Raw genomic sequence first — 57,671 nt, forward strand, 5'->3', positions numbered from 1 at the left:
TATCCCAACACACGCGCTTGCTGGCGGCTTTTAACCATCTGCATATTTTCTTGGATCCCGATCCGGATCCTGCGCAAAGTTGGCAGGAGCGGGATCGTTTATTCAAGAAACCTCGATCATCATGGGAAGATTATGATCAGAAGTTGATCTCAAAAGGCGGGGGGATCTTCTCGCGTAAGGCGAAATCAATCACATTGTCACCGGAAGTCCGAACCATGCTGCAAACGGATCAAAAACGGCTGGCTCCGAATGATTTGATCCGCTTAATCCTGAAAATGGATGTTGATTTGTTGTGGAATGGAGGCATCGGTACTTATGTGAAAGCCTCCCAAGAAACAGATGCCGATGTTGGTGACCGAGCTAATGATGCGGTGAGAATTAATGGCGCTGATTTGCAGGCTAAAATTGTCGGCGAAGGCGGCAACCTCGGGATGACGCAGTTAGGACGCATCGAATATTCACTGAAAGGGGGACGAATCAATACTGATTTTGTCGATAATGTCGGTGGTGTCGATTGTTCGGATAATGAAGTCAATATTAAAATCTTCCTGAATACATTGGTTGCACATGGTGAGCTGACGATGAAGAAGCGCAATCAATTATTGCAATCAATGCAGGATGAAGTGGGAGATATTGTTCTTGCGGATGCTTATCAGCAAGCCGAGTCGATCTCGGTGGCAGAAGTGCAAGGTGTCTCTTTGGTCAAAGAGCAGATCCGCTTTATCCATGCACTCGAAAAGAGCGGTGCTTTGGACCGGGCACTGGAATATCTGCCCGATGATGAAACTCTGTTAGAGCGAGAAAAACAAGAAGTGGGGCTGACTCGTCCTGAACTGTCCGTTCTGATCGCTTACGCAAAAATGGTGTTGAAAGAGCAGTTGGCGAATGAACGTATTGCCAGTGACAGTTATCATGCGACGCAGTTAATTCAATATTTTCCTTCTGAGTTACGCCGTAACTATGCAGAGTTACTTCCGACTCACCCACTGCGAATAGAAATTATCGCAACAGCACTGGCGAATCAAATGGTCAATGAAATGGGCTGTAATTTTGTCTCGCGTTTACAGGATGAAACCGGAGCCGGTGTCGTTGAGATTACCAATGCTTATTGTGCTGCCAGAGATATCTATAACCTTGACCATATTATGGAAAAAATCCGGGTGCTGGATAATCAGGCCACAACGGCGGCACAGTATGAAGTGCTGGGGGTTGTACGACGATTTTTACGACGTTTGTCCCGTTGGATTCTCCGCAATCATATGGGTAAAAAATCGGTCAATGAACTGATCGAATTGTATAAAGACGATGTACAGCAAATTGCATCGCATCTGAATGAAGTGTTGGTGGGCAGAGAAATCAGTGATCACGATGCGCTTGCGAACCGCTGGGTCGGACAGGGGATCGATGAAGAAATGGCACATTATGTTTCCCGGCTTTCCAGTCTCAATTCTGCATTGGATATTTGTATTGTCGCCAGAGAGAAAGGGATTACCGTTCAGCAAACCGCAAAACTTTATTTCCATCTCGGTGTACGTTTATCACTGCACTGGTTCTTAGAGCAAATCAATCATCAGGCGGTTGATAATAATTGGCAAGCTTTGGCTCGTGCTGCATTCCGGGAAGATCTCGACTGGCAACAGCGTCAGTTAACATCTCAGGTTCTTTCTTGTGGTTGTCTCGGAGATTCATTTGATGAGCTCGCGTTACTGGAGCAATGGATTGAAGCCAACCAGGTAACCTTGCAACGGTGGGAGAATATTCTCAACGAATTTAAAGTCGGCGCTGTCCATGAATTTGCCAAATTCTCAGTGGCCCTCAGGGAACTGACATTATTAAATTTGAATTGTTCGGCAAATGAGTAAATAATAACGCCCCGTTTGTACGGGGCTTTTTTCTTTCGGAGGCACAATGCTTTACCGTATCGCCAGAAGTGGCTTTTTCCAATTGGATGCCGAAAAGGCACATGATCTTGCAATTCAAAATTTTAAACGTTTCACCGGCACACCTCTCGATCTTCTTTACCGCCAGCATTTACCGCATCGTCCGGTTGAATGCATGGGCCTGATGTTCAAAAATCCGGTTGGATTGGCAGCAGGGCTGGATAAAAACGGAGAATGTATCGATGCATTTGGTGCCATGGGATTTGGCTTTGTTGAAGTTGGCACGGTAACACCAAAGCCTCAGCCCGGGAATGATAAACCTCGACTGTTTCGATTGATCGAAGCGGAAGGGATCATCAATCGCATGGGGTTCAATAACCAAGGTGTTGATCAACTGATCGAGAATGTTAAAAAGGCAAACTATGATGGCGTTCTGGGGATCAATATCGGTAAGAATAAAGATACTCCGATTGAGAAAGGCGCTGATGATTACTTGATCTGTATGGAGAAAGTTTATCCATATGCCGGCTATATTGCTGTCAATATCTCTTCACCAAATACACCGGGACTACGTTCGTTGCAGTATGGAGAAGCGTTGGATGAACTACTGACGTTATTAAAAGCAAAGCAAGCTGAATTAGCGAAACTGCACGATAAGTATGTTCCGCTTGCGTTGAAAATCGCACCGGATTTAAGTGATGATGAACTCGAACAGATCTGTCAGTCTTTGCTGCGCAACAATATCGATGGCGTGATTGCAACCAATACGACGCTGGATCGTTCAATTGTGACAGGGATGAAACACGCTAATGAAGCGGGTGGTTTGAGTGGTCGTCCGGTACAACTCAGAAGTACCGAAGTGATTCGCAAGTTATACCAAGAACTGGGTGAGCAGATTCCAATCATTGGTGTTGGTGGTATTGACTCTTATGTGGCCGCCAAAGAAAAACTGCTGGCAGGTGCTAAATTGGTGCAGGTGTATTCTGGTTTTATTTACCATGGGCCTGGTATAGTAAAAGACATCGTCAAAAATTTATAATCATCTGACAATATAGCGCTGATTTGCACTAAATCAGCCTGAAATCTTCGAGAGGAAATGAATATTCATTTCCTCTTTTCTTTTCTCTTTTCACTTTTAGAATGATATTGATTCGTTGGTAAACTGCTCTGTCAGGGCACGAGTATCATAAATGATCCGTATTGAAAAGAGTTGTAATATGCTGAAACCGAGTGATAAATGGAACTGGTATTTTTGTGACAGAGAAGGCCACTTAATGCTCGATTTGGGAAATGAGATGGTTTTTAAAACCCTTTTACCCAAAAAGCTGCTTGTTACTTGCGCTTTTACTTCTGGTCCTTTTACCGTTGATGATGCCAGTGATTACCAAGTGTTTAAAGAGAGTGTTGCGTATCTGGACTTGTCTGAACCTAGAAAAGTTGAATTAATTCTAAACTGTGTTGCAGCGAAAAGATTTCATAAGCCCGTTCAACCGAAAAGCTGGTTCTTTGATATCCAGAATACCGAAACCGTCCCGCATGTCGGGGGGATTGTCCAGCTGAAGAGCAGAATGAACGCTGGTCGCTTTATTGTTCTGGAAGTAGGTGAATACGCCAGTTTATGCGCGAGCATCGAACTGGAAGCATTTACACTTGCTCCGGGTAAAGAACTCAAATACGGTCAGGCTATCAAAGTTATGCATGATCGTATGGAGTACGTGAACCTCGGTTCACAACCTGTAGCCTTAGTTGGCTAGTGATTTCCATTCATATTTTGTTCCTTTTTTTATTTCCCATCGGCTGAAAGGCCGATTTTTTTTGTCTTAAAATCCTGCCACCAACTGTGATCCTAACTAGCTGAATATCTCAACTGTGAGATTCATTCATAAATTTCGATAAATTTATCACCAATGCGATAGCAAAAATCACTGTAATGATGACCTTTTGAATGCAAGAGTTCCTCTTTTGAGGCATTTCTGTAATAAATTTACATTGTAAAAACAGGTCTGGTATAGACCAGTTTGAGTGTGAATAAATACTCACTTACTGGGAATACATTGATATATAAAGGAAGGGAAAAATGACGATTTTCAGAGCAGAAAAAGAAAAATTCCGTGGTTTGATTTACCCAAACAGACGAATGTCAGGTATAATTGCGGGCCAATTTTCAGAGTAAAGACCATCGATGCATCAGTATTTAGCCACGACTTCAATCGGACTTGAGAATTTATTAGCAGAAGAGTTGAACCGTTTAGGTGTTCATGACACCCAAGTTGTTCAGGCCGGTGTCCGGTTCCGCGCCGCCAATGAAATTATTTATCGTTGTTGCCTTTGGAGCAGAATCGCTTCACGTTTTATCCGAGTTCTTTCAGAGTTTTCGTGTCAGGATGATATGGATCTTTATCTCTCGGCATCAGCGATTCGGTGGAGTGATTACTTACAACCATCGGGGACGGTGATCGTTGATTTCAACGGTACCAATCAGTCGATCCGTAATAGTCAGTACGGGGCAGTCAAAGTAAAAGATGCGATCGTTGATCATTTTACGAAAAGAAACTTACCTCGACCAACGATCAGTAAAGATCGTCCGGATCTTCGGGTTCATGTCCGTCTGAATAAAGAAAAAGCCATCATGGGGATCGACATGGTTGGGGGAAGCTTGCATATCAGAGGTTACCGGACCGAAGCAGGCGCTGCACCTTTGAGAGAAACGCTTGCAGCTGCGATGATTATGCGTAGTGGTTGGCAGGGGGATATTGCGCTGATGGACCCGATGTGTGGATCCGGCACGATCGTCATTGAAGCGGCGATGATTGCTGCAGGCATCGCCCCCGGTATCAATCGGGCTCATTGGGGATTTCAGTCTCTACCTGACTATGAACCGGCACTTTGGACAGAAGTCAAAACACAAGCCAGTGTTCAGTCGAAAAGAGGGATCAAACAAGTCTCCGTACCTATTTATGGGTATGACTATGATGAGAAGATGCTGAATTTGGCAAAAGAAAACGCACGCCGTGCCGGTGTACGTGATCTGATCGAGTTTCAATCGATGGATGCTGCAAAGTTACAGTGTCCGGCTTCTTTTCAGGCGGGTTTGATTATTTCTAATCCACCTTATGGGGAGCGGTTAGGGACGGAGCCGAGTCTCATCGCATTGTATGCTTCGTTAGGTGCGCAACTGAAATCTGAGTTTGGCGGATGTAAAGCCATGTTTCTCTCCAGTTCTGATGAGTTATTAAGCTGTTTGCGGATGCGGGCTGATAAACAATTCAAAATGAGAAACGGTGCGTTACCTTGTCACTTAAAATTCTATACGATTGCTGAGCGAGATGAGAGCCAGCGCCAGTTGGCAACTCAGGAAGTCGCCGCTGATTTTGCCAACCGTTTACGCAAAAATATTGCAAAAATCACCCCATGGGCAAAGCGAGAACAACTTGATTGTTATCGCGTCTATGATGCTGATCTTCCCGATTACAATGCTGCAATTGATGTGTATGGCGATCATGTTGTGATTCAGGAATATGCAGCGCCCAAATCGATTGCACCGGAGAAAGCTAAACGACGTCTGACCGATATGATTCGGGCGACAACGCAAGTGATGGATGTCGATGCGAATCATATTGTCCTGAAAGTGAGGGAAAAACAGAAAGGACATACGCAGTATCAGAAAATGTCCACCAAAGCCAAAACCTCACAAGTGCAAGAATATGGTGCCCGGTTTATTATTAATTTATATGACTATCTCGATACTGGTCTGTTTCTCGATCATCGATTAACACGTCGTCGTCTGGGAGACATGGCAAAAGGTCGGGATTTTCTTAATCTATTCGCTTATACAGGGACAGCGACGGTCCATGCTGCATTAGGTGGGGCAAAATCAACCACGACGGTTGATATGTCAAAAACATACCTGGAGTGGGCGAAAGAAAATATGGCCCTCAACAAGCAGATTGGGCGTCAACATCGCTACGAGCAAGCCGACTGTCTACAATGGCTTGAGCAAGCCAAAGGGCAGTATGATCTCATCTTTATTGATCCTCCGACATTCTCAAATTCGAAACGAATGGCGGGTACATTTGATGTCCAACGCGATCATATCCATGTGATGCAACATCTGAAACGTATTCTGCGTCAGGATGGTGTGATCGTATTCTCCAATAATAAACGGCAGTTTAAGATGGATATGGAAGGCATGGCTGCGTTGCAGCTCTCGGCGGAAAATATCTCATCACAAACATTGCCTTTAGATTTTAAACGGCATCAGCAAATCCATAATTGTTGGATCATTCGTCATCGCGAAGCCGATGCAGAATAATTGATATCTTGCTTCATTTCTCGATAACATACAGCTCGATAATTTTATTTAGTAAGCAGACTGACCAAAGTCAGTCTGCTTTGTTGGTCAGTCAATGATGATGACTGAAAATAAGCATTAATCATGGTGACACTGTCACTATCAGAGCTTCGTTTTCAGGAGATGACTATCAAATGACCGTTAATTCACAGCATTCAAGATTTGGTTAGAAGCATATGGCATTAATAAGCATTCATAACGGGTATTTAGCATTTGGCGATCATCCGTTGCTGGATCATATTGACTTTTCTTTGCAGGACAATGAGCGGGTCTGTCTGGTTGGCAGAAACGGTGCGGGTAAATCAACGTTGATGAAAATTCTCTGTGGAGACATTCATCTGGATGACGGCAAAATGACTGTGACGCAGGACGTCGTGGTTTCCCGTCTGGAACAAGACCCACCCAGAGATCAAGAAGGGACGGTATTTGAGTATGTCGCTGATGGTCTGGCTGATGTTGGTCAACAGCTTCAGGCCTATCAAGAATTGCTGACGTTGATTGAACATGATCCGAGTGAGAGAAATATCACCCGACTTGCACAGGTTCAGGAACAATTGGATCATAGTGGCGGATGGCGTTTTGATGAACGGATTAAAAATATCTTGGCTTCGTTAAATCTTGATGGTCAGACTTTATTAACCGATCTATCCGGTGGCTGGCAACGAAAAGCCGCACTGGCTCGGGCACTGGTTTGTGAACCTGACGTATTGTTACTTGACGAACCGACCAACCATCTGGACGTCACGACGATTGAATGGCTGGAAGGTTTTCTGAAAGATTTCAAAGGGTCAATCATCTTTATTTCGCATGACCGTAGCTTTATTCAGTCGATGGCGACTCGGATTGTCGACTTAGATCGCGGACAGCTTGCTTCATTCGACGTCGGTTACGAACAATACCTGACGGAAAAAGAAGAGCTTCTACGCGTTGAAGAACTACAAAATGCCGAATTTGATAAGAAGCTCGCTCAGGAAGAAGTTTGGATTCGTCAAGGCATTAAAGCCCGTAGAACACGAAATGAAGGGCGGGTGAGAGCATTGAAGAAACTTCGCCAAGAGCGTACTGAGCGACGTGACGTTCAGGGCAAAGTGAACTTACAACTGGATGATACGGTTCGCTCCGGCAAGATTGTCTTTGAAGCTGAAAATCTTTCGTATGAGATTGACGGTCGCAGTATCATTGATCGGTTTAGCTTTAATGTTATGCGCGGTGACCGAATTGCCTTGATCGGGCCAAATGGTTGCGGTAAAAGTACATTGTTAAAATTGTTATTAGGGAAAATTCAGCCGACTCATGGTCGCTTACATTGTGGTACAAAGCTGGAAGTTGCCTATTTCGACCAGTATCGAGAGAAATTGGATCCAGAAAAGACCGTGATGGATAATTTGGCTGACGGTAAGCAAGAGGTAATGGTCGCTGGGCGTCCACGCCATGCTTTAAGTTATTTGCAGGATTTTCTATTTTCTCCGAAGCGGGCAAGAACCCCGGTGAAAGCCTTATCTGGCGGGGAAAAAAACCGCTTATTGTTAGCACGAATCTTCCTCCGCCCGAATAACCTTTTGGTACTGGATGAACCAACGAACGATTTAGATATCGAGACACTGGAACTTTTGGAAGATTTACTTGCCAACTATCAGGGTACATTGCTTTTGGTCAGCCATGATCGTCATTTTGTGGATAATACGGTGATGACAAGCTGGATTTTTGAGGGCAATGGCCAGATTGAAGAATTTGTCGGCGGATATCACGATGCGCAGCAACAGCGGCAGCAAGTATACGCGGCAAGAAATGAAGTCATGAAGCACCAAGCGTCAGAGTCGGATGTATCTCCGGTGCAGGCAACGGGCGCTTCAGTAAAAACGAATCCACCTGCGAAGGTCAGTAAAGGTAAAAAGTTATCTTACAAGCAGCAACGTGAACTTGAGTTGCTTCCGGAACAACTTGAAGCTTTGGAACAAGAGATAGAAACACTCCAGACGCAAGTCAACGATGCCGACTTTTTTTCGCAGGGTGTTGAACAGACTCAACCCATTTTGGAACGATTAGATGCCGCAGAAAAAGAACTTGAGCAGGCATTCAACCGATGGGAAGAGCTTGAAGCATTACAACAGGACAGTAAATAATAATGACACCAATCAAGACGAAAATATCACTTTTAGCCTTTTCAGTATTTGCAGCGACGCAGGCTCATGCTGCCCTTTATCAAGTGGTTGAAGTGACGCCTCCCGTTTCTTCAAATAGTTTCCAAAGTGCATTTGGTGTCGCGATTCAGCCTTCTACGGATGATAGTAATTCAGCCACCAATTTCAATAGTTGTTTTCTCGCGAGTTCGATCGGTGGAACGAATTGTTCTAATTTTACGCTTGCCGGAGAAACACGTATTCAGAAAACAATGGCAGGTGAAGCTGTTGATGGGATCAGCTACCGTGAGGAAGTGCCATTCGGGATGGATAATGCTTTCTCTTATGCCCAGACAGAGAATGATTTAAAGAATTATTGTTCGAGTGAGTTGCTTTATTCAACTTGTGATGCTTGGGGAGAATCCCATTGGGCGGAGTGGCAACGTGAGTTGACCGGAGATAAGACGGTTAACGCAATCGCCTTTGTCGAAGGTGGTTCTACCTTTGATAGTCAAAATACCGTGATTAACAGCTTAACAACGAGTTCCAGCCCCATAGGGATTCAACTGTCGACCGGGGATAACCGTCAGACGGTTACAGCAATGGCTGATGTGACACCGACTGGGTCCTTTGATAAATCCCGGGCCTGGAAAACAGATGGTACTTTCACTGTTGGGAGTGTGTCGGACAATAAACCCAACACTTTTGGTAACTATTACAGTTCGAACGCAGCGATTTGGGGCAGTGACGGAGTGGTTACTAAAATTGGCTGGGGGAGTGGTGTGAGTCAGGAAAAAGATCAGCGCCTTGCCCAAGGGAGTATACGTGATTTTGTTGTCAAGAGCGGGACCATTTATGGCGTCGGTTATAATACCTACGACAGCGATAATAACTTCATGAATGCGACGGTTTTTCAGGTGGCTACAGGTGATTATGGGACAGCATCGAAGTGGACTTCGACTGAGATTAATGATGCGAAGACCGAGTCGGGCAATGATCGAATCTATAGTCATACCGTTTTGACTGCCGTGAACGATAACCTGGTTGCGATTGGCGAAGCGAAACGGGCGGGAAGCCGGCCATCCGGTGGTGCTGCTGCAAATCGGTTTTTTGTCGTGCCGGATGTCAGTGCCGCATCACCATCAGCGCAATTTATCTCTGACAATATTTCGTTCTCCGATGCGGGGGGCCATGCGAATGCGATCAATAACTTTAATGAAATTGTTGGTCAGGTCGATACGGAATCCAGCCGTGAAAGTAGTGGTAAGCCGCGACGCAAGCGCGCGTTTATCTATCCGTATAATACAACCGGTAGTAACGCCACACGAATGGGCATTTTCGCCAATCGTCCTTGGTTACTGGATGATTTGACCAATGGTGGCAATTTCTCAGCGAATAACAACCAATACCGCATTCTTAATGCATTCGATATTAATGATGCTGGCGTGATTGCTGCAACTGCGATTAAGTGTAGTGGCGGATATGATTCAACGGCTCACAATGCAACATGTGGTAATGGCGGGGAGACCGAGACAACGGTAGCGGTGAAGCTTATTCCTATAAAGGACGTAACCAGCAGTGATATTAGTGCCAGAGGGAATGAATCCAGCTCAATTAATCGAAGTGGTGGATCCTTGGGTAGCGCAGGTTTGACACTACTGAGCCTGCTTTTGTTCCGTCGAAAACGGTGAGATTTGTCAATAATCGAAATGAGTCACAGATTTAGATTTGCACGTATTTTGGTCTGTTTTTATGCTTGAGTCTGGTTTCTAATTGAGCGATTCTTAGAGGTGTGGTCATAAAAAAGCCACGCCTTTGTAACAGTTATCAGTTAATGAATCGTTAATGTATGAGGACTTTACTATGAAGAGACAAAAGCGAGATCGTCTGGGAAGAGCACAGTCTCAAGGGTACAAAGCCGGGTTAAATGGTCGTTCTTCTGAGGAGTGCCCTTACCAACAGATGGATGTTCGCTCCTATTGGATGGGCGGTTGGCGCGAAGCAAGAGATGACAAGAATGCAGGTCTCTATAAATAACGAAACACTCCACATACACTGAGAAACAGCCCCTGTAAACAGGGGCTTTATTGTATGCTCCTAATGCACTATAACTAATTATCTGTGTAAATAAAAAACGGTTCGTCCACGAACCGCTTATATAATGAATAATTAAAACGTTGATGTATCTTGGAACAGGCCAACTTTCAGGTCTTTGGCCACATAAATTTCTTTACCATCAACTAAAACTCGGCCATCTGCCACACCCATAACCAGTTTACGGTTGACGACACGTTTCATGTTAATTTCGTAAGTGACTTTTTTAGCCGTTGGCAGAATTTGACCGGTAAATTTTACTTCACCGACACCTAAAGCTCTGCCTTTACCTTTGCCGCCAACCCAGCCGAGGAAGAAGCCAACAAGTTGCCACATTGCATCAAGTCCGAGACAGCCGGGCATCACTGGATCACCAGGAAAATGGCAGTCAAAAAACCATAGATCAGGAGTAATATCAAGCTCAGCCAGAATCAAACCTTTACCAAATTCACCTTCTGTCTCAGACATCTTGGTTACACGATCCATCATTAACATATTGGGAGCTGGTAATTGTGGATATCCTGGCCCAAAGAGTTCGCCTCTGCTTGATGCCAGAAGGTCGTCACGATTATAAGATTCACGTTTATTTTGCATTATTTATTACTCCAAATATCAACAGCGAGCATGTTAGTGAAGCGGTGTATGTGAAACAACTCCGATCAGTAAAAATTCAGTCTATTTTTGAGTTTTTCCCACAAACTTCCCGGATTTTCTTCACGCTCGAATAATTCAATTCTTTCAGCTATTTTTTCAAGAACACTATTTTTTTCAAAGCCACTATCTTTGTTGAGAGCGGCATCTGTATTTTTCCGACGAAAGGGTTTCCCCATGAGGATAGGAATCGCTTCATCAACGGTTGATACGGGCCAGATATGGAACTCTCCGGCTTGTATACGACTCACCAGCGAATGGTGAAGTGCCAAATTCCTTAAATTGGTTTTAGGGAGAATGACACCTTGTTTGCCTGTTAGTCCTTGATGGCAACAGACATGGTAAAACCCTTCAATTTTCTCATTCAAGCCACCGACAGCTTGAACTCTGCCAAATTGATCGACTGCGCCAGTGACTGCAATCTGTTGATCAATCGCGATGTTTGACAATGCACTCACCAATGAACATACTTCAGCCAAAGACGCGCTGTCACCATCGACCTCGCTATATGATTGTTCAAATACAACCGATGCAGAATAGGGCAGTGGCGCATTTAATTCTAGTGCACTGCTGACAAATGCCTGCATAATCATCATACCTTTAGCGTGAAGGTTACCACCTAATTCGACTTTACGCTCGACATCACTGATATCCCCATCACCAAAGTGAACGACACATGAAATACGAGCAGGCTCTCCGTAAGAGACCGGATGTCCTGCAATATCAATCACCGTTAACCCATTGACCTGACCCACTTGTTTTCCCTGTGTTTCAATCAATACCTGACCGTTGAGAATATCACTCAGTGCGCGTTCCGGCAGATAACTCTCGCGATAATAGCGTTTATCCAACGCAGACTGAATATGCTGAGACTCAATCGTACTATTGCCAGCTTCAATGGTCGCTTCTTCCAACAAAGCTCGGTGCCAGAATAAACTCAAAGGAATATATTGCTGGTCTTCAGTCTGACGGACACCGGCAGCCAACAATAACTGTACAGCGTCTTCTGAAAGATCCGGATAACGGTAAGTTTGCAGCAACCATTTCAAATAAGCGAAATAGTGGGCAAGGTTGTCCGGCTCAATTTTTATCTCCAGCTCAACCTCTGTATAAAGAGATAAACCGCTACGGATATCATCATCGATATAATCGACTGTTGCCAGTTGTTCGCGATCGCCAGATAAGATCAGTTTAATATCATAACGTTTCGCCCATTCATACTGGAGTGGCGATTTTTCATCACAGTTCAATGCCGAGACTTGTTCACCAAGCAAGACACTTTTCAGAATTGGCCAGCTATCGGCATTTTTGATCAGCCAGTTAAGAGAGATAATCAGGTAACCCCCATCAGCTTTATCGAGTAAACCGGAAATTTCACTGACAAGGTGTCCGTTATCTGCTTTGACCGTGGTAAACATGTGTGTTTTTTCCAGAGACTCACTGGTGATCACAGGGACATTCTCTGGCAGTAGGGCAGAGAGACTATTCTGGATGATATGGCGATAAACTGAATTGTCAGGTGTATGAATAACCAATAAGCGGCTCAGTCCTGTCAGCTCGGTAAAGCGACGTAATGTCGATTGGAGCCGAGGCTGGGTTGACATAAAATCAGCGGGTTGAATTGATGGGTATTGTGCAAATTGTGTGCTGTAGTCGTCGAACTGAGGCGTTACAAAGCGCCATATATCATTTGTCATTGAGTATTCGATATGGATTAAAAGATGGGAGATTATATAGAAAAAGTTACTTGGAAAACAGATTCAAGTCTCATTGATCAATGATCTATTTGCAGATATTCATATGATGGGTTACGCTGTCACTGCATCTAAGCTCATTCTGCATAAGATAATAGGTTATCCCAAATGAAATACCAGCAACTTGAAAATCTGGAATGTGGGTGGAAATGGCAATATCTCATGGATCGATACAAAGAGGGTGTACAGGTCACTCGCCATATCGATAGCAGTGAAATCGATCATGCCATTGCATTACTGAGTCAAATTGAACATGAGCCCATCTATGTTTTGGAGTGGATCGAGCAACATATGTCGCCCGAACTGGATAACAAGTTGAAACAGGCGATTCGGGCAAAACGGAAAAGACATTATAATGCTGAGCAGATTCACACCCGGAAGAAGTCAATTGATTTAGATTATCGCGTATGGGAAAAACTGGCTTTTCGGGCGAATGAACTAGGATGTACCTTATCTGAAGCGATTGAATACTTACTCGGCGAAGCCTCTAAAACTGAAAAAACGAGTCAGAAGATGAGCTCACTGAAAGAAGATTTGAATCGATTATTATCTGAATAATCAAGGAATTGTATAATGATGTACGTCATAATCATTGCTGCTGTTGTGATTTTCTGGTTGCTTGTTCTTGATCGGCCCGTGCTGTACGTTCATTTTAAAAAAGGTCAGTTGGTTAAAGCCAAAGGTCATTTGCCAGTGACGTTAAAACACAATCTGACAGAAATTGGCCATCATTCTCCATTTGATGGATATCTAAAAGCCTATCAGCGTCGAGAGGGGATTCGGCTCAAATTCTCTCCATCAGTGCCGAAGAGTATTCAGCAGCGGATTCGTAATGTTTTTCCTTTCAGCGGGCTGAAAAAATCGGGCACGAATCAAAAAAGTAAACGCTAGATTCGATAAACCTGACCTCTGTTTGCAATTCCTTGATTATGAGCTAGATTTTATATTGTTTAAGTCAAGGAATAAGAACAATGTCATGGCCCTGTCCAAAACATATACGAAGTTCATTTACTTCATTCTCTGGGGCATTCTTTCGATAGCCTCAGTATCCTTTATTCTGATTGCATATCAGGATCAAAAAGAGACCACTGCAGAAAATCATGCGCAGTTTTTCTTTTCCAGCGCTGAACAATACTCTGATCTCTATGTAAGATTTATAAAAAGATCGCTTCAGGCGATACAAAAGAGTGAGGTTGTGCATGATTATCTAATCAATTCTGAGTCCAGTGATGATCAGGCGTCTCTTCTGGCTATGATTCAGCAACTTACACGGAGTTTTCCTGCGATTGAACAACTGGATATTCTGAATGGAAACGGAAGCTCATTGCTCCGTTTTGTGAAGACGGTTGCGCTAAATACTCAAATAGATTTTTTGCCGTCTGATCAAGAACCTATTTCCGCTGATGTTCGCCAATTACTGAAAGCTAAACCGAATGAGATTTGGTTTTCTCAGAGAATGCAGCAATCCGGTCTCATCAGGGCACAAAGAGTGATGTTTCAGGCTGGTTTGCCGATTTTCATGCAAGAGCGCTTGATTGGTGTACTTGTTGTCAACCTTGATATGACTGAGTTCCTAAAGCACCTCTTTTTTCAGCCGGGTGCTGATATTTACTTGTTAGATAAACACGGTCAGATTTTGTATGCGAACCGAACCCCAAACAATTTGAATGCTGATGATCATCATACGCCTTTGCCAACGACTTTGGCGATGTGGAAAGCATCAGGATTTTTTACCTTTGGTTTATCTCGTCTGCTCCCCAGCCATGAACCGTTGACTCTGGCATACAGAATGGGCGGAGATAAGTTTTATCGTGCAGACAAGAGCCTATTATTGATTGCGGTGATGGCGGTATCTGCTTTTTCAATACCGCTCGGAACTTTGGTTGTGTGGCACTCATTTCGCCGTAAGGTTATGTTAAATAATTTATCGATTGAAAATCAGGCCAGTCTCAATATCATCGACCAATATATTCCGGTTATTTTCACAGATAAACAGGCTCGAATTCTGCGCTGCAATGATGCTTTTTTAAAATTAACGGGTTATACAAAAAGCGAGTTACTCGGACAGTCTTACGGCATGCTCAGCGATCCTCATGTGATGAACCTAAAACCTTTTTCAATGTTTAGAACACTGTTACCCGGTAAACAGTGGCAAGGAGAGCTTCATAGCCAGACGCGAAGTGGGGATGAATTATGGTTGCATACATCGATTATACCGAGGTTTGATAAACGCCAGAATCTGACTGGATATATGGCTATTTTTACCGACAGGACGGACCGCAAGCAAGTCGAGCGAATGGCTGAAAGAGATCCATTGACCGGTATTTATAATCGAATGAAACTCGATGAATTAATGAGAAAATATCTCAATCAGTCAGAAAAATCAGGCCAGGAATTTGCCATCATTCTGATCGATATTGATTATTTCAAAGCCATCAATGATGAATATGGACATCTGGTTGGTGATAATACTTTGATTGAAGTCACTTACCTGCTGCAACAGTCTTTAAATAAGCCAAATGAGATTGGCCGTTGGGGGGGTGAGGAGTTTGTGGTGATTTGTCCTCAATCGGATTATTTAGAGGCGTTTCATATCGCCAATATACTTTGCAAGACCGTCTCTCAACATCGCTTCAGACAGACAGGTCAAGTGACCATTAGTTTAGGTGTCAGCTCATCGCTTGGAAAAAGCACGGTCGCAGAGTTACTCAATGAAGCGGATCAAGGACTGTATGAAGCTAAAGATCGTGGGCGTTGTCAGGTTGTCGGACATTTTAACAGTGAACAGCCGGCTGTAACCACGCAAGCAACAAAAGCGGCTAATATTGAATTGTGTTGATTTTAAATGTTAGGTTTTATTGATATTTTATATTGTAATCTAATGCACTATAACTAGTTGATTTGATACTATAAAATTATCCATACCACCAACAGAAAATGAATAATAGATCCAATCACCATAGAATCACTAACCCTGAAGGGAAACCCCACATTGAATCCGACGTTGACGGAGAAGATGTGATGCTATCTGTGCCGTGTCTACTACAACGTCTCTACAACGTGTTCTCATGTGAAATCCGGAAGAAAAATCAGCGGCTGTGAGCAATGATAAGGAAAGAAAGGAAAGACCAGATAATAGATTTCGAAAAACTTCGAAAAACATGGATACATACACAGGAACAGGCTCGAACATCTGGATAGCACACATAATTTAAGTGCGCATTATATATATTATGTTAAATAGGATAATTCAGGTAATTCAATCCGTTAAAGCTTTCTGTCCCCTAATTATAAGAAAAAAACCGCCTATGTTGGCGGGTTCTATTGTAGAGAAGTTAATCTATAATTGGATAAAATGGGATTTGATATTTTACAAGCTTAGAGAGACGATCTAGTTCAGTCATATTCACATGTTGCTGATTTAATATTTCTAGCCCTCTTTTATCTATTATATATTTACTCTTTAGGTTGATATATCGGTTAAGTTCATCTTTACCACCGATGGCTGCTAGTTTCACTAAAGTCTCTACATATTTACGCTCTTCTTTTCTATAACAAATATTCATTGCGTTCTTATATAACTCACCAATGACGATACGTTGAACCTGTTTTGTTTGGCTAAGGAGCCACTTATCTGTGATTTGGATTTTGCGTGATTTATATGTATTGCAAACCTCTATTCTCATATTTAAGCTTTCATACTGCTGCTGTAATTGAGATTCAAGACTTTCTTTGGTTTGAATAATATTAGCGCAGGCGGAACCTGAAAAAGAGAGCAGTAACAATATCTTAAATGGCATTGTAAATACATTTCCAAAATTCATAATCCTTCCCCATCTGATACATGGTTTCATTCAAAGCTATCTTTTCTAAAGTTTCTCTTTCCAGAGCTGGAATTCCAGCAAGGCCATCTCTAAGAGTATCCCAGTTATAATTGTAAAAATTCCAAGCCGTAGATACTGTACTGCCACTGATTGGCCCTCGTCCAACCAGTATTGCGAATACTGGTGTTACAGAGACAAGACTAGCTAAATATTTAGACATATTAACAGTGTCATTCATTTCTTTTATAGCATCAATAGTTCTTGTTGAAGGACGGTAATCACGAATAGTACAAAAATCATATTTCATTTTATAAACTTATTTCGCCAGTAATTATTTATGCTACCACGCATCAATAAATAGAATCTAATCATAATTTTTTCATGTCTTTGAAATCACTATACAATGAGATCTTCCCCTAGAAAAATGCCTACATTGATAGCAAAAAGCCCCAATATGGGGCTTTGTCATTTTTTCTTTTGGCGACGGACTTTGACGCTTTTCTTTCCTGCTGCACTGAGTTTCTTTCGCATCGTCGCAGCAAAAAGTTTATCGGTTTTCCACTTTCGCTTGGTTGCGTTCCCGCCTTTACGGCCAGCTTGCCGGACTGTGAGTGATTTTGTCATTGTCCTTGCTCCAGATGGGTAACCCGTTGATCTATTTTTTCCAACATAACCCCATGATTGCCCCCTTACTGAATCAGACGTTGGTTAGTTAATTAGGGCGGACACCCCAAGTTCGGCTTTATAAAACGAGGAAAATTGAAGTTTGGAAAGCTTGGATAACCTATATTGCGCCCCTTTGGGGGGATTAAACCGAGATGTTTCACCGCGGAGGTTCTCCCGCCCCCGGTGCCCGCGACATAAATGGTATGCTCTGCATCTAAAGATTGATTCGAGTTGACAGGGTTAGGAAACTGCAACGGCTGTGGCTTCTTCGCCATACTCCCCCCTGTCTTGTTTGGCCTGTTGAGCAATCAACTTTTTTGTTTTGACAATCTGCTTTCTGGTGCTGTACCCCAAAGCGACGACAGCAACCAGTAAGGTCGCTTCTTCAAAGTAGTTCCCGAGCATTTTCGTTGGTTAATATCAACACCGAGTTTGTCTTTTACGCTTCTTCAAAAATGTAATAGCATCGGAAAGCAACGCTCAAGGTGCTCTTGAATACCATTCTAAATACATTTTATATTTCCCAAATTCATAATGTTCCTCATTTAATTCATTCCATCATTAAAGATATCGTTTTTAAATGATTGGAGTAATTACTCGATAAGAAAAAATAGAGAATTCAATCTAAATCTATATCAATTATTCAATAAGATATGCGTTTTGAGCCTAAATATCAGGGCCTTGCCGACTATCTGTCAGTCGTGACTGAGAAAAATGAAATGATAAAAACATTCATTTTGATAGAAATGTTAATTAATTCGAGTGTGCTTAATCCTTAGTGAATTTGCACAAAGTGAATATTTTCATCTACACTTCATTAGTTAAAGTATAAACTCTATTTTGTTTTTTACATTTCTGTCAGTTAATGTCTGATAATATATGATGTAAATCAAGATAATGAAATAAAACCCCTTTCCACTTGAACTGAAACCCATGATTTTTGTTTCCTAATATTTTGAGAAGTTCATCTCATGTTGAAATTTTCAATAAATATTTTCAAATATGAAACAATCAATGTATCTCATTGATTTATATTAAAAATAACTGCTGAATGATTGTTCAGCAAATATTCAATTCAATATTTTAATCTTGATAGCCTCTCTGATTGTGTGGTAACTATTCCCACAGAAAATAAATATTTAATTAAATAATACTTTTTGACTTAAAAGTTTAATCTTTTTAATTTATAAAATAATACAACGAACCATCACAACAGAATGGTCGATATAAAACAAAATTTGAGGTATAGCGTCAAAAAACAGTAATATTACATATTTATCAATAAATGTTTTTTGAGCAATAATTATAACAACGTCAGGGCTAGGCACAGGAATTTTATTTCATCAGCAGTATAAATTGGTCACTAATATCATCTATATCAATAGGTGTAAGTCGTGTACTGTCTGTACAATAAGGTTTTTGAATATAACGAACTGGATAACCAGAACCCCCTCTTTCAATGGTCATATAGACAGGATATGACGTTTGGAATAGAAGGTTTCAGGATAAAGAAAGTTACCCGCCGCCCGATGAGTTGTCCGCTTCGAACGGTAATCACCAATTATCGTTCGCAAAATAGGCTTTATAGAGGTAACTATCGAATGATAATTCAACGTATTTTCGCCGTACTATATATGCTTGCCGGCATTGCAAAACTTTTCCCTCAGTTTGAAGATGTTGTTGCAGAACTCCAAATGGCTGCTGTCGCAAATCAGGGAGCTTGGTATGAAGGGATTTCTGTTTGGATTGGTACTCATGCTCAATTTTTCAATCTCCTCTCCGGTGCTATTCTTTTCATTTCAGGGCTGATTCTGCTCCTGAATCCACCTTGGACAAAATGGGTGATTTATGGCCAGCTCCTGATGATGGTCGTGTTTGTTACTATTTTGCACCGCTCCCAACCTCAGGTCATATGGCTGGATACCGTTTTTGCTTTAGCAGCACTGTACATGCTCCGCAACCAATACCGACGTAAAACAGCATTGCGCAGCTTCCCCACGCAAGACTTTTCTCAACTTCAATCAACCACAGCTCAAACAGACCAACCTCAAAATGGAGAAAACTATGATGTCGTCATTATTGGTGGCGGCATTGCTGGATTAACCGCAGCCAGCGAATTTGATCAGGAACGTGTCTTAGTCGTTGAGAAAACAGCATCTTTGGGGGGGAATGCCCGTCATGAGTCCTATCAAGGACTGAAACATCCCGTCGGTGGTGTCTGTTTTCAAGAACCACTCCCCGACTCTGAGATGATGTACATTCTGAAAAAAATCGGTATGGATAAAAGTTATCGCTCCAATGCTGAAGACATGTTGGTTTTCTTCGATACGATGTTACTGATGCGTTGTTTGGGAGAAGTGATTGTCGGCTTTCTCAAAAAACCGGCTTTTCTACTCAAACCTGAAGTATGGGGACTCACCTGCCAGCTCTTTATTAACGCCATCATTGGTAAACCGTATGTGAGTTCATCAAAGCAACTCGGTGACCCAACGTTTGCTGAACTTTATCGCTTTCTAGATCGCTTCGCTCCCGGTACCCGACTCTACCCTCAAGTGCCATGGACTGAAGAAAGTGGTTGGCCTCGGGAAGAGATGGAACTACTGGATAATATTTCTCTGTACACCTATCTGTTTGAACCCGAAAAAATTGCCCACTTCCCCCAACATCTGCGTCCGCCCGTTTCTCTTGGTAAATTAGTTGAAAATGCAATTCGGGTTGCACTCCGGGTTGAATGTTCTGATCTCAATGATGTCTCTGCTTATGCCGGTCTCTACTTCCTCATCGGTTATTTACGCGGCAACCTTATGGCACTGCCCGGAGGTAATGGCGGTTTAAGTGAAGGACTGTGTCGTTACCTGGATACAAAAGAAAATGTGACCATGGTTACCGATGCAACCTTGGCAAACATCAATCAGCTTTCTGATGACCATGCTGAATTACAACTGATGGTGGGTAACCAACCGATACAGGTCAATACGCGGCAAGTCATTTGGGCTGCACAAAAAAGCGCCATTGTTCCCCATGTTCCAACTTTGCCACAGTCTCAGATTGAAGCCATTCAGACGATTTGTTACGAAGATTATTATATGGCCAGTGTGCTGTTATCAAAACCGGTTCTGAGTCATGCGTTTGGCGGGTATATGATCGAACCTGAACACGCTTCAGTGAATGAACCGTACTACTGGTGTAAACCCGGTACTTGTCTTGTCGCGAATTGGATGGATCCTAACGGTAATAATGAAGTCGGAGTGCTCACACTACTCATGCCGACGACTCGTCCCGAGCGTAAAGGCCGTGACGCTCATGGAAAATTCAGATCGCTGCAAAAACAGACTAATTTCGAGATTTCCAAACTCCTGATGAATATCGGTATCAGTCCGAATGTCATTGAAGATATCAAAATTTGGCATTGGTCCGGCGGATTGGTGACTGCGATTAAAGGACACCATAGTCGTGGTGTTTTCACAACAGCCGGACAGCCATTTAAATGTATTCAATTTGCGAATCAGGACAGTGTCGGTATCGGGAATATTGAAGGCGCAATTCTCTCAGGTCTGAAAACATCCAAGGCAGTCAAACAGCAGCTCAAAGCTACGTTGTCCCCTCAGCCGGATGCCGTCTCTCAACCTCAAACTGAAGATTCTTTAGCAGGAGCAACACTATGACGGATTCACAGATCGTCGTCGGGATCTCCGGTGATCAGCAACTTGCTCATCAACATTTAGGCGGTAAAGGTTATTCACTGAACCATTTGGTTCATGCAGGCCTGCCCGTTCCGGTCGCTTTTTGTGTCACCGCAGATGCTTATCAGCAATTTATTCGGGAAACACTGCCCGCTCCACTCCTGGCATCCGGAGAGCTCGAGCAAGTGCGGGAAACGATTCTCAATGCTGATATCCCTGACCCCATTAAACAGGCAATTCAGCAAGCCTATCAAGATTTAGGTGACAATCCGCGGATTGCTGTACGCTCATCCGCACTGGATGAAGATGGACAATCTCAGTCATTTGCAGGTCAGTACGAAACTTATCTGCATGTCCAAGGCATTCAAGATGTTTTGCAGAAGGTTCGTTCCTGTTGGGCATCGCTATGGGCGGATCGAGCGGCACTTTATCGTCAAGGACATGCTGCCGAGAGTGCTATCGCAGTCGTTTTACAAGAGATGGTCGATGCCGATGCGGCCGGTGTGATGTTCACTTGTGATCCGCTGTCCGGCAACCAGGATCAGGTTGTCATCGATAGCTGCTGGGGACTTGGTGAAGGGGTCGTTTCCGGTCAGGTCACGACCGATACCTTTACGCTCGACAAACAGACTGGCAGCGTCATTGCTCAGGAGATCCGTCACAAACCTCACTATTGTCAGTGTGATGAAAAAGGACAAGTCACGATTCTGCCAACCCCAGAAGCATTGCGAGAAAAATCCAGCCTGACACCAGAACATTTGAGCGAACTGAACGACCTTGCGCGTCAGGCCCGGTTAATTTACGGCACGGATTTAGATATTGAGTGGGCAGTGAAAGATAACAAAGTCTGGCTGCTACAGGCTCGTCCGGTCACAACCGAGGCAAAAGAAGCGACTATTCTCTACGCCAATCCTTGGGAATCCAAGCAATCCGTAAAAGATGGTGCCCTGTTTTCCCGGATGGATACCGGTGAAATTGTAACCGGCTTGATGACCCCGCTAGGTCTGTCTTTTTGTGAATACTATCAAAAACATATCCACGGGCCATCGATTCAGAAAATGGGAATGGCGGATATCTCAGACTGGACGATCTACATGGGCTACATTCAGGGACAAGTCTATCTGAATATATCCGGTTCAGCCCATATGCTCAGACAGTGCCCGCCGACTCGTGATGAGATGAAATTTACCACCCGTTATGCAACGGACGATATCGATTTCACTCACTATAAAAATCCTTATGGTCCCGGTGTCCAAGGTTGGGATTATGTCAAAAGTGCCTGGTACTGGCTCAAGCAGCAGGTTCATAATGTCCGTCATGCACCCAAAATCGTTGAACGCATGATTGCCCTGCGTCAACAAGAAACACAACGTTTTCTGGCAATGGATTTCAGCAAAATGACGCTGGCCGATCTGAACCGTGAGTTAGAACGTGCCGATCAATACTTTCTGGAAAGCTGTGCCGCTTATATGCCTTTCTTCCTGCAATCTTTTGCGCTGTATGATGCATTAACGGAAACCTGTGAAGCGTATTTGGGCGACAAAGGCAATAGCCTGCAAAATCGCATTAAAGCGTCGATGAATAATCTACGGACAATCGAAGTTACTCTCGGTATCTTCAAACTGGTTGATACCATCAATCAGCAACCTCAGTTGAAGCAGCTTTTTGAAAATCATGAAGCGAAGGAACTGGTCGAACGCCTGCCGAAGGATCCTGAAGGTCAAGCCTTCTGGAACGGACCATTTGAAGATTTTCTGTTTGAATTCGGCTCCCGGGGAAGACAGGAGTTTGAATTAAGTATTCCACGCTGGCGTGATGACCCCAGTTACTTATTACAAGTGATGAAGATGTATCTCCAGCATCCGGTTGATTTACAGAAGAAATTGCAAGAGACAGAAAGCCTTCGCAATCAGGACAGTGAACAATTATTGAGTGGACTGCCCTTTATGGGACGATTCAAGCTGAAAATGCTGATGAAACTTTATGGTGTCATGGCTGAACGCAGAGAAGCCACTCGTCCAACGTTTATTACTGAAACATGGTTCTACCGCCGGATTATGTTGGAAGTATTGGGACGGCTGGAAGCGCAGAACATCGTGCGTCGCGAGGATTTGCCTTATCTCGATTTTCAGCGGTTTCGTGACTATGTGGCCGGTCGGATTTCTACCGATGAAGCGTTTGATCCCGAGTTACTCAATCAAAACCGCCATCAGCATTTATTGAATCTTCATGCAGATGAGCCACCGATGGCAATTATTGGTGGCTATACGCCGCAACTCAAAGTTTCAGGCACTGACGATCATCCCGATCAGTTAAAAGGCTTAGCCGCAAGTCCGGGTCAAATCGTAGCGAAGGCTCGGGTCATTACCGACTTGCAAAGCCAAGCCGGAGAATTGCAGCCCGGTGAAATTCTGGTTGCAAAATTTACGGATGCCAGTTGGACCCCGCTGTTTGCTTTGGCCGGTGGTATTGTCACGGATATCGGCTCAGCCCTCTCTCATAGCTGTATTGTTGCGCGTGAGTTTGGGATTCCGGCAGTCGTGAATCTGAAAACGGCAACTCAACAAATTCAGAGTGGCGATACGCTGATTATCGACGGCGATAACGGGCATATCAGGATTCAGCGTCAGGAATTATAGGCAGAACCAATCACCCATATCGGTGGCAGAAGCCCTGCCACCGTCAACAACATGATGACAAATAAACATCGAATCATCAGAGATGATTCGGCGGGGGTTGCTACGTTTTTTAATCGGGCAACGGCTGTATTTCATCATATAGCTCGCCCCATTTGAGCAAGTACACATGCGAGTTGGATGACTCCCATGATTTCAGCGAAACAAGGAACCGATCCATGATAGGACAAGCAACAAACGCTTCCGGCGCCTTATATGAGCAGTTTTGGCAAGCAAGTCACGAAGATCAGTCTCAAATAAAACTGGATACAATTACTGTCGGTGTCATTGTTGTAACGCAAGATCCCGCCTTTTTTCAGACGGGTCTGAGTGTATTGAATGATATCCGGGATTATTCATTTAATCAGGTCCATATTCAGTCAGACCTGCCTTTGCAACTCCTCGATTTATCTTATGATGAGCTCTATCTTGAGACGCGAGGCAAAGCCATTCATTTTCTGAAAGAGCAGAAAAAAGCCATCAACATTCAGGTCATCCAGTGCAGCAGTCTCGCAGAAGCCACCGGTAAGATTGTTTATTCCCATGCGTTGGAAGAACAATCGGCATTTCAGGTGGGAATGCTGTTTTACGATCAAGCCTCTTTAGGGCAAAGCGATGATCAGATCGAGAAAATCGATCGCGATCTGGATGCCTTTTATTGCGCGATGCAAAAAACGGGGATTCCTGCGTTTTATACCACGTTTTCTACGGTGACATTTATTCGTAGTCTGCGCTCTCCTTGCCGTTATTTACCGCAACAATACCGAGAAATTGTTCGTTCTCAAGATCCTCAGGTTTTCCAAACAGAACTCCTCTGTCTGTGGATGGATTTTTTTGAAATGAACTACGCCAACCGACGGGTCAAGCCTGAAGGTGCCGCGGTGCTACATAATACATTGGCCGATCAACTGATCCGGTTCTTTGAGGATGTGACGCCAGATCGGTGGCTATTCTCTTATTACACCGGTTCCATTGTCTCCAATCTCATTGGCTATCTGGATAAACATGCACAAGCACATGGTGCTTTAACACTACGCGGTCCGAATGAACATGCAATCGCCTGCGGTGCGATCGCAAACTGGCAGCTTTATCGAATGCCATTTCTCGGTGTCGTCACGTCCGGCATGATGGATGAGTTCAAAGGCACCTTAGCTAACTTGCGTGAAACCGCAGCGAAAGGGATTTTGGTGGTTGCAGAAAACCGTAATAACCAATGGTACAGTTTCCAAGGGACGCTAACGCCGACAGAAGACATGCGGGAAGTCCTGCAAGCCCGACGGATTCCATATGTCTATATTCACGATGTAAGTCAAATGACTGAAGGACTGACTGAAGTCTTCCGGTTGTATCATCTCAATCAAGGGCCTGTCGTGATTCTCGCCACACAGAATGTGCTGGAATCGAGCCTCCCCTTGGAGCATGTGATCAGTGATGTCTCGTCTCTACCGATTCAACCTTCGGATAGCTCATTTATATCAAGCGAAGCATTCGAACAGGCGATGCAACTCATCAACGACGGTCCGGAAAAACTCATTTGGCAGCTAGGACCAGTGACCGATGATGAATATGCCCTGATCCATGAAATCGCTGACGAGGCCGGTATTGCGCTGGTTGATTCATTAGCACACCCCGGTACGGCACCGAAATATTATCAGGGGAAATTGAACCCTCACTATCTCGGTACATTGGCAATTTACGGTTATAGCCCACGCGTCTATAACTTCATGCATACCAAAGATAAGATCAATCCACTCCACGCGCAGAGCCTGTTCATGATCAAAAGCCGCGTGGCTCAGATCACCACGCCCTTCTCCGATGGCCGGTTAGAAAATAAGGTTCATCTTGTTCAATTAACCCATGATGAACATCATTTGTCGCCTTATGCCAATATCCATCTCCATATGGACTGTTTCGCATTCCTCAAGGCGGTAAAAGCCAACCTCAATGTCAGTGATAACCTACGGGAAAAACGTCAGGCGCTGATTCGTACTTATCTGGACTCACCTTCAGATGTCGTCAGTCGTTTACCGACGCTGCCGATGTCACCGAACTACTTCTTCTCGCAACTCAATCGGGTGATTGAAGATTTAATTGCAACTCAGTCATATGACTATACCGGCATTTATGATGTGGGCCGATGCGGGATTTCTGCGGTCAGAAATGTTGCCAGAACCCGGCGCGGTTTTTCAGGCTGGTATGGTCGGGCCTTAATGGGGGATGCTTTGATGGCAACCACCTATCTGGCACACACCAGTCCGACACATGTCATTGCATTCATCGGTGACGGTGCAAAAGGGATTGTGCCTGATATGTTGCCGGCATTTATCGACAACATTCTCACGCATCCGGATTCGCTGAATAAAAGCATTACGGTGTTCTATTTATGCAACGGTGGATTATCCGTCATCAATACCTACCAGGAACGGATTCTCTTTAACCGGACCTCTCGGCAAATGCGTTTGATGAACCTCGATCAACCGGCGTTCGAACAGAGCATCAATGACTTTCAGATCAAAAATCAGACACTGACCCATTTTGATGAAACCGTCATCCGTGATGCGCTGACGAGTCCGAAGCGACTCAACTTATTTTCCGTGGTTCTCGGTCATAACAATGAAGGGGATGGCATTTCACTGGCAACCGCCAAAGGCTGGCAGCGCGACCCCTGTGATAAAGAAACCTTACAACAACGTACAGCGGCCGCCAGCCCATCAGAGACTGCCAGCCAATCATTCGACCACATTCAAGCAAAGGAAGTCACATCATGAAGTTCGGGTTCATTGCTCATCCAACATCTGTTGGTTTAAAACGTTATGTCAAAATGCTGGATCTGCTTCAGCGTAGTTCGAATGAACTCCACAGTGGTTACAGCCGAGAGTTATGGCATAAAGAAAATCTCGTGCCATTTATGAACTTTGCCCGGATCACATCCGCAACCGGGGCAACATGTGAAGGGATTATTCGTTATATGCCGTTGGTTGCTGACGAAATGTTGGCTGAACCGCGTGTCATCGCACAACGGGTAATTCAGGGCATAGAAGAGCTAGTTGACGAGGGGGCTGAGCTGGTCGGTCTGGGCGGATTTACTTCGATTGTCGGACGACGCGGAGAAGCCACCGCTGAAAAATCACCGGTACCGGTGACATCAGGGAATTCACTGACAACATACGCGGGTTACCGTGCACTACGCCAGATTACAGAATGGCTGGATATCGATCCAGAAAAAGAACCGATTGCCATTGTCGGTTATCCCGGCTCGATCTGTCTGGCTTTGAGTCGGCTCTTGTTGGCAGAAGGTTATTCACTTTACCTACTGCATCGTGCCAGCCATAAAGATCAGGCTGAATTGCTCAGTCATTTGCCGGAACAGTATCACCACCGTGTCACGTTAACCGGAGACCCGGAGACGCTCTACCAGTCATGCCGTTTATTTGCGGGAGCAACCTCTTCCGGTGGCATTATCGAAACCGCTCGTCTTCAACCCGGTTCAATCTTTATTGATATCGCACTCCCCCGGGATGTCGATACCGAAGTACGCCCTCAGCGAGAAGATATTCTGATCATCGACGGCGGCTGTGTCACAGCGACCGATGCCGTCAAACTCGGTGGCGAGTCATTGAACGTAACCATCAAGCAACAGTTAAATGGCTGTATGGCCGAAACCATCGTTTTGGCTTTAGAGGGCCGGCGTGAAAAATTCTCGTTAGGTCGCTATCTGCCACCGGAAAAAGTGCTTGAGATCGGCGAAATTGCAGAAAGACACGGCTTCTATGCCTACCCGCTCGCCTCTTTCGGAGAGCGACTCGAGCGCCAACAGGTCACAAACCTCAAACGCTATTATCACCATGATATTTACGAGAACAGCACTGCGACCTCCTCGTCTGCTCAGTTAGCTTTCATTGATGGGCTGCTCAGTCAGGATGCCGAACGTGAAGACACACTGGATCGTTACCGTCAGTATGTGAATCCAATGATGGTTGATTTTCTTCGTCTACAGCATTGCGACAATGTGTTCCAACGTGCATCCGGGACAACATTATGGACGGCAGACGGCACCGCCTTTCTGGATATGGTTGCGGGATATGGTTGTCTGAGTCTCGGTCACAACCCTCAGCCCGTGGTGAACGCATTGAAAGATTACCTCGATGCACAAGGGCCCAACTTCATTCAATATATTTCGATCCCGGAACAGACCGCAAAACTCGCGGAGCTGCTGTGTTACCTCTCCCCGGGAAACATGGGCCGGGTCTTTTTCAGTAACTCAGGCACTGAAGCTGTCGAAGCGGCAATCAAAATTGCGAAAGCATCGACGGGCAAACCGGGAATTGCGTATATCAACAACAGTTATCACGGTAAAACACTCGGTGCGCTCTCACTCACCGGTCGCGATAAACACCGTCGTTATTTCCAGCCACTGTTAGAAAACATGGTGGAAGTCCCCTTCGCAGATCCAGAAGCATTAGAAGCCGCAATCCGACGTGATGATGTCGGGGCGCTGATCCTTGAACCTATTCAGGGAGAAGGCGGTGTGCATCTCTTCCCCGAAGGTTATCTGCAACGCGCTCAGCAACTATGCCGGGAAACCGGAACACTGCTCATGATGGACGAAGTTCAGACCGGGCTCGCTCGCACCGGAAAACTGTTCGCTTGTGAGTGGGACAACCTAGAGCCGGATGTCATGATCCTATCGAAATCTCTTTCCGGAGGTTTGGTTCCGATTGGTGCAACCTTGTGCCGTGCTGATATCTGGCAACAAGCCTATGGTACGGCGGATCGTTTTCTGGTTCATAGTTCAACATTCGGTGGCGGTAACGTTGCCTCTGTGGTTGCCCTGAGTGCGTTGCGAGAATTAATTGCCCAAGATTTGCCGGCACGCTCAGCTCGCTCTGGTCAATATCTCAAGCAAGCCTTGGAAGAGATAGCCGCGCAATATCCGTTTATCAAGGAAATTCGCGGGCGTGGACTCATGCTGGGGATTCAGTTCGAGCAATCTTTTGCCGGAGCGGTTGCGGCATCGGCTCGTGAATTTGCGACACGCCTGCCTGGTGACTGGCACACCACATGGAAGTTCTTACCGGATCCGGTCCGTGAACACCTCCAAATTGCCATGACGCGTATGGAGCAATCACTGGGTGAAATGTTCTGTATGAAGTTTGTCACCAAATTATGTCTGGATCACAACATTCTGACATTTATCACCGCTAACAGCTCAACCGTGATTCGTATTCAACCACCGTTGATTATTGAACAGGAAGAGATGGAACGGTTTGTGGCTGCGTTTGCTGATGTCTGTGAAGAACTTTCGACATTTATGGACTGAGCACTGAATTCATTCACGGAATTCAATCGCTGAAATTAAAACTGAGCACCTATAAAGGAATTTTTCATGACACTAACAAAACAAGACGCTGTTAATCAAATGATGGGCTTTTTTCAGGCGAAAACACTGACTGCGGCATTAGATTTAAAATTATTTGACCATTTACACAACGAAGATTTAAGCGCTCAGGCGATTGCCGACCAACTCAATAGTCCGCTTCGCTCCGTCGAGCAAATGCTGATCGCACTTCGCGCGATGGGATATTTGGAAAAACAGGGCGAGAACTACCACTTGCCACAGGAGCATGCCTCCTTTTTGGTTAGTAGTGAGCCGATGTGGCTGGGATGGTTAGGCCGTCATATCGATACATTCCTGTACCCATTATGGGGTGAGCTGAAAACCGCAGTCGCCAGTGATACCAATCAACGTCAGACCGTATTCGGGGATAACCGAAGCTGGTTCGATATTCTTTATCAAAACCCAGATGATGTGACTGATTTTCAGGAGTTTCTGGGGAAATTTGCAGCCCCGTTCATTGAAGGGTTTATTCAAGATTACGATTTCACTCAGCATGATTCGTTCCTCGATATCGGGAGTGGTATCGGTACATTGCCAATTGCCGTTGCCGGGACCAATTCCGATATCCATCTGACAATTTGCGAGCTGCCGCAAGCGTGTGCATTTCTGCGTGATCGATTAGCCGTTCAAGGCTATGGCGACAGAATCAATGTCATCGAAGGTGATGTAATTTCGGGAAATCTATCGTTACAGGATCACGATTTGATTCATTTGGGCTGGATGTTACATGACTATGCGCCGGAAATTCAGATAACTATCTTGAAGAACATCTATGAAGCGATGCCAGCCGGCGGACGCTTTATGGCATCAGAAACACCATTGAATGATGAAAAATCCGGCCCTGAGTTTACCGCCCTGCTCTCACTCAACATGCTGGTTTCAACAGATGGTGGCATTGAAAGTAGTACCGAGGAATATCTGGCACGCTTCCGGGCTGTCGGATTTGAAAATGTTCGGATTATCGAACTATCCGGTCCCCGGACACTCATCTGCGGTGATAAACCTCAATCGACCAATCTGTAAGGAGCTCATGATGTTAACGAACCAATTAATCCAGCATATCGCCCAACAGTTTCTTGACGGAGACACTGACGGTTTAGAGCGCGATACGCCATTATTTGAGCTGAATATTGTTGATTCCGCAGCAATTTTCGATCTAGTCGATTTTTTAAAGAATGAGGCGCAGGTTGAGATCAAAATGCAGGATATTTATCCGGAAAACTTTGCATCTGTTGCCGCGATGGTTTCGCTGGTTGAACGGCTGAAAGGGAATCAAACTGAAGGAGAACAAGTATGACAGAACATAACCAAGCAGCATCTGATGCGCTACAGCAATTCATTCTGCAAACATTTTCCGAAATCACCGAGTACCCGGTCGATGCATTATCAATGAGCAGCCACCTGGAAAATGATTTAGGCATTGATTCAATTGCATTGGCGGATATTGCCACCACACTGACCAAGCAACTGCAACTTGCAGCACCACTGGCGACAGATAAGATCGACACAATTGCGGATATCATGTCCGCGATTCAATCTACGGCTTATCAGTTACCGAGCGCTACGTCCGCGGTTGCCCCCACGGCGAAAAATCATTGGTTGGACGACATGATTTGTCAGGTCTTTGCTAACAATAGCGGCTACCCTGCTGAATCTCTCAATATGAATGCTCAGATTGAAAATGATTTAGGGATTGACTCGATCAATGTGCTCTCGGTCCAGAGTGAATTGCTGACCATGCTGGGACTCGATCCGAAACTGACCTTACCAAAAGCCGATACACTGGCAGCGATGAAAGCTGCGCTTATCAGCCAGCTCCCGCAGGACGGTGAAGGCTATCAACCACCCGTGATCGCCAAAACGGAAGCTGCGGCACCGAGTGACGAAGATCCATATGCGCACCTTGCGATGTCTTCAGAGGCCGATCGTAAACAAGTGGGTGACCCGAGAACCATGCGCGATTTCGTCGGGATTCAACATCCGGATCTGTTTCATAAAGCACGTGAGTTCCGTAAATTTTATCATGAGAAACGGGATAACCAGCTTTACTGGTATGGGATGCCACTTGAGACACCTTGTAAGAACCGCGCGGTAATCTTTGATGAAACCACAGGGAAAAGTCGTGAATTTCTAATGTTTGGCTCAAACAGCTACCTTGGGCTATCCAGTCATCCGGAAGTCATTCAAGCAATTCAGGATGCAGCGGGTTTATACGGTGCGACGAATACCGGTTGTCGGATTATTGCGGGCAGTAACATGCTGCACTTAGAACTGGAACGCAAGCTGGCAAAATTGAAAGGACGGGACGACTGTATCGTTTATCCATCCGGTTACTCGGCCAACCTCGGTTGTATTTCTGCCCTGACCAGTAAACATGATCTGGTGTTTACCGACGCGATTAACCACATGAGTATTCAAGATGGTTGTAAACTGGCTGGCGCACAACGCAAGATTTACGATCACTCACTGACCAGTTTAGAAAAATCGTTGGCGAAGTATGCCGATCATCCGGGCGGAAAACTGATTGTGACCGACGGGGTGTTCAGTATGCACGGCGATATCGTCGATCTGCCGCGTCTGGTCAAACTAGCGGAACGTTATGGCGCTAAAGTTTTGGTTGATGATGCCCATTCAACCGGCGTGTTAGGGAAAACCGGTTCCGGTACTTCCGAACATTTCAATATGAAAGGTCAGGTCGATCTCGAACTGGGAACAATGAGCAAATCACTTTCAGGATTGGGAGGATATGTTTGTGCCGATGCTGACGTAGTCGAATATTTACGCTTCTATTCCAATTCCTATGTCTTTGCCGCCACAATCCCGGCCCATGTCGCTGCGGGGGTTATCGCTTCAATTGACATCATGCTCCGTGAACCAGAACGTCTCACTCGTCTGTGGGATAACATTTACTATTTCCGGACACGTCTGCTCAATGCCGGATTTGATCTGGAAAACTCTGATTCAGCGATTATTCCGGTCGTGGTCGGTGATGATGCGAAGACTTTACTGTTTGGCCGTGCGGTCAGAAAACGCGGCATGTATTGCCAGACCGTGGTCTTCCCCGGCGTCAGTGTCGGTGATGCCCGGCTGCGGATCAGTGTCACCAGTGAGCATACTCGTCAGGATCTCGATGAAGCCTATCAAATCTTAGTGGATTCAGCACTTGAGGTGGGCGTCCCTGTGGCAGATACGGCCCGAGTACGGGAAAAAGTTGCCATCGCGGAGGCATAATATGGCGATACCAACGATTTTAAACCGTTTGTTATCACATATTCGTCATACACCGGATCGTTCAGCGCTGCGTTGTGGAACGCAGCACTGGCGTTATGCACAACTGGGTCAACGGGTGCTGCAAATTGCTGCAGCACTACAGCAGATGGATCTATCTCATCAGGGGATTTTGCTTCATCTGCCCAAAAGCCCGGATACGGTTGCAGCGATTTATGCGGTATGGCTGACAGACAATCACTATATTCCGGTTGATTTCAGCCAACCGGAATCGAGAATTCAGCGGATTATCGACATTGCCCGGCCAGTGCTCATCATCGATCAGGATTGGCTGGACTCACTCGATCATCAACCGGTGCCGATAGCAGCCATTGAGGATTTTCAGACCTTCAATCATTCGCTTGCGGCGGTGTTATACACCTCAGGCTCAACCGGTCAACCCAAAGGCGTTCAGCTCACCCATACGATGCTCGACTTTTTCATCGAATGGGCGATTGCTGATATGACGTTACAAGCCGAAGATATATTGGCCAATCATGCCAGCTTTGCTTTTGATCTGAGTACGTTTGATCTGTTTGCTGCGGCTTCCGTCGGTGCTTGCGTCTGGATTATCCGAGAGTCCGAACAGAAGAATTGTCCGGCCTTGATTGAGGGGATTGCACAACACCAAGTCACGGTGTGGTACAGCGTTCCTTCGATTCTGGCGATGATGGAAAAAAGCGGTCTCCTCAATCAAGATGTGACAGCGTCACTAAGACGCGTTGTTTTTGCTGGTGAAGCCTACCCGATAGCGGCATTTCGTCAACTGCTTGAACATCTCCCCCGTCACTGTCGGATCAGCAATTGGTATGGCCCGACAGAGACCAATGTGTGTACCGCTTACACCATTGATCGTGACCGTTTATCTCAGCTGAGTCATATCCCGATTGGGTATCCGCTCGCTGGTCTTCAGGGTGATATTGAAGATGATACCGGTCAGCGTCATCAGCTCCCGGACTGCATCGGTGTGAGTGGTGAGTTATTGATTTCAGGCCCTTGTGTCACACCGGGCTATCTCAATGCCCCCGAATCGCGACAAACCGCGCGCCATGCCAAACAGTGCCATGCAACCGGCGATCGCGTGGAGATGACCCGAGATGGTCTCATCTATCGTGGTCGAATCGACGATATGGTCAAGATCAACGGTTATCGGGTTGAGCTGGGAGAAATCGAGTCGGCTTTATACCAACACCCTGCGATTCAACAGGTGGCCTTGTTTGTCGAACTCGGTGAGCTGAGCCAACAGTTGGTCATGGTGGCCGTTCTGAAAGCAGCGGATGCCAAATTGAGTCTGCTTGCTATCAAGCAGTTTCTTCGGGAGAAACTCCCCGCTTATATGTTGCCGCAAAAACTGGTGATAACGGAGCAATTACCGATGAATCCCAATGGCAAAGTAGACCGCAGACGTTTAGCGGAGGTCACGCCACGATGAGTTCAGATCAATCAAACAACCGACTGGCGATAGTCAGTATTGGGTGCGTTTTCCCCGGTCAACGCCATCTGCATCACCTGTCAGAGCCACAAGCATGGCAACAACTGGTGCAACAGCATTATGGTTCGCCATGGCAACATTTAGAAACCGAGCTGGACGCTAAAGCCCCGCTCTCTATCGGCCAAGTCAATGATGAGGACTTTGATTTCAGAAAGTTCGCGATTCCCCCGCTGTTTCGTAAGGCGGTCAGTAAAGAAACCCGGCTGGCATTGCTCGCCGCGGATGACGTGTTCAAACAGATTTCGCTCCCGGAATCCCTACGGGATCACTGCGATCAATTCTGTGCGGTACATCTGGGGAGCGACGCTGCCTATCGTAATGCTGCGAAAGTTCAGGCATTACGTCTACTTGGCGATCAATTGACAGAACAAGGCAATACACCGCAAGAAACAGAACAACAGATTGATGCATATAAACAGCAACTCGCACAAAGTTGGGGCGCCTCTTCTCATGACCGTATCGGTGAAATGGCTTCCAGTATCCCAGCCCGGATTGCTCATTTTGCCCAGACCCGCGGAAAATGTCAGACCATCGACGGTGCTGATCTGGGGGGATTACGGCTGTTGCAATTGGCACAAGATAGTTTTCGCTATCAAGACAGCCAGGTTGCTCTTCTGACATCGATTCAATGTTTTCACTATGCAGAGCAAGCCAACCTGTTACTGGAACAAGGGGTTTGCGCAAATCAGACTTGGCTGGAAGGGGCGATTAGTCTGCTGGTTTGCCCAGTTAATGTTGCTCAGGAGAACCAATGGCCGGTTCTTGCTGAATTAGGCGATATCGATACGCTGCCATCAACGGAGATAACCCCAGATCATCGTGACTATTTTGCCGGTGCCAATCAGGTGTTCTGCCAGTTACTCGAAATGCTACGCGAGCAGAAACAGCACTGTAGCGGTCATTCATTCACCGGCCCCAGATGGCGAATCGGTCCGACCCCCGTGAATAAAGACGTTCTTCATCCACAGGCACCGATCCGGCTTTTGGATTACTGTCCGCTGACAGCACTCGGCCATGACAAGTCGCTGTTCTGGCAAACCTTGGCCCAAGGGGGCGATACCATTCAGCCATTATCTGCCGGGCAACTGCATCAGGTGGCGTTATTTCGTCCTAACCCCCAAAAACTCAGTACCTATATTCGTCAAGCGATGTGCTTTCCCAGCCACAAGATTCAGGACGTGACTGCCGAGAAACCGATGATGCCGGCCAAGCAACATCGGTTGGATGTTACCCAGCAATACTTGCTCAATGGCAGCACTCGTTTATCGCTGCCATCACCCGATCCCCATCGTCGAACAGCGATTATTGTCGCAACTAATTTATCGCTGACCCCCGATCGGACTCGTACTGTGCGTCATTTATGGGATCAATTACCTCAGACGATCACACTCCCTCGCCCTCAGCCACAACCGCAAAACCGTTGGAACTGGTATGGTGCCAGTGGTATCGGCTCAGCGATGTTGCTCGCGCAGCAGTTAGGGATTAAGGCGGACTGTTATGCAGTTGAGGCCGCATGTGCCAGCTCGATGGCCGCACTGCATGATGCGGTGAGAGCATTGCAGTCCGGGCGTTACGATCAAGTGATCGTCGCAGGTATTGAAATGGCAACAACGGAACGCGATTTAGTGTTGTGTAGTGCCCAGATGATGCTCTCAACATCTCGGATTCGTCCGTTTGCCGATAAAAATGATGGCTTTACTCCCGGTGATGGCGGTGGTGTATTTATTCTCTCCCGTCAACCCGATGATTCGGAAGCGCTCGCAACGATTCATGCGATTTCCGGCTCATGTGACAGCCGCTCAATGACCGCACCGGATCCGGAAGGACAATCTCTCGCGATAGAAAAAACACTGGCACTGACTGACGTCGCACCGGAGCAGATTCAATACATTGAGGCTCACGGAACGGGTACCGCTCTGGGGGATATCTCAGAAATCAGTGCAATTCGACAGCATTATCAGCGCGAAAACAACTCACCAGATGCCACACAACAGCACGCACCGTTATTCATTGGCTCGGTGAAATACAATTTCGGTCACTGCTTTGCCGGTGCCGCCGCCCTGAGTGTGTGTAAAGTGCTCAGTGCATTTGAACATGAACAGATTCCACCGACACCGATCCGCGATCAAATCAATCCTCAGTTAATGCTGACGGATCTTCCGGCTGACATTCCTCAGCAGACCATCCCTTGGCCTTACCCTTATGCGGGAGGACGTATCGCGGCCATCAACTCATTCGGTACGGGCGGTATCAATTACCATCTGATCATCGAACAAGCCGGTGGTGCAACGGATAACGGATAACGGATAACGGATATTGAAAACCATAGATGAAAAAGGACAAAAAAGATGAAAACAATTGTGCATAAAATTCGCCTCAAAGATATCGCCCTGTACCACGAGTTTCGCGACTGGGTTGTTCATACTGACTATCTGGCTTGTCAGCAGCTTGATTCTGTTCTGGCATTTGAGGTGATTGATGTCACCCAGTCCGCTGATGCGCAATTCCACTTGATTGAGATCATTCGTGTCAGCGATCTGGAAGCATTCGACCGTGATATGCAAACCCCGGTATTCCAAAGTCTGGTGGCACGTTTCGAGCAAATGGCCGACGTCATTGAAGAAATTTCCGGAGAAAGAATCGGTAATGGTTACCAACAGTAAAGACTATACACGCATGACCAGTCAGTATTCAGCGGGCACTGATGTGCCTCGCTTGATGATTGCACAAGCGTGTTTCGATGAACATACAACGGTCGCTGACAGGCTCTCGCAGGTCAGGCAGCAGGCGCGTTGGCAAACCAAACGATGGCTGAATCAGGTATGGCAGACCACTGATGCGTCGTTAAGCCATCTGGCTGAAAGCTCAGTTGCACAGAAAACTAAGTGCTTTGAATTTAATATCATATATACTCAGCAAGGTCAGCCATTCGGCTTTCATCCGGACTTCGGTGTTCGCGGTGTGTCAGTCAGTCACAGTGGTATTTGGTATGCGATTGCCACCGCATCGCAACCGTCATTGGGGGTTGATCTCCAGTGCTACCGACCTTTTGGCACCTCAGCCCGGCAATGGGCTTTCACAACCGAAGAATGTACACAGTCCATGACGTTACTTTGTGCGACTTGGGCGGTACGAGAAGCCTTTTTAAAGAGTCATGGTGTCGGGCTGCCACATTTATTACGAACCATCGACATCGACTGGCAGCAGCAGCGGGTATCGGATCCTGCCGCAAACCTGAGTGAACGCATGTTCTGGCTGGTTTATGGCTTATATTGGGTTTGTGCGATCTGTTATTGCCCTGAAAGTGAGCCCCCAGTATTGGAAACATTATCTACCGCTGTACCATTGACCGTTTCATCCGCCAGGAGCACATCATTATGTTGACGACATCGTTTGAACAAAACTTGGCCGGTGCGATTGAAATTGCTCGTTCAGCCCCCTCTTCTCATAATTGCCAACCTTGGGCCGTTCACTATTCACCCTTATCTCGCACTGGCTATCTGGCCATTGATCGGCATCGGGCTTTGAAAGGTCTGCCGTCATTAGAAAACGAAATGTTGATGAGCTGTGGGATTTTCTTTCAGCATATTGAGACATTAATGCGCAATGCCGGCACCCCGCTGCAATGGACATGGTTTGATGAGTCTCATACCACACCGACACTGCCTCAAAAGCAAGATGGTCTCATCTGCTTCTGTCCGGGAGAGAAGCAAGCTGCAAATCCAGATGCGTATCATGATCTGGCAAAGCAGATCCACCATCGTCATACCAACCGCATGCCCTACGAAACGACAAAGCTCTCCGCATTACAACAATTTCGGCTTCAGGAAATGTTCGCGGATTCCCCAGTCCGATTAAACATATGGCAAGATCAAACAAGTTGTAAACAGGTTGCTGATTTAGTGTATCAATATGCAGCACTGGATTTTGCCGACAAAGCGGCTTGGCAGGAAACCTATAGTTTTATTCGTTTTGATAAAAATAAACCAGTTGAGGATGGGTTCTACCTTCATCATCTATTTGGCAAGATCCCTGCTTATGTAGAGTGGTTATTCCGGGTTGCTTTTCATCCGAAACTAAACCTATTCACGCGCTTCTTGCGGTTACCCCAGTTTATGGCTCACGAGTTCTCGAAACTGACCGGACAAGGACCGCAATATCTGGCTTTGAGCCTTCCCGATCCCAATCCGCACAATTTGTTTATCACGGGTATGAAGCTGGCTCGAGTGTGGCTGTTACTTGAGCAATGGGGTTGGGGGATTCACCCGCTCAGTGTGCTCGTTCAACACGATTTACCCAAAGCAACGCTGGCAAATACGTTGGGAATGACCCATCTGCCAATATTTTTTGCCCGGTTTGGGCAGGTCAAAATTGCAGCCGATGTTTCGCCACGACGTCATTTAGACAGTATTTTAACGATCGATTAATTTTTAACGTTCGATTAATTTTTTAACGATCGATTAAGCCCTCAGCGACAAGAGGGAAAATATAAATTGTCCTCGCAAGAAGGAGTTATTATGGAAATTTGGATCACGTTAATTGTCATTATGTTGGTTTTATCCGGACTGTCTTATCGTGCCACTCAAAAAGCACAAGATACCCGTCCTATGTTTATCTGGGGATTTAATAGTATGGCCCCTGTTGCCCTCGCCTATTGTTATTGGGGAACGGGTGATTTTGGACATAAAGCATTAATGATTGTATTTGTCGGCATTTATTTGCTGCGGATGAACATTGTATTAACACGTTGGTATGTGAATACTGCTGCCGCGAAACTCGGTGGCGTCATCCCCGAGCAACAACAACCCATATTGGCGGTGATGATGGTCAATATTTTCGGTTGGCTCTACTGCTTACCGTTTTACTGGGCGGCAGATCAGCAAGGACCATTCGGCGCCATGCAATGGCTGGCTATTGTTGTCTATATTATTGGCACTATTTACCACTTCGGCAGCGATTATCAAAAACGCCGTTTCAAACAGAACCCGAACAATCGCGGCCGGCTGTTAAACACTGGTTTTTGGGGCACATCCCGCCATCCCAATTACTTTGGTGATTTCCTGATTTTTGTCAGTTTCGGTCTGCTCGCTAATCATTGGATCGGGCTCATTGCCCCACTCACGAATATCGGGCAATATTATGGTGATGCGATTCCGAAAAGTGAAAAAATGTCTGGTGAACGCTATGGCGAGCAATGGGAAAATTATAAACGCAAAGTGAAATGTTTTATTCCGTTTGTCGTGTAATGTGATGCCACAGAAAAAACACCCCGTCCGATTTTGGGCGGGGTATTTTTTTTCGGCAAAGCAAATCAATGACCGATTTGATTGAAGCGGCAAAAACAGTGGTAAGGTTCTGATGAGTGAATCCTTTTGGATACTCTTTTAGCTTTCGTTAGTACAATCGGAGGCAATGTGATGAGATGAAGATAACCAGACATCTCCAGAAACCTAGCGGTTTTCATGCAGATACTTATTGACGATTGCTTGGATATGATGCTTTCTGAACGGTTTAACGATAAAGTCATCCATTCCCGCCAGCAGACATTTGTCCCGATCTTCCGGTGTTGAGTGGGCTGTTAAGGCTACAACCGGGGTGAGGATATTGTGATGACGTAATCTTTTTGTCGCTTCAATCCCATCCATCACCGGCATAGAAATATCCATCAGAATCAGGTCAAAATCGGTGTTCTCTGCAATAACATCCAGAAACTCTTGTCCGTTTTCAGCAATAGTGACGCTGTAACCCATTTGTTCCAACAGAATTTGAATCACCATCTGGTTGGTTTTCGTATCTTCAACCACCAATACATTTTTCTGGGGAGTTGCCTTGTGCGAAGAAGAAGCACTCGGTGGTAATTCGGGTTGAGAAACCTGATAAGGTTTTTTCAGACACAGCGGTAAGTTGACATGAAAAGTTGTCCCTTTTGCTAATCGGCTTTCAACGTGAATCTGTCCCCCCATGAGATCAACAAGGTGCTTGGTGATCGCTAAACCCAGTCCGGTTCCCCCATAGTTTCTCGTTTTGGTACTGTCAGCCTGAATAAACGGTGTGAATAAATGATGCAGTTTCTCCGGTTTCATCCCAATACCGGTATCAGCAACAAGAATTGTCAATTGATCATCTGCGGTATTGAGTTCAACTTTGACTTCACCTTCATCGGTGAACTTGACTGCATTACCAACCAAATTAAAAATAATCTGCATGAGCCGGACCGGATCAACAAAGTATTCATATTGGTCTGAAACCTGACCTGAAATGTGAAATGCCAGATTTTTTTGTTCAGCATTATTTTGATAATGTTCCAGAGAGCCAAGCAGGCGCGCATTTAAATTGGTCCACTGGCGATGTAATTTAAAGTGTCCGGATTCAATCTGACTGACATCCAAAATATCACCGATGATCACGTGTAGTAATTCTGCAGAATATCCCATGCGAGTTAATAGATCACGCTGATAGTCATCTGAGCCTTGCTGCAAGATATCAATGATACCAATTACCGCGTTCAGCGGTGTTCTCAGTTCATGACTCATCATGGCAAGAAACTGAGATTTAGTTTCATTGGCTTGTTCGGCAATCTGGCGGGCTTCTTGTAACTCTTTGGTTCGCTGATCAACGATATTTTGTAGCGCTTCTTTATGCTCAATTTCACTGATTGCACGTTCGATCAGTGGCCGAAAACGGAGGAACGTTGACTTGGTATCGGTGTTGAATTGACCATTTTCAGATCCGAGTAATAATAAAACCGAGTCGCTGGCTTGTGCCCGAATGCCAATCATCAGTGCGACCCCGATACTTTGCCTGAGCGGTTCACTTAGAAAGCTAAACTCAGCAAGGGAATCGGGCTGGAACAGTAAAATACATTCACCATCGAGTGCTCGTTGAAATTTATTACCGTAGCGCCAGTGTCTGTTTTTAAATACGCGATTGGTTGTCAGAAACGTGGTAAATGTCAGTTCTGATTTCTGTTTGGAAATAACAATGAAGTCGCTGAAATCGATGTATTGTCCCAGCACTTTTTGGAGTTCATCAAATATGTGATATTTGTCTTCTGAATTACTTAAGGCCGATAACGTCGTCAGAATGGTTCGGTTTTCTTCAGCCAGACTGATTTCCCGCTCCCGACATCGCCTCAATTCGAGTAAGGTTTCATTCAGCTCTTCTATATGCTCAAGATTCTTCATCACGAAAAAGACTCCGGCTCATATAAAATGGCAGATGAAATCATCAAGTTACCATGCGCATTTTCACCACCGACAAATTGCCCTTGCTCACCGTAAGTAAATGGACAAATAAAGGGTTTGTCGTTTAACTGCTCACACATCTGTTTTTGTACACTCTGAATGTCATTGCCCAATCGAGCCATCGCACCGGCACAAAAAATCGAGATAGCCCCGAGGATCTCCGAGTGGGTATGATTCTTCGCTCCGGCTTCTTTCAAGACTCTGGCTGCTCGATTCACCAATTGTTCTCGGGAACCGGTCATCAGTGTAATCTCTTCACCAACTTGAACATCAGCAAACAATTCCAGCCCACCCCGCTCTGTGATTCGTCTTGGATGGGTCAGCTTATAATAAGGTTGTTCATAGATTTGTCCGGCAACTCGTCCGAGTGGAAAACTCGTAATGTGTTGGTAGACATATTCATCAGAAATCAGCCGATTAGAATGATCACTGATCCAAGCCTTATAAACATCAATGGCAGGTTCATGATCAATTTCTTCAAGCAGGCGGCCATGAGATTTGGTGATGGTTCCGATACACTCAGTCGGAGAATAACCGGCACAGAAACCGGTTGCCACGGTGCTGAGAGGAAAACATAGTTGAATGGCAATTGCATTGCCGGACCAGCCTTTATCGGTCATCACCGACCATCGCTGCTGAATAAGATTATCCGCCGCACTACCGCCAATCATCGGCACTGGCATACCAAAAACAGTGTCTATTGCAGCGATAATTTCTTCTTCATATCCGGGAATCGTATGTAAAACAACTAGATCGGGAACTTCGCCACAACGTTGTGCGTGCTGTAATGCCTGCTGAATCGCCTCTTGAACGGCGTCGTTAATTGTGGCGTGATTGGCAAACTCAGCAAATCCTGTTCCGAACGCACAGGCGCCATGCTGAATGGCCATCAAGGCAATCGTCGGCCCGTTGAAATAGCCCTTTTCTGTCATAATGCCTTGATATGACGAACACCCCACTATCGGGACATTCGGTAGCTGACGTGTCAATTCTGTCCATAATATTTCTGGTGCATACTCTTCAGTATAGTAAAAAAACACACCACGCAAGTGAGCACGGTCCAACGCAGAAACCAGTGAAGAGACAGCCGCAACCGGATCGATAACCTGAGAAACTTGAGTTAAAAACCGCATCTTGCCACCGTTGATGATTTTTCACTTGTTGGGCATTTTAACAATAATTATATGAGATACAATCGACTCGGTAGCGTTTCTATCTGTTTTTTATATAGATAATATATTTTTTATGCATACCGGTAACTAAGGTAAACTGGACGCGATTCTCAAGCTTCAAGGTCAGCTTTATCTGGCCGTCGTCATTTTTCTCAATCTGTGGTGAGCGTTCTACAATCGACCAACTTTTTTGAGCCGGAAACATTGAAATGGTGCCCGCCTCTTTACCGGTTGTAATGAAAGTGGATTGACCATCAATAGTAACTTGACACGGATAGTTACAAGACAATTGCTCAGGCTCCGAATAGCGATAAGTTCGCCAGAAAAATGCAGCAATTAAAATGGTTAAAATCACGATGATATGGATCAATCTCTGTTTGGTGAGTTTTTCTGCTGGCATAGCGACTTCAATATTCTCATTTCAGATGAACAGTCTGCAAAGACTGTTGAAAAACACTTAGTCTACCATTGAAGTCCGGATGGAGGAAATTCGATCCGAATGATTTGTATGCCACATGTAGCGTGCTACAATAAAGCCATACGCTCATCACTGTGAGCAAGAATATAAGATAAGAATACAGGCATCATTCAGGTAAAGTTTATCTGTCAATTTTACAATAATTCTATATAATCGCCTGATTCCTGTACTCTTTTTTTGACTATTCTTTATGATTAAGGAATGGTAAAATATTGATGTATATCAAGATAGTGAAAGGTTATTATGATTTCAGATAAGCCAGGTACGAAACGGATTCAATCTGGAGGGTGTGCAATTCACTGCCAGGATTGCAGTATTAGCCAACTTTGCATTCCTTTTACTTTGAATGAGTCTGAGTTAGATCAGCTCGATCAAATTATTGAGCGAAAAAAGCCTATCCAAAAAGGACAGGAACTATTCAAAGCCGGTGATGAGCTTCGCTCATTGTATGCAATTCGGTCCGGAACCATCAAAAGTTATACGATTACTGAACAAGGTGATGAACAGATTACTGCTTTTCATCTGGCAGGTGATTTAGTTGGCTTCGATGCAATTACCGGAGACAGTCACCCCAGTTTTGCTCAGGCATTAGAAACCTCAATGGTTTGTGAGATTCCTTACGAAATCTTAGACGATCTATCAGGGAAAATGCCCAAGCTACGCCAGCAAATTATGCGCCTGATGAGTAACGAGATTAAAGGCGATCAGGAAATGATTCTGTTGTTATCCAAGAAAAATGCGGAAGAACGTTTAGCTGCATTCCTCTTCAACTTGTCCACTCGTTTTGCGCAACGTGGTTTTAGTCCACGAGAATTTCGCCTCACGATGACTCGGGGTGATATCGGCAACTATTTAGGCCTGACCGTCGAAACAATCAGTCGTTTATTAGGCCGATTCCAAAAATCGGAGATTTTGAGTGTAAAAGGCAAATATATCACGATATTAGATCACGATTCTCTCATGGAATTGGCTGGCGTCTCAGCGGATAGTTAAACCATCATGATAATACAGTTCATTCAATGAATGAGCTGTATCAAAATTCTACAAACTCCCCGACAATTTTTCTCATCTTCTGCCTCCTTTTAAGCTAAAGTTGTATTGAAACCCCATGATATGAGGGAGATATAATGAGTATTTACAATAATATTCTTGTGATTGCAGATGTTAACCATGATGAACAATCGGCACTTGCGCGAGCAATGCTGCTGGCCCAAAAAAGTAAAGAAATCAGTCGCATCACGTTGTTCCTCTCTATCTATGATTTTTCTTATGATATGACATCCATGCTCTCTGCTGACGAACGAGAAGCGATGCGTCGTGGCGTCATTCATCAGCGGGAGAGTTGGCTCAAGAATGTCGCGAAACCTTACCTCGACGACTCGGTCGATTTTTCGGTCAAAGTCGTTTGGTACCATCGCCCCTATGAGGCAATTATTGCTGAAGTGTTTTCCGGGCAATACGATATTTTAATCAAAGCAACACGCAAACATGACTTTCTCGAATCAGTGATCTTTACACCAACCGACTGGCACCTGATGCGTAAATGCCCTGTCCCAGTGTTACTGGTCAAAAATGCTGAGTGGCAGAAACAATCCAATGTGATGGCTTCTGTACATGTCGGTTCTGAAAATGAGGTCCATCATTCATTAAATGTTAAACTCACCGAACAATTACTGAGTATTGCTGATAATCTCGATGCAACACCGTATTTGGTCAGTTCATATCCGATCACACCGAGTAATATCACACTTGAGCTACCTGAGTTTGATATCACAGCCTATCGGGATGCAGTCCGCTCCCACTGCCTGACATCAATGAAAGATCTGCGCCAATCTTTTGGGATTGACGATGAACAAGCCATTGTCGAAGAAGGTTTACCTGAAGATATTATTCCGAAACAAGCGAAGCAACTGAATGTAGCCATGGTGATTATTGGTACGACAGGCAGAACAGGATTATCTTCGATTTTTATCGGCAACACCGCTGAACATGTCATTGATAAAATTGACTGTGATGTCTTGGCAATTAAACCGGAAGGATATATTAGTCCGCTTGATCCGAATCAGAGTGAGTAGATTAGATATCTAAAACAATGTAAACGAATATATAAACAAAAAACCTTGCGTCAATGGCGCAAGGTTTTTATTTGTGGTTGAGATCATTGGGCCCGTACCACTTGTCTGGCTTGGTGACAAATCTTCAGCCTAAACGTTTGTCACATCAATAAACATGGATTCATCGATATTGGTTGAGGATACAATGGCTTCACTATAAGCGTATTCGCCCCTGTCACCGTCGCGCGCCAGTGGCAGATCAATGAAATCAAACAATGATTTGTCTGCCAATTGGCTTGGACTCACATTCTGCAGTGATTTGAAAATACTCTCGACACGTCCGGGGGTTTTCTTGTCCCATTCCATCAACATCGCTTTAATCGCCTGTCGCTGTAAATTTTCCTGAGAGCCGCACAAATTACAAGGAATAATCGGGAACGCTTTATGTTCAGCATACTGAATCAGATCTTTTTCCCGGCAATAGGTTAATGGCCGGATGACAACGTTACGACCATCATCAGAGCGAAGTTTCGGCGGCATTGCTTTCATCCGCGAGCCGTGAAACATATTCAGGAACAAGGTTTCAACAATGTCATCCAGATGGTGCCCAAGCGCGATCTTTGTGGCCCCAATTTTTTCAGCAAATGAATATAACGTCCCGCGACGAAGCCGGGAGCACAGCCCACATGTCGTCTTCCCTTCCGGTATTTTTTCTTTGACGACTGAATAGGTATCTTTATCCACAATATAATAAGGAATATTCAGACTCTCAAAATACTGAGGCAACACATGCTCGGGAAAACCGGGTTGTTTTTGATCGAGATTCACAGCAACCACATCGAATTGAACGGGTGCTGCTTTTTGCAGATTCAACAGAATATCTAACATCGCAAATGAATCTTTTCCGCCACTGATACAAGCCATCACTACATCATTTTCTTCAATCATGCTGTAATCGATGATGGCATTGCCAACATTTCTGCGCAGACGCTTCTGGAGTTTGTTGAACTCAAGGGTTTCTTTTCTGGTATCTTTTTGATTCATGACGACTTCTCACACTGTCGATTATTCCGACTGTAGATTTACGGCTAGGTTCTCTGTAGGGCGTGGATTATACGGATTTTTTGCGTGGGTTGAAATATATGTAAATGGCTAAATCTCTCTGTCGCGCCGGCAATGAAACCGAGTCGGCAATTCCGGCTCGGTCAAACCGACGTTATTCTGTAGTCACTGAATCGTCTTGCAAATATTTCCGGTTATGGCGAATCATGGTTTGAAGCGATTTGACGTAAGCCATGCCTCGCTCTGAATATTTGGTTAATCCGTTTGTTAATTGCATGGCACTCTTCATCGATAACAGATCCTGACCTTCCGCGCGAAGCCGATAACGAATTTCACGTAACTTTCGGTAAGCTAAGTTACGGTTAACATTAATAAAATAGCGATGAATTGATTGTTGTACGGACTTAAACTTTGCGACCTCATGTACCATCCCTTCACCTCTGGCGAGTGGGACCAAGCCACAGCCTTTTTGATAACACCATTGACCAAAATAATTATTGGCTTCTCTGGCAAAACGGGAGGTTCCCCAAGCTGATTCATTGGCAGCCTGGATCAACACCAACGCTTCCGGCAGAACATCGACTTTATGCAGCATTTTATCCAGCCATTTTAAGTCGGGGCCTTCTACAGGAATTTTAACCGAATAAAGAGAGCTGAGTTCAGCCAGTTGCTCAATTTCAGCCTGAGACAATGCGCCTGATTCGATGTTCTCTTTAGTGTCTAGCAAAAAATCTCTCTCTTTCTGGGTTCTGTGATTTTCATATTCGATACCCGGTTTCAGATAATGAAAGAAAGCATGTTTTTTCTGTTCTACATTTTTAAACGCCTTGAATTTTGGCGCAGTTGCGACAGGTATACCTTGCGGTTGTTTGTCTTCAACCGTCGAACGACTTTCTTCAATATGCAACTGATAATAAGTACAGCTGACGAGAACCAGTACAACGACGGAAAAAAAGAAATAAATCAGTTTACGCATTGAAAACCTTACTTTGCGGATCATTGTCTGAGTCTGATGTGGAAACAATTGTCAGCCGGATACCAAACATATTTCGATATAAAATTCCTTTGACATGTAAGAAGAACGGTAAGACAAAAATAAAACCGATACCGTAAAAAAGAATCGCAAATCCGGTCAGCATCATCAAAATAAAGTAGATACTGGTAAGAGGCAGAATTTTTTTATTGGTTGCTTTGAGTGAGAGTAATAATGCTTTAAAGACAGGTAAGCGCTTCTCACAAATTAATAAAATTGTATGACTAAATGCAACGGAGGCATACATCGAAAGAATCCAAAAAACTTGCCCGAGGACGGATTGAGTGATGAGCATAATTAATGTTGCCAGAGTCACAGAGACTGTGAATTGTAGCCCTTTGGTAATATGCCGAGTCTGAGTTTTTAGACCCGCAGCATGACTCATCGCCATGAGACTGGCTCCGGCATAAATTGGTGCACTAACCACTTCGAAACTAAATACAGCAATAAAAAAGGCTTGCACTAAACGGGGATCGATTTGCTCCGGATTCTGGACACTCGCCAGAATACTGTCCAAGTCTGGTAGCTGAAGTTTCAGAACAACATAGAAAATAATGAGTTGTACTGCGAGCAAAATAAATATAGCCGGAGTAAAAGACCAGAAGTGCTTGACCGTGCAAGACACACCTTCCCTGAGAATCTCGCCAACTTTCAGTTGATAATCGCCAGTCAAAGCTTTTTCTAAGCTTCCCCCTAAATTAAACTCTTTTTCAAATTTCTGACTCATGCTACCTCTTGGATGGCTGTAACTCAGACCACCATGTTCATAACGAAGGGGGCATTATACTGAAATTGATTTCAACCCGAAATTGTATAGATGTAACTTTTTTTATTCATTTGATAAAAACCCCCTCGTTGGCACTGATTTTTACTCATCATTTGAGCAATTTATTGAAATAGTCATAAAAATTCATTGTCAAGCCTCTAAAATTGAATTGACTTCAAATGAGTGAATATTATGATGCAGCAAATGACATGGCTCGCCATGAGAGACCTTAATCGACGCTGACAATCTCAGCCTTTCAATGGAGAAATGGAAACATTGAACGCAGCACAATCACATGAATCTCCCGTGGTTTTTCTGAGAGGAATGAGTAAAAGTTACGACGGAAAAAAAATTATTGATGATTTTTCATTACAAGTGAATCACGGTGAGTTTTTAACCATTCTCGGGCCATCCGGATGTGGTAAAACCACCATCCTGAGAATGATTGCGGGATTTGAATCAGCCGATCAGGGCAATATTTTCCTCGACGGACAAGATGTCACGGCCATTTCGGCAGAACATCGTAACGTCAATACTGTTTTCCAAAGTTATGCCCTCTTCCCACATATGACAGTTTTTGACAATGTTGCCTTTGGGTTGAGAATGCGCAAAGTGCCGGCAGCGGATATTCACACCAGAGTATCAGAGGTGCTGAAAATGGTGCGATTAGACGATTATGCCGGACGCAAACCTCATCAGTTGTCCGGAGGGCAGCAACAACGGGTTGCCATAGCCCGGGCCATGGTCAATAAACCGAAAGTGCTCTTGCTGGATGAATCATTATCCGCACTCGACTATAAACTGCGTCAACAAATGCAGGTCGAACTGAAACAACTTCAGCGTCAATTGGGGATTACTTTCATTTTTGTCACCCATGATCAAGAAGAAGCGCTATCGATGTCAGATCGAATTATTGTCATGAGAGACGGTAACATTGAACAAGACGGCACGCCGAAAGCCATTTATGAAGATCCGAAAAACCTGTTTGTCGCCCGCTTTATCGGTGAAATCAATGTTTTTGAAGCTGTGACGATCGAAAGAGTTGATGAAAGGCGAATTCTCGTTTCAATCGAAGGGACGAATGCGATCATTGACTTCGACAAAGCAGTGATTGCCGGTCAGCGGCTTCAGGTTTTATTGCGCCCTGAAGATATTCGTCTGAAAGAAGTGAAAGAAAGCGATAGCGAAGGGATTACCGGACATGTGATCGATCGAACCTACAAAGGGATGACATTAGATTCAGTCATTGAATTATCGTCCGGCCTACGCATCATGGTCAGTGAGTTTTTCAATGAAGATGACCCTGATGTCGATCACTCTCTCGGGCAAAAAGTTGTGCTCACTTGGGTTGAAAGTTGGGAGGTTGTTCTGGATGAAAATGCCTCGAATTAGTCTCCGCCAAGCGATTATCTCTTTGATTGTAAGTTGGTTGTTGCTCTTTGTGTTCATCCCTAACCTGATGGTGATTGGAACGAGTTTTCTCACCCGAGATGAGACAGACCTGATCAAATTTACACTCACGTGGGAAAACTATATCGATCTGATCGACCCACTCTATGTCAAAGTGCTGATGCATTCATTTTATATGGCGGGAATCGCGACATTGCTCTGTCTGCTCATCGGCTACCCTTTTGCATTTGCAATTGCAAAGATGCCGGTGTCCCGGCGTCCTTTTCTGTTATTTCTCGTGATCGTGCCATTCTGGACCAATTCACTGATTCGCACCTATGGTTTGAAAATCGTTATAGGAACCAATGGTATCCTGAATAAGTCACTGCTAGCCTTAGGGTTGATTGATACCCCATTTCGAGTCATGTATACCGAAATTGCCGTCATGATCGGACTGGTCTATATTTTACTCCCTTTTATGATTCTGCCGCTTTACTCTGCATTTGAAAAACTGGATTACGCTTATGTCGAAGCCGCGCAAGATCTCGGCGCAAATAAGTTTCAGACGTTAATTAAAATTATTATTCCTCTCACAATGCCGGGCATTATCGGTGGCTGTTTATTAGTGTTATTACCGGCGCTTGGCATGTTTTATATTTCTGACTTACTGGGCGGTGCAAAAAATCCGCTGATCGGTAATATTATTAAGAGCCAAATACTCAATGCGAGAGACTGGCCAGCCGGTGCGGCGACCAGCATCGCTCTGACATTCGTCATGGCGCTGTTACTTTATGTTTATTACAAGACAGGTCGTCTGTTAAACCGAAAAATGGAACTTTAAATCATGACAAAAATCTTTCGTTTTAGTTTGATGACTATCGTATATAGTTTTCTGTATCTCCCGATTTTTGTTTTAATCATTAATTCATTCAATGCTAATAAATTTGGCATGAGATGGGATGGGTTCTCCACCAAATGGTATAACGCTCTCATCGGAAATGACAGTTTGATGCAGGCTGCATGGCACTCTTTCAATGTCGCGGTATTTTCAGCGACAACGGCAACCATCATCGGCAGTCTGACCGCCGTTGCACTATTTCGTTACCGATTTCAAGGAAAATCCCTTGTTAATGGGATGCTGTTTGTCGTGATGATGTCACCGGATATCGTGATGGCAATTTCTCTGTTGGCCCTTTTTCTTGTGTTAGGTGTCCATCTCGGTTTTCTGACGTTATTCTTTTCCCATATTACATTTTGTCTGCCTTTTGTTGTCGTTGCTGTCTATACACGGTTGAATGGTTTTGATGTCAAAATGTTGGAAGCAGCCCGAGACTTAGGGGCCAGCGAATGGGTGATTCTGCATAAAATTATCCTCCCATTAGCCAAGCCAGCAGTGGCTTCAGGCTGGCTGATTAGCTTTACCCTCTCACTGGACGATGTCATTATCAGTTCATTTGTAACCGGTCCGAGTTACGAAATACTCCCTTTAAAAATTTACTCCATGGTAAAAGTCGGTATTTCTCCGGAAGTCAACGCGCTGGCGACAGTGATGTTACTGATATCATTTACACTGGTTGTTATTTCTCATTATATTGGGAGAGATAAGCTGCAACGCCACTAAAAATAAGATTGTTACAAAGATAAGAAATAACTCATTTTTTGAAGTTTTCAGTGAACTTCATTGACTACAATAATGGTTTTCAATGCCATAATTGCACAGACGTACCACATCATCTTCTTTGGTGTGATTGATACTTTCCACGGTTAACAGGGATCCACAGCAACAATGAAAAATAAATTCTTTGCAGGTATTTTGTCTACCGCTGCATTATTTTCCGGCTATAGTATGGCAGACGATCAGACACTCTATTTTTACAATTGGTCTGAATATATTCCAAATGAAATCCTTCAGGAATTTACCAAAGAAACAGGGATTAAAGTCATCTATTCAACTTACGAATCGAATGAAACGATGTACGCAAAGTTGAAGACTCAGGGATCGGGTTATGATTTAGTTGTACCATCCACTTACTTTGTTTCAAAAATGCGCAAAGAAGGCATGTTGCAACCCATTGACAAATCTCTGCTCCCTCATTTCGACGGACTGGATCCCAATTATTTGAATAAATCGTTTGATCCGAATAACAACTATTCAATCCCTTACATTTGGGGAGCAACCGGTATCGGCATCAACACCGATATTATCGATAAATCCACGATCCATCGCTGGGACGATTTATGGGACCCACAATGGAAAGGTCAGTTATTGCTGATGGATGACGCGCGTGAAGTTTTCCATATTGCATTGTCAAAACTGGGTTACTCACCCAATACCACTAATCCTGATGAGATTAAAGCAGCATACGAAGCATTAAAATCGCTCATGCCGAATGTACTGGTGTTCAACTCAGATTTTCCGGCAAATCCATATATTGCCGGTGAAGTTTCTCTGGGAATGCTGTGGAATGGCTCGGCTTATATGGCACGACAAGAAGGCGTACCCATTGATATCGTCTGGCCAGAAAAAGGCACGATTTTCTGGATGGATAGTCTGGCAATCCCTTCAGGTGCCAAACATGTTCAAGCTGCTCATCAAATGATTGATTTCCTGCTTCGTCCTGAAAATGCAGCAAAAATTGCGCTAGAAATTGGTTATCCGACGCCCGTAAAGGCGGCCTATAAGCAATTGCCAAGCGAGTTCGCTAATGATCCGAATATTTTCCCGCCTCAATCGGTTATGGACAGCGGTGTCTGGCAAGATGAAGTCGGTGACGCGAATCACTTGTACGAATCGTATTTCCAAAAGCTGAAAGTCAGTAACTAATGATTTGCTGTTTGACTTGCAGCAAAGAGTCTGACTTCAATAAAAAAAGTGGCAAAAGCCACTTTTTTTATCTGCCATTTTTATGTGTTATTCATTGCAAGACAATGGATACCGAATCAAACGAGAGCCCCTTCAGACAAAAGTCTCGTCAAACAACACCACTAATCGGGTAAAAGCAACTCATCGATCAGTCTCGGTACTTCGATACTGGCTTTACCATAACGCTTTTCGACAAATTCACTTTCCACAGCGCTCGGCTCAAGATTAATTTCTATCGTATGGGCACCATGCATTTTCGCATCATGAACAAAACCTGCCGCAGGGTAAACGACCCCTGAAGTACCAATTGAAATAAATAAATCCGCTTGTTCGAGTGCAGTATAAATCTCTCCCATTCTCAACGGCATTTCACCAAACCACACAATATGAGGTCGTAATTGAGAAGGTATCTGACAGCAATGGCAAAGATCGCCCATGTGCAAATCATCGGTTTGATCAATCACTTGCTGTGATTCGCAGCAACGCGCTTTCAACAGCTCGCCATGCATATGGATCACATTTTTACTTCCACCGCGCTCATGTAAATTATCGATATTTTGAGTAATGACAGTGACCCGACCATCGAGTTCTGCTTCAAGTTTACCTAAAGCAAGATGAGCAGAGTTTGGTTGAATCGATGCAGAAAGAAGTTTTCGTCGCCGTTGATTATAAAAATTCTGAACCAGTTCCGGATTGCGCTCAAACCCTTCGGGCGTCGCAACATCTTCGATATTGTGATTTTCCCAAAGACCATCCTGCGCTCTGAAGGTTTGAATGCCTGATTCTGCGGAAATCCCAGCGCCAGTGAGAACCACAATATTACGATATGGATAGTGCATGTCATATCCTTATGCTTTCAGTTTTACCTTTAATATACCTGATCTTTTGGGCAGAAAAAAATAGACCATGGTATACCACGTTCAACAGACTTCACCGATATACCGTCCCTCTCCCGGAAATATCATCGGTGAAACGTGTTTGCCCGTAAATAAAAATGAACCCCCCCATAAGAGATACCTATGGGGGGGTAAAAATATCGAGCACAGACAAGCGTTATAAAGCGCCACAAATGACAGAAGTAATGGCAGCCAAGCCACAGATCATTGTAAAAATCTGGACGGGGACAGACGTTCGGAATTTTTTCATCGCGCCAACGCGTCTCATCGCATAGACCGGCATAATAAATAAAATGGCGGCAATCATTGGTGCACCCATGGTTTCAATCATCCCTAAGATACTCGGATTAATAATGGCAACGATCCAAGTCGTTAACACGATAAAAATCAGAGAAGAGCGATCAATTGATTGCACTGACATGTTGCTGCGAGATTTAATCAGCCCGACCAATCCTTCATGGGCACCAAGGAAATGACCAAAATAACTGGATGTAATAGCAGCAAATGCCACGATAGGTCCCAAATAAGAGATCAAAGGTGAATCATGTTCATTCGCCAGATAAGACAAGACGGAAATATTTTGCGCTTTTGCAAGTGCGAGTTGTTCAGGAGAAAGAGACAAAACAACCGAAAACACAAAAAACATCACAAATGCCATCAGCATAAATGCAGCACCACCGGTAATCATATCGGTCTTTTGTGCGGCATCATCCCCATAAGTTAAACGTTGTTCCTTGGTAAATTGGCTGATAATCGGGCTATGATTAAATGAAAAAACAATCAGTGGAATCGCCAGCCAAATAATCATCGGCATTTCCGACCAATCGGGTCTGACTTCAATCATTGATGTATTCCAGTCCGGAATCAGATAAATCGACAGTGCAAGTAAAATCAACACCAGCGGATAAACCATCAATGAGGTTGCTTTGAGCATCAGGTTTTTGCCAAATACTACCCCACCCGTCATCGTCAGAATCAATGCACCGGACAGTAACCAACGAGGAATGGAGGGCAGCGCAAGTTGATGCACCAAAAACGAATCCACCGTATTGGTAATGCCCACGCCATAAATTAACACGATTGGATAAATTGCGAAAAAATAAGCAAACGTAATCAGATTGGCACCGGTTTTACCAAAATGTTCTTCAACCGTATCCGTAATATCAGATTCAGGATGCTTGGCTGATAACACAAAACGCGCCAGACTTTTATGCGCAAACCATGTCATCGGCGCAGCAATCAGGGCAAGAATGACTAATGGCCAAAAGCCACCGGCCCCCGCTTTAATCGGTAGGAAAAGCACACCTGCTCCGACAGCTGTTCCAAACAGGGAGAGGCACCATGTAAAATCTTTGTAAGTCCATTTACCAGATGAATATTTGTTATTTTGTACTAATATTGTTGTATTCATGTGAAGTTTCTCATCATTGGCAAAATAATATACTAAAAATAAGTTTCAGTTATATTTGACCAGCAATCAGAAGTTTTGGGAATACGGAAGTGAATGAACTTAAAGATAAGCTTGACAAAAGATAGTCCGGGTCACGAATTTAACGTGCTATACATGATTATTTCTAATTATATGAATAAGAAAAAGTGATGCGAAAGGCGGTTGTTGAGTAGATGTTATTGAAATAAATCCAATCATTACATCGGTGTATATGCACGGGGATGCCCTCGTGCATATACGTGATAGTTTATTCCTCATTAATAGTGGAAATTTTATGAATTGCTAGATCCGCACCATTAAATTCATCTTCCTCAGAAAGTCTCAGCCCTATGGTTTTCTGAAGTGAACCATAAACAATCAGTGCGCCCAATAGCGCCACGAAAATGCCTGCGATAGTTCCCAGTAATTGAGCCGTCAGGCTCACACCACCAATACCACCGAGTGACTGCTGACCAAAAATACCTGCGGCAATCCCGCCCCAGGCACCACATAAGCCATGCAGTGGCCAAACGCCCAACACGTCATCTATATGAGTTTTATTCTGTAGCCAGGTAAAAACCCAAACAAACAGGACACCCGCGATTCCTCCCGTAACCAATGCACCAAGAGGATGCATCAGATCCGAACCAGCGCACACCGCGACCAATCCTGCCAAAGGTCCGTTATGAATAAAGCCGGGGTCATTTTTTCCAACAATAAATGCAGCCAGAATCCCACCGACCATTGCCATGAGAGAGTTCATTGCCACAAGACCGCTGATCCCATTGAGTGTTTGTGCAGACATCACATTAAAACCAAACCATCCCACACTAAGAATCCAAGCACCTAAAGCAAGAAATGGAATATTTGAGGGCGCGAAGCTGGTATGTTTTCCGGCCCGAATCCGCCCTTTCCTCATCCCCAAAAAGATCACAGCAACCAGCGCAATCCATCCGCCAACAGCATGGACAACGACCGAACCGGCAAAGTCATGAAACGGATGACCAAACTGGATCTCAAGCCAATTTTGAAATTGGAAGTTTCCATTCCAGATCATCCCTTCGAAAAATGGATAAATCATACCAACGGTAAAAAAGGTGGCGATCATAATCGGATGAAAACGAGCTCGCTCAGCAATACCGCCAGAAACAATCGCAGGGATCGCAGCTGCAAAAGTCAGTAGAAAGAAAAATTTAACCAGCGCATAACCGTTCCCGGCAGCAAGCACTTCGGCACTGGAGAAAAAAGTCGTATGGTATGCAATCCAGTAGCCAATAAAGAAATAGGCGATGGTTGATACGCCGAAATCAACCAGTATTTTGACCAAGGCATTGACCTGATTTTTCTTGCGGACCGTACCAACCTCTAGAAAAGCAAAGCCAGCGTGCATCAGAAAAACCATAATCGCACCCAGCAATAAAAACAATGTATCTGAACTTTGAGTCAGGGTCTGGACTGCCCCCTGAACTTGACTTAAGTTGTGCTCCATTCGTGTTCTCTCCATCAATTCAACTGCACCATGCATCCCAGAAAAAATCACTCTTTCCATAAGACGCCCTAACTTAGTGCTAATAAAAATGAAAAAATCCCCATTTTGGGGAGAATCATAGTTTGCAGCGAATTAAGCAGTATTTATGCCAAATTACATGATAGCGATGAGCGGCAAAATCAAACACTAACAAATTGAATAATAAGGACTATTTTATCTATCCAATACCGGTAAGCACTATCCTGCAACATGAGAGTGCACCAATATTGACTAAATGCATCAATATTGGGCACCCAATTAAGTGAAACAATTCTTGATATCAGCGCTAACGCTTACCAAGATAAGATGCTATCCATGCCCTGACTTCATCCGGCATCCGATTTGATAGAACCAAATATTCTTGATCCATAAATCGTCGAGCCGTTCGGGGAGATGCTGTCAGCACCTGAATTTCTTTTTGAGGGGTTGTATTTAATATCGCATAAAGCTTAGGCTCTTTGGATTTTAAGTTTTTTCGGTAGTCTTTTTTTTCACGACGATGCAGTCGTAATGTCCCAAGATTTTCCGAATCGAGATCAGGAATCAGTTCAAATCCAACTAACTGCTTTTGTATTGTGACCCATGCGCCGGCAGTAATCTGGTGTTCAATAAACTGACATTCAATTAGCCATGTAATTTCTGACTTTGTAGGTTTTTTTAAATATGACATTTTGATCGCTCTTATTTTTTATTAACAGGCTCTGACATTCGATTCACTCTCACTTTTTATTTATCACAAAATTTTGTGTAAAAACTATTGCGATACCAATGAAAAAATAAGGTTCAAGATCCGAATATCAGAATAGAATAGCCTATCAATAAATAAGCAAATGTCTCATTTTTTAGAGAATAATGAAGTATTGGTAGGAGTTTTTATTGTAAATAAGGTCACATGACACATTTTAGTGATCTCAATCAGACTCGGATTGCCACTCTTTATATTTTCGCTCCAATGTCTTACGTGAAATACCGAGCTGGCGAGCCGCTGCTGACTTATTACCATCATAAAAATCAACGACTTTCTGTATATGAGATTTCTCTATTTCCTGCAGGCTCCAATCATTCGGATAACCCCGCATCGGTGTTGGTGCTCTTGAGAAATGAAATTCAGGAATTTCACTATGATGAGAGATGCTAACCATCATTTTTGATGCATATTGTGATGACTGCATCATATATTCATGCCAATAATCATTAGGCGATTTATTTATAATCAAACATCTTTCAATCAGATTAATAACTTCCCTTACATTTCCCGGCCAGTTATATTCACCTTGATAAAAATCGTACTCATTTAACCATGTTGGTATAGGCAGTGATAATTTATCACAAAGACGTTGGGTTAAATAAGGGAATAGTTCTCTTAAGTCACTCAACCTATCACGCAATGGTGAAATATTCATTTTTAATACCGACAAGCGTTCATATAACTCTCTGCAAAATCCATTTTCTCTGACAATATTGCTCATTCCTTTTGTGCTTGCGGATATTAAACGAACATCAATTAAATACGATGAATTTCCCCCTTGCGACTGAACAGTTCGTCCTTCAAGTAACTGAACCAGAATATGTTGAAAATCAGCAGGGGTATTTTCAATGCCATCCAAAAATAGCGTGCCATGATTGGCAAGACGTAATGAACCGCCATGATGGAACAATCGCTCTGTTGCCACTGAATCCGCATGGATATCGGCACCATTCACCATCACAAAAGGCCCGACTCGCCCACTCGCCTCATGGATAGCTCGTGCTGCCAATTCTTTACCGGTCCCGACCTCGCCCTCAATCAGAACAGGCGCTTTTGACGGCGCATACTGCATGATCTGTTGCTTGAGAGATTTTGTTCTGTCCGAATTGCCAACAATGGTTGCCTGGTGAGACTGATCTAATGTTTGTGTCAGC

General features: G+C 44.5%; 46 protein-coding genes (2 of these 46 cut by a window edge). 29 read left to right on the forward strand and 17 right to left on the reverse strand.

Annotated elements, in window-relative coordinates; translation table 11 throughout:
- The 7 genes from OCU60_RS08425 to rmf form a co-directional block, all read left to right on the forward strand.
- Positions 1-1,862 carry the final stretch of an NAD-glutamate dehydrogenase gene (locus OCU60_RS08425; protein WP_074372448.1) on the forward strand. The gene continues 2,986 nt to the left of window position 1, outside the view, so 1,862 of the gene's 4,848 nt are visible here — the last part of the coding sequence; its start codon lies beyond the left edge, outside the window; its stop codon occupies positions 1,860-1,862.
- A gap of 46 nt (positions 1,863-1,908) precedes the next feature.
- On the forward strand, positions 1,909-2,919 hold the full coding sequence (gene pyrD / locus OCU60_RS08430) for a quinone-dependent dihydroorotate dehydrogenase (protein WP_074372449.1): 1,011 nt from the start codon (positions 1,909-1,911) through the stop codon (positions 2,917-2,919).
- A 178-nt stretch (positions 2,920-3,097) separates the two neighbouring features.
- A complete protein-coding gene (locus OCU60_RS08435) occupies positions 3,098-3,634 on the forward strand; it encodes a cell division protein ZapC (protein ID WP_074372450.1) in 537 nt (178 codons plus the stop codon).
- Between the two features lie 428 nt (positions 3,635-4,062).
- Positions 4,063-6,192 carry a bifunctional 23S rRNA (guanine(2069)-N(7))-methyltransferase RlmK/23S rRNA (guanine(2445)-N(2))-methyltransferase RlmL gene (rlmKL, locus tag OCU60_RS08440; protein WP_074372451.1) on the forward strand — a complete coding sequence of 710 codons (2,130 nt, stop codon included), beginning with the start codon at positions 4,063-4,065 and terminating at the stop codon, positions 6,190-6,192.
- A gap of 215 nt (positions 6,193-6,407) precedes the next feature.
- On the forward strand, positions 6,408-8,354 hold the full coding sequence (locus tag OCU60_RS08445) for an ABC transporter ATP-binding protein (protein WP_074372452.1): 1,947 nt from the start codon (positions 6,408-6,410) through the stop codon (positions 8,352-8,354).
- A gap of 2 nt (positions 8,355-8,356) precedes the next feature.
- Positions 8,357-10,042 carry a DUF3466 family protein gene (locus OCU60_RS08450; RefSeq protein ID WP_074372453.1) on the forward strand — a complete coding sequence of 562 codons (1,686 nt, stop codon included), beginning with the start codon at positions 8,357-8,359 and terminating at the stop codon, positions 10,040-10,042.
- Between the two features lie 172 nt (positions 10,043-10,214).
- Entirely contained in the window at positions 10,215-10,388 is a 174-nt protein-coding gene (rmf, locus tag OCU60_RS08455; RefSeq protein WP_074372675.1) for a ribosome modulation factor, read from the forward strand.
- A 132-nt stretch (positions 10,389-10,520) separates the two neighbouring features.
- Here rmf and fabA read toward each other — a convergent pair whose 3' ends face one another.
- Together fabA and OCU60_RS08465 are read right to left on the reverse strand one after the other, a co-directional pair.
- Positions 10,521-11,039: a bifunctional 3-hydroxydecanoyl-ACP dehydratase/trans-2-decenoyl-ACP isomerase gene (gene fabA / locus OCU60_RS08460; protein WP_021020321.1), complete on the reverse strand. Its 519-nt coding sequence runs from the start codon at positions 11,037-11,039 to the stop codon at positions 10,521-10,523.
- A 65-nt stretch (positions 11,040-11,104) separates the two neighbouring features.
- Entirely contained in the window at positions 11,105-12,793 is a 1,689-nt protein-coding gene (locus OCU60_RS08465; RefSeq protein ID WP_074372454.1) for a S16 family serine protease, read from the reverse strand.
- Positions 12,794-12,958: 165 nt separating this feature from the next.
- Between OCU60_RS08465 and matP the strand changes: the two genes are divergently transcribed.
- The 3 genes from matP to OCU60_RS08480 all read left to right on the forward strand — a co-directional run bounded on the left by matP (position 12,959) and on the right by OCU60_RS08480 (position 15,689).
- The gene (gene matP / locus OCU60_RS08470) at positions 12,959-13,408 is read left to right on the forward strand and encodes a macrodomain Ter protein MatP (RefSeq protein WP_074372455.1); all 450 of its coding nucleotides are present in this window, start codon (positions 12,959-12,961) and stop codon (positions 13,406-13,408) included.
- A gap of 15 nt (positions 13,409-13,423) precedes the next feature.
- Complete coding sequence (locus tag OCU60_RS08475; protein WP_074372456.1) at positions 13,424-13,741, forward strand: DUF3634 family protein; 318 nt, start codon at positions 13,424-13,426, stop codon at positions 13,739-13,741.
- Between the two features lie 304 nt (positions 13,742-14,045).
- A complete protein-coding gene (locus tag OCU60_RS08480) occupies positions 14,046-15,689 on the forward strand; it encodes a sensor domain-containing diguanylate cyclase (protein ID WP_159439448.1) in 1,644 nt (547 codons plus the stop codon).
- Positions 15,690-16,185: 496 nt separating this feature from the next.
- On the opposite strand, the gene OCU60_RS08485 is transcribed toward OCU60_RS08480, so the two are convergent.
- The 4 genes from OCU60_RS08485 to OCU60_RS08500 form a co-directional block, all read right to left on the reverse strand.
- A complete protein-coding gene (locus OCU60_RS08485) occupies positions 16,186-16,674 on the reverse strand; it encodes a hypothetical protein (RefSeq protein ID WP_139302097.1) in 489 nt (162 codons plus the stop codon).
- On the reverse strand, positions 16,640-16,981 hold the full coding sequence (locus OCU60_RS08490) for a hypothetical protein (protein WP_074372459.1): 342 nt from the start codon (positions 16,979-16,981) through the stop codon (positions 16,640-16,642). Before OCU60_RS08490 ends, OCU60_RS08485 begins: the two co-directional genes overlap by 35 nt.
- Before the next feature lie 158 nt (positions 16,982-17,139).
- Positions 17,140-17,298 carry a hypothetical protein gene (locus OCU60_RS08495; protein ID WP_159439449.1) on the reverse strand — a complete coding sequence of 53 codons (159 nt, stop codon included), beginning with the start codon at positions 17,296-17,298 and terminating at the stop codon, positions 17,140-17,142.
- Between the two features lie 282 nt (positions 17,299-17,580).
- A complete protein-coding gene (locus tag OCU60_RS08500) occupies positions 17,581-17,745 on the reverse strand; it encodes a hypothetical protein (RefSeq protein ID WP_159439450.1) in 165 nt (54 codons plus the stop codon).
- A 1,196-nt stretch (positions 17,746-18,941) separates the two neighbouring features.
- On the opposite strand from OCU60_RS08500, the gene OCU60_RS08505 reads away from it, so the two are divergent.
- The 13 genes from OCU60_RS08505 to OCU60_RS08565 all read left to right on the forward strand — a co-directional run bounded on the left by OCU60_RS08505 (position 18,942) and on the right by OCU60_RS08565 (position 39,101).
- On the forward strand, positions 18,942-21,005 hold the full coding sequence (locus OCU60_RS08505) for a DUF6041 domain-containing protein (protein ID WP_074372460.1): 2,064 nt from the start codon (positions 18,942-18,944) through the stop codon (positions 21,003-21,005).
- The gene (locus tag OCU60_RS08510; RefSeq protein WP_074372461.1) at positions 21,002-23,662 is read left to right on the forward strand and encodes a PEP/pyruvate-binding domain-containing protein; all 2,661 of its coding nucleotides are present in this window, start codon (positions 21,002-21,004) and stop codon (positions 23,660-23,662) included. The genes OCU60_RS08505 and OCU60_RS08510 overlap by 4 nt, the downstream gene beginning before the upstream one ends.
- Positions 23,663-23,877: 215 nt before the next feature.
- On the forward strand, positions 23,878-26,466 hold the full coding sequence (locus OCU60_RS08515) for a biosynthesis protein PigD (protein WP_074372462.1): 2,589 nt from the start codon (positions 23,878-23,880) through the stop codon (positions 26,464-26,466).
- A complete protein-coding gene (locus OCU60_RS08520; RefSeq protein ID WP_074372463.1) occupies positions 26,463-29,018 on the forward strand; it encodes an aminotransferase class III-fold pyridoxal phosphate-dependent enzyme in 2,556 nt (851 codons plus the stop codon). The genes OCU60_RS08515 and OCU60_RS08520 overlap by 4 nt, the downstream gene beginning before the upstream one ends.
- A gap of 66 nt (positions 29,019-29,084) precedes the next feature.
- A complete protein-coding gene (locus tag OCU60_RS08525; RefSeq protein WP_074372464.1) occupies positions 29,085-30,119 on the forward strand; it encodes a methyltransferase in 1,035 nt (344 codons plus the stop codon).
- Positions 30,120-30,126: 7 nt separating this feature from the next.
- A complete protein-coding gene (locus tag OCU60_RS08530; RefSeq protein ID WP_205410477.1) occupies positions 30,127-30,393 on the forward strand; it encodes an acyl carrier protein in 267 nt (88 codons plus the stop codon).
- Positions 30,390-32,327: an aminotransferase class I/II-fold pyridoxal phosphate-dependent enzyme gene (locus tag OCU60_RS08535; protein ID WP_074372466.1), complete on the forward strand. Its 1,938-nt coding sequence runs from the start codon at positions 30,390-30,392 to the stop codon at positions 32,325-32,327. The genes OCU60_RS08530 and OCU60_RS08535 overlap by 4 nt, the downstream gene beginning before the upstream one ends.
- Position 32,328: 1 nt before the next feature.
- Positions 32,329-33,795, forward strand: coding sequence for a D-alanine--poly(phosphoribitol) ligase (locus OCU60_RS08540; RefSeq protein WP_074372467.1), 1,467 nt, complete (start codon positions 32,329-32,331; stop codon positions 33,793-33,795).
- Positions 33,792-36,158, forward strand: coding sequence for a beta-ketoacyl [acyl carrier protein] synthase domain-containing protein (locus tag OCU60_RS08545; RefSeq protein ID WP_074372468.1), 2,367 nt, complete (start codon positions 33,792-33,794; stop codon positions 36,156-36,158). Before OCU60_RS08540 ends, OCU60_RS08545 begins: the two co-directional genes overlap by 4 nt.
- A 45-nt stretch (positions 36,159-36,203) precedes the next feature.
- The gene (locus OCU60_RS08550; protein WP_074372469.1) at positions 36,204-36,518 is read left to right on the forward strand and encodes a RedY; all 315 of its coding nucleotides are present in this window, start codon (positions 36,204-36,206) and stop codon (positions 36,516-36,518) included.
- A complete protein-coding gene (locus OCU60_RS08555; protein WP_074372470.1) occupies positions 36,502-37,239 on the forward strand; it encodes a 4'-phosphopantetheinyl transferase family protein in 738 nt (245 codons plus the stop codon). Before OCU60_RS08550 ends, OCU60_RS08555 begins: the two co-directional genes overlap by 17 nt.
- Positions 37,233-38,282, forward strand: a complete 1,050-nt coding sequence (locus OCU60_RS08560; RefSeq protein WP_083602607.1) for a hypothetical protein — start codon at positions 37,233-37,235, stop codon at positions 38,280-38,282. The genes OCU60_RS08555 and OCU60_RS08560 overlap by 7 nt, the downstream gene beginning before the upstream one ends.
- Before the next feature lie 90 nt (positions 38,283-38,372).
- The gene (locus OCU60_RS08565) at positions 38,373-39,101 is read left to right on the forward strand and encodes a DUF1295 domain-containing protein (protein WP_074372471.1); all 729 of its coding nucleotides are present in this window, start codon (positions 38,373-38,375) and stop codon (positions 39,099-39,101) included.
- 204 nt (positions 39,102-39,305) lie between these two features.
- On the opposite strand, the gene OCU60_RS08570 is transcribed toward OCU60_RS08565, so the two are convergent.
- The 3 genes from OCU60_RS08570 to OCU60_RS08580 all read right to left on the reverse strand — a co-directional run bounded on the left by OCU60_RS08570 (position 39,306) and on the right by OCU60_RS08580 (position 42,671).
- A complete protein-coding gene (locus OCU60_RS08570) occupies positions 39,306-41,039 on the reverse strand; it encodes an ATP-binding protein (protein WP_074372472.1) in 1,734 nt (577 codons plus the stop codon).
- The gene (locus OCU60_RS08575) at positions 41,039-42,163 is read right to left on the reverse strand and encodes an FIST signal transduction protein (RefSeq protein WP_370738671.1); all 1,125 of its coding nucleotides are present in this window, start codon (positions 42,161-42,163) and stop codon (positions 41,039-41,041) included. Before OCU60_RS08575 ends, OCU60_RS08570 begins: the two co-directional genes overlap by 1 nt.
- Positions 42,164-42,311: 148 nt before the next feature.
- Positions 42,312-42,671, reverse strand: coding sequence for a hypothetical protein (locus tag OCU60_RS08580; protein ID WP_074372474.1), 360 nt, complete (start codon positions 42,669-42,671; stop codon positions 42,312-42,314).
- A 321-nt stretch (positions 42,672-42,992) separates the two neighbouring features.
- Between OCU60_RS08580 and OCU60_RS08585 the strand changes: the two genes are divergently transcribed.
- Both OCU60_RS08585 and uspE read left to right on the forward strand, forming a co-directional pair.
- Complete coding sequence (locus OCU60_RS08585) at positions 42,993-43,742, forward strand: FNR family transcription factor (protein ID WP_021020298.1); 750 nt, start codon at positions 42,993-42,995, stop codon at positions 43,740-43,742.
- A gap of 134 nt (positions 43,743-43,876) precedes the next feature.
- Positions 43,877-44,824: a universal stress protein UspE gene (uspE, locus tag OCU60_RS08590; RefSeq protein WP_074372475.1), complete on the forward strand. Its 948-nt coding sequence runs from the start codon at positions 43,877-43,879 to the stop codon at positions 44,822-44,824.
- A 129-nt stretch (positions 44,825-44,953) separates the two neighbouring features.
- Here the strand turns inward: uspE and ttcA are convergent, their stop codons facing one another.
- The 3 genes from ttcA to OCU60_RS08605 form a co-directional block, all read right to left on the reverse strand.
- On the reverse strand, positions 44,954-45,847 hold the full coding sequence (ttcA, locus tag OCU60_RS08595; protein ID WP_074372476.1) for a tRNA 2-thiocytidine(32) synthetase TtcA: 894 nt from the start codon (positions 45,845-45,847) through the stop codon (positions 44,954-44,956).
- A 172-nt stretch (positions 45,848-46,019) separates the two neighbouring features.
- Positions 46,020-46,841 (reverse strand): glucosaminidase domain-containing protein, encoded by an 822-nt coding sequence (locus OCU60_RS08600; RefSeq protein WP_074372477.1) that lies wholly within the window; start codon positions 46,839-46,841, stop codon positions 46,020-46,022.
- The gene (locus OCU60_RS08605; protein WP_074372478.1) at positions 46,834-47,625 is read right to left on the reverse strand and encodes a hypothetical protein; all 792 of its coding nucleotides are present in this window, start codon (positions 47,623-47,625) and stop codon (positions 46,834-46,836) included. The genes OCU60_RS08600 and OCU60_RS08605 overlap by 8 nt, the downstream gene beginning before the upstream one ends.
- 306 nt (positions 47,626-47,931) lie before the next feature.
- Here OCU60_RS08605 and potA point away from each other — a divergent pair, with 306 nt between their 5' ends.
- The 4 genes from potA to OCU60_RS08625 all read left to right on the forward strand — a co-directional run bounded on the left by potA (position 47,932) and on the right by OCU60_RS08625 (position 51,877).
- Positions 47,932-49,056: a spermidine/putrescine ABC transporter ATP-binding protein PotA gene (gene potA, locus OCU60_RS08610; protein WP_074372479.1), complete on the forward strand. Its 1,125-nt coding sequence runs from the start codon at positions 47,932-47,934 to the stop codon at positions 49,054-49,056.
- Positions 49,037-49,894 (forward strand): spermidine/putrescine ABC transporter permease PotB, encoded by an 858-nt coding sequence (gene potB / locus OCU60_RS08615; RefSeq protein WP_074372480.1) that lies wholly within the window; start codon positions 49,037-49,039, stop codon positions 49,892-49,894. Before potA ends, potB begins: the two co-directional genes overlap by 20 nt.
- 3 nt (positions 49,895-49,897) lie before the next feature.
- A complete protein-coding gene (gene potC, locus OCU60_RS08620; protein ID WP_074372481.1) occupies positions 49,898-50,674 on the forward strand; it encodes a spermidine/putrescine ABC transporter permease PotC in 777 nt (258 codons plus the stop codon).
- A gap of 165 nt (positions 50,675-50,839) precedes the next feature.
- On the forward strand, positions 50,840-51,877 hold the full coding sequence (locus OCU60_RS08625; RefSeq protein WP_074372482.1) for an extracellular solute-binding protein: 1,038 nt from the start codon (positions 50,840-50,842) through the stop codon (positions 51,875-51,877).
- A 161-nt stretch (positions 51,878-52,038) separates the two neighbouring features.
- Here OCU60_RS08625 and cobB read toward each other — a convergent pair whose 3' ends face one another.
- The 5 genes from cobB to OCU60_RS08650 form a co-directional block, all read right to left on the reverse strand.
- Positions 52,039-52,755 (reverse strand): Sir2 family NAD+-dependent deacetylase, encoded by a 717-nt coding sequence (gene cobB, locus OCU60_RS08630; protein WP_074372483.1) that lies wholly within the window; start codon positions 52,753-52,755, stop codon positions 52,039-52,041.
- 214 nt (positions 52,756-52,969) lie between these two features.
- Entirely contained in the window at positions 52,970-54,223 is a 1,254-nt protein-coding gene (locus OCU60_RS08635) for an aromatic amino acid transport family protein (protein ID WP_074372484.1), read from the reverse strand.
- Positions 54,224-54,509: 286 nt separating this feature from the next.
- Positions 54,510-55,730, reverse strand: coding sequence for an ammonium transporter (locus OCU60_RS08640; protein ID WP_074372485.1), 1,221 nt, complete (start codon positions 55,728-55,730; stop codon positions 54,510-54,512).
- A 325-nt stretch (positions 55,731-56,055) separates the two neighbouring features.
- Positions 56,056-56,439, reverse strand: a complete 384-nt coding sequence (locus OCU60_RS08645; protein ID WP_074372486.1) for a DUF3305 domain-containing protein — start codon at positions 56,437-56,439, stop codon at positions 56,056-56,058.
- A gap of 241 nt (positions 56,440-56,680) precedes the next feature.
- Positions 56,681-57,671, reverse strand: partial view of a sigma-54-dependent transcriptional regulator gene (locus OCU60_RS08650; protein WP_083602608.1) — the 3' portion only. Its footprint extends 383 nt past the window's final position; the window shows 991 of its 1,374 coding nt (coding positions 384-1,374); its start codon lies off the right edge, out of view; the stop codon is at positions 56,681-56,683.

Source organism: Vibrio spartinae (assembly GCF_024347135.1).
Classification (GTDB): Bacteria; Pseudomonadota; Gammaproteobacteria; order Enterobacterales; family Vibrionaceae; genus Vibrio; species Vibrio spartinae.

Coding starts and splice junctions, on each gene's coding strand:
- pyrD (WP_074372449.1), top strand. CDS start 1,909: ATGCTTTACCGTATCGCCAGAAGTGGCTTTTTCCAATTGGATGCCGAA.
- OCU60_RS08435 (WP_074372450.1), top strand. CDS start 3,098: ATGCTGAAACCGAGTGATAAATGGAACTGGTATTTTTGTGACAGAGAA.
- rlmKL (WP_074372451.1), top strand. CDS start 4,063: ATGCATCAGTATTTAGCCACGACTTCAATCGGACTTGAGAATTTATTA.
- OCU60_RS08445 (WP_074372452.1), top strand. CDS start 6,408: ATGGCATTAATAAGCATTCATAACGGGTATTTAGCATTTGGCGATCAT.
- OCU60_RS08450 (WP_074372453.1), top strand. CDS start 8,357: ATGACACCAATCAAGACGAAAATATCACTTTTAGCCTTTTCAGTATTT.
- rmf (WP_074372675.1), top strand. CDS start 10,215: ATGAAGAGACAAAAGCGAGATCGTCTGGGAAGAGCACAGTCTCAAGGG.
- fabA (WP_021020321.1), bottom strand. CDS start 11,039: ATGCAAAATAAACGTGAATCTTATAATCGTGACGACCTTCTGGCATCA.
- OCU60_RS08465 (WP_074372454.1), bottom strand. CDS start 12,793: ATGACAAATGATATATGGCGCTTTGTAACGCCTCAGTTCGACGACTAC.
- matP (WP_074372455.1), top strand. CDS start 12,959: ATGAAATACCAGCAACTTGAAAATCTGGAATGTGGGTGGAAATGGCAA.
- OCU60_RS08475 (WP_074372456.1), top strand. CDS start 13,424: ATGATGTACGTCATAATCATTGCTGCTGTTGTGATTTTCTGGTTGCTT.
- OCU60_RS08485 (WP_139302097.1), bottom strand. CDS start 16,674: ATGAATTTTGGAAATGTATTTACAATGCCATTTAAGATATTGTTACTG.
- OCU60_RS08490 (WP_074372459.1), bottom strand. CDS start 16,981: ATGAAATATGATTTTTGTACTATTCGTGATTACCGTCCTTCAACAAGA.
- OCU60_RS08495 (WP_159439449.1), bottom strand. CDS start 17,298: ATGACAAAATCACTCACAGTCCGGCAAGCTGGCCGTAAAGGCGGGAAC.
- OCU60_RS08500 (WP_159439450.1), bottom strand. CDS start 17,745: ATGCTCGGGAACTACTTTGAAGAAGCGACCTTACTGGTTGCTGTCGTC.
- OCU60_RS08505 (WP_074372460.1), top strand. CDS start 18,942: ATGATAATTCAACGTATTTTCGCCGTACTATATATGCTTGCCGGCATT.
- OCU60_RS08510 (WP_074372461.1), top strand. CDS start 21,002: ATGACGGATTCACAGATCGTCGTCGGGATCTCCGGTGATCAGCAACTT.
- OCU60_RS08515 (WP_074372462.1), top strand. CDS start 23,878: ATGATAGGACAAGCAACAAACGCTTCCGGCGCCTTATATGAGCAGTTT.
- OCU60_RS08520 (WP_074372463.1), top strand. CDS start 26,463: ATGAAGTTCGGGTTCATTGCTCATCCAACATCTGTTGGTTTAAAACGT.
- OCU60_RS08525 (WP_074372464.1), top strand. CDS start 29,085: ATGACACTAACAAAACAAGACGCTGTTAATCAAATGATGGGCTTTTTT.
- OCU60_RS08530 (WP_205410477.1), top strand. CDS start 30,127: ATGATGTTAACGAACCAATTAATCCAGCATATCGCCCAACAGTTTCTT.
- OCU60_RS08535 (WP_074372466.1), top strand. CDS start 30,390: ATGACAGAACATAACCAAGCAGCATCTGATGCGCTACAGCAATTCATT.
- OCU60_RS08540 (WP_074372467.1), top strand. CDS start 32,329: ATGGCGATACCAACGATTTTAAACCGTTTGTTATCACATATTCGTCAT.
- OCU60_RS08545 (WP_074372468.1), top strand. CDS start 33,792: ATGAGTTCAGATCAATCAAACAACCGACTGGCGATAGTCAGTATTGGG.
- OCU60_RS08550 (WP_074372469.1), top strand. CDS start 36,204: ATGAAAACAATTGTGCATAAAATTCGCCTCAAAGATATCGCCCTGTAC.
- OCU60_RS08555 (WP_074372470.1), top strand. CDS start 36,502: ATGGTTACCAACAGTAAAGACTATACACGCATGACCAGTCAGTATTCA.
- OCU60_RS08560 (WP_083602607.1), top strand. CDS start 37,233: ATGTTGACGACATCGTTTGAACAAAACTTGGCCGGTGCGATTGAAATT.
- OCU60_RS08565 (WP_074372471.1), top strand. CDS start 38,373: ATGGAAATTTGGATCACGTTAATTGTCATTATGTTGGTTTTATCCGGA.
- OCU60_RS08570 (WP_074372472.1), bottom strand. CDS start 41,039: ATGAAGAATCTTGAGCATATAGAAGAGCTGAATGAAACCTTACTCGAA.
- OCU60_RS08580 (WP_074372474.1), bottom strand. CDS start 42,671: ATGCCAGCAGAAAAACTCACCAAACAGAGATTGATCCATATCATCGTG.
- OCU60_RS08585 (WP_021020298.1), top strand. CDS start 42,993: ATGATTTCAGATAAGCCAGGTACGAAACGGATTCAATCTGGAGGGTGT.
- uspE (WP_074372475.1), top strand. CDS start 43,877: ATGAGTATTTACAATAATATTCTTGTGATTGCAGATGTTAACCATGAT.
- ttcA (WP_074372476.1), bottom strand. CDS start 45,847: ATGAATCAAAAAGATACCAGAAAAGAAACCCTTGAGTTCAACAAACTC.
- OCU60_RS08600 (WP_074372477.1), bottom strand. CDS start 46,841: ATGCGTAAACTGATTTATTTCTTTTTTTCCGTCGTTGTACTGGTTCTC.
- OCU60_RS08605 (WP_074372478.1), bottom strand. CDS start 47,625: ATGAGTCAGAAATTTGAAAAAGAGTTTAATTTAGGGGGAAGCTTAGAA.
- potA (WP_074372479.1), top strand. CDS start 47,932: ATGGAAACATTGAACGCAGCACAATCACATGAATCTCCCGTGGTTTTT.
- potB (WP_074372480.1), top strand. CDS start 49,037: ATGAAAATGCCTCGAATTAGTCTCCGCCAAGCGATTATCTCTTTGATT.
- potC (WP_074372481.1), top strand. CDS start 49,898: ATGACAAAAATCTTTCGTTTTAGTTTGATGACTATCGTATATAGTTTT.
- OCU60_RS08625 (WP_074372482.1), top strand. CDS start 50,840: ATGAAAAATAAATTCTTTGCAGGTATTTTGTCTACCGCTGCATTATTT.
- cobB (WP_074372483.1), bottom strand. CDS start 52,755: ATGCACTATCCATATCGTAATATTGTGGTTCTCACTGGCGCTGGGATT.
- OCU60_RS08635 (WP_074372484.1), bottom strand. CDS start 54,223: ATGAATACAACAATATTAGTACAAAATAACAAATATTCATCTGGTAAA.
- OCU60_RS08640 (WP_074372485.1), bottom strand. CDS start 55,730: ATGGAGCACAACTTAAGTCAAGTTCAGGGGGCAGTCCAGACCCTGACT.
- OCU60_RS08645 (WP_074372486.1), bottom strand. CDS start 56,439: ATGTCATATTTAAAAAAACCTACAAAGTCAGAAATTACATGGCTAATT.